Origin of the sequence: Paraburkholderia caledonica (genome assembly GCF_000383275.1) — a bacterium.
In the GTDB taxonomy this organism is placed as follows: Bacteria; Pseudomonadota; Gammaproteobacteria; order Burkholderiales; family Burkholderiaceae; genus Paraburkholderia; species Paraburkholderia caledonica.
On the sequence record NZ_KB911043.1, the window covers coordinates 1 to 57,671 of the forward strand.

At 63.6% G+C, this 57,671-nt stretch carries 47 protein-coding genes (1 of these 47 running past the window's edge); 13 read left to right on the plus strand and 34 right to left on the minus strand.

The features are described 5' to 3' along the window. The first annotated feature begins 108 nt into the window (after positions 1-108). The 5 genes from glgC (at position 109) to H281_RS0125025 (ending at position 6,252) form a co-directional block, all read left to right on the plus strand. Positions 109-1,374: a glucose-1-phosphate adenylyltransferase gene (glgC, locus tag H281_RS0125005; protein ID WP_020069872.1), complete on the plus strand. Its 1,266-nt coding sequence runs from the start codon at positions 109-111 to the stop codon at positions 1,372-1,374. A 105-nt stretch (positions 1,375-1,479) separates the two neighbouring features. Then, positions 1,480-2,940, plus strand: a complete 1,461-nt coding sequence (gene glgA, locus H281_RS0125010; protein ID WP_020069873.1) for a glycogen synthase GlgA — start codon at positions 1,480-1,482, stop codon at positions 2,938-2,940. Between the two features lie 263 nt (positions 2,941-3,203). Further along, a complete protein-coding gene (pdxY, locus tag H281_RS0125015) occupies positions 3,204-4,070 on the plus strand; it encodes a pyridoxal kinase PdxY (RefSeq protein ID WP_020069874.1) in 867 nt (288 codons plus the stop codon). 156 nt (positions 4,071-4,226) lie between these two features. Beyond that, positions 4,227-4,688, plus strand: coding sequence for a hypothetical protein (locus tag H281_RS0125020; RefSeq protein ID WP_020069875.1), 462 nt, complete (start codon positions 4,227-4,229; stop codon positions 4,686-4,688). Between the two features lie 412 nt (positions 4,689-5,100). After that, complete coding sequence (locus H281_RS0125025; protein WP_020069876.1) at positions 5,101-6,252, plus strand: branched-chain amino acid ABC transporter substrate-binding protein; 1,152 nt, start codon at positions 5,101-5,103, stop codon at positions 6,250-6,252. Positions 6,253-6,260: 8 nt separating this feature from the next. Here the strand turns inward: H281_RS0125025 and H281_RS0125030 are convergent, their stop codons facing one another. Together H281_RS0125030 and H281_RS0125035 are read right to left on the minus strand one after the other, a co-directional pair. Continuing rightward, positions 6,261-8,180 (minus strand): DUF3857 domain-containing transglutaminase family protein, encoded by a 1,920-nt coding sequence (locus H281_RS0125030; RefSeq protein ID WP_020069877.1) that lies wholly within the window; start codon positions 8,178-8,180, stop codon positions 6,261-6,263. A 31-nt stretch (positions 8,181-8,211) separates the two neighbouring features. Beyond that, positions 8,212-8,877: a hypothetical protein gene (locus tag H281_RS0125035; RefSeq protein ID WP_020069878.1), complete on the minus strand. Its 666-nt coding sequence runs from the start codon at positions 8,875-8,877 to the stop codon at positions 8,212-8,214. 308 nt (positions 8,878-9,185) lie between these two features. Here H281_RS0125035 and H281_RS36995 point away from each other — a divergent pair, with 308 nt between their 5' ends. Then, positions 9,186-9,326: a hypothetical protein gene (locus tag H281_RS36995; protein WP_164701943.1), complete on the plus strand. Its 141-nt coding sequence runs from the start codon at positions 9,186-9,188 to the stop codon at positions 9,324-9,326. A gap of 322 nt (positions 9,327-9,648) precedes the next feature. Here the strand turns inward: H281_RS36995 and hutG are convergent, their stop codons facing one another. The 8 genes from hutG to H281_RS0125075 form a co-directional block, all read right to left on the minus strand. Then, entirely contained in the window at positions 9,649-10,461 is an 813-nt protein-coding gene (gene hutG, locus H281_RS0125040; protein WP_020069879.1) for an N-formylglutamate deformylase, read from the minus strand. Between the two features lie 66 nt (positions 10,462-10,527). After that, positions 10,528-11,925: a formimidoylglutamate deiminase gene (locus H281_RS0125045; protein WP_020069880.1), complete on the minus strand. Its 1,398-nt coding sequence runs from the start codon at positions 11,923-11,925 to the stop codon at positions 10,528-10,530. Between the two features lie 15 nt (positions 11,926-11,940). Next, the gene (gene hutI / locus H281_RS0125050; protein WP_020069881.1) at positions 11,941-13,170 is read right to left on the minus strand and encodes an imidazolonepropionase; all 1,230 of its coding nucleotides are present in this window, start codon (positions 13,168-13,170) and stop codon (positions 11,941-11,943) included. Between the two features lie 84 nt (positions 13,171-13,254). After that, positions 13,255-13,935 (minus strand): HutD/Ves family protein, encoded by a 681-nt coding sequence (locus tag H281_RS0125055; protein WP_020069882.1) that lies wholly within the window; start codon positions 13,933-13,935, stop codon positions 13,255-13,257. 2 nt (positions 13,936-13,937) lie between these two features. Continuing rightward, positions 13,938-15,626 (minus strand): urocanate hydratase, encoded by a 1,689-nt coding sequence (hutU, locus tag H281_RS0125060; RefSeq protein WP_020069883.1) that lies wholly within the window; start codon positions 15,624-15,626, stop codon positions 13,938-13,940. 64 nt (positions 15,627-15,690) lie between these two features. After that, positions 15,691-16,386, minus strand: a complete 696-nt coding sequence (hutC, locus tag H281_RS0125065) for a histidine utilization repressor (RefSeq protein WP_020069884.1) — start codon at positions 16,384-16,386, stop codon at positions 15,691-15,693. A 103-nt stretch (positions 16,387-16,489) separates the two neighbouring features. Next, positions 16,490-18,013 carry a histidine ammonia-lyase gene (hutH, locus tag H281_RS0125070; protein ID WP_020069885.1) on the minus strand — a complete coding sequence of 508 codons (1,524 nt, stop codon included), beginning with the start codon at positions 18,011-18,013 and terminating at the stop codon, positions 16,490-16,492. Positions 18,014-18,356: 343 nt separating this feature from the next. After that, entirely contained in the window at positions 18,357-19,295 is a 939-nt protein-coding gene (locus H281_RS0125075; protein WP_020069886.1) for a LysR family transcriptional regulator, read from the minus strand. 117 nt (positions 19,296-19,412) lie between these two features. Between H281_RS0125075 and H281_RS0125080 the strand changes: the two genes are divergently transcribed. Further along, complete coding sequence (locus H281_RS0125080) at positions 19,413-20,324, plus strand: NAD-dependent epimerase/dehydratase family protein (RefSeq protein WP_020069887.1); 912 nt, start codon at positions 19,413-19,415, stop codon at positions 20,322-20,324. 129 nt (positions 20,325-20,453) lie between these two features. Further along, positions 20,454-20,636, plus strand: a complete 183-nt coding sequence (locus H281_RS0125085) for a hypothetical protein (protein ID WP_020069888.1) — start codon at positions 20,454-20,456, stop codon at positions 20,634-20,636. A gap of 34 nt (positions 20,637-20,670) precedes the next feature. Here H281_RS0125085 and H281_RS0125090 read toward each other — a convergent pair whose 3' ends face one another. From H281_RS0125090 to H281_RS0125100, 3 genes are all read right to left on the minus strand, one after another. Next, positions 20,671-21,441: a DUF899 domain-containing protein gene (locus tag H281_RS0125090; RefSeq protein ID WP_020069889.1), complete on the minus strand. Its 771-nt coding sequence runs from the start codon at positions 21,439-21,441 to the stop codon at positions 20,671-20,673. A 91-nt stretch (positions 21,442-21,532) separates the two neighbouring features. Continuing rightward, entirely contained in the window at positions 21,533-21,958 is a 426-nt protein-coding gene (locus tag H281_RS0125095) for an ArsR/SmtB family transcription factor (RefSeq protein WP_020069890.1), read from the minus strand. Between the two features lie 251 nt (positions 21,959-22,209). Beyond that, the gene (locus H281_RS0125100) at positions 22,210-23,592 is read right to left on the minus strand and encodes an NCS2 family permease (protein WP_027804926.1); all 1,383 of its coding nucleotides are present in this window, start codon (positions 23,590-23,592) and stop codon (positions 22,210-22,212) included. Positions 23,593-24,058: 466 nt separating this feature from the next. On the opposite strand from H281_RS0125100, the gene H281_RS0125105 reads away from it, so the two are divergent. Further along, positions 24,059-25,033 (plus strand): PRC-barrel domain-containing protein, encoded by a 975-nt coding sequence (locus tag H281_RS0125105; protein WP_027804927.1) that lies wholly within the window; start codon positions 24,059-24,061, stop codon positions 25,031-25,033. Next, a complete protein-coding gene (locus tag H281_RS0125110) occupies positions 25,030-26,286 on the plus strand; it encodes an MFS transporter (protein ID WP_020069893.1) in 1,257 nt (418 codons plus the stop codon). The genes H281_RS0125105 and H281_RS0125110 overlap by 4 nt, the downstream gene beginning before the upstream one ends. A gap of 110 nt (positions 26,287-26,396) precedes the next feature. On the opposite strand, the gene H281_RS0125115 is transcribed toward H281_RS0125110, so the two are convergent. Next, positions 26,397-27,290, minus strand: a complete 894-nt coding sequence (locus tag H281_RS0125115) for a LysR family transcriptional regulator ArgP (protein ID WP_020069894.1) — start codon at positions 27,288-27,290, stop codon at positions 26,397-26,399. 97 nt (positions 27,291-27,387) lie between these two features. On the opposite strand from H281_RS0125115, the gene H281_RS0125120 reads away from it, so the two are divergent. Next, the gene (locus H281_RS0125120; RefSeq protein WP_020069895.1) at positions 27,388-28,008 is read left to right on the plus strand and encodes a LysE/ArgO family amino acid transporter; all 621 of its coding nucleotides are present in this window, start codon (positions 27,388-27,390) and stop codon (positions 28,006-28,008) included. Positions 28,009-28,045: 37 nt separating this feature from the next. Here H281_RS0125120 and H281_RS0125125 read toward each other — a convergent pair whose 3' ends face one another. The 8 genes from H281_RS0125125 to H281_RS0125160 all read right to left on the minus strand — a co-directional run bounded on the left by H281_RS0125125 (position 28,046) and on the right by H281_RS0125160 (position 41,877). Continuing rightward, positions 28,046-28,948: an endo alpha-1,4 polygalactosaminidase gene (locus H281_RS0125125; protein WP_020069896.1), complete on the minus strand. Its 903-nt coding sequence runs from the start codon at positions 28,946-28,948 to the stop codon at positions 28,046-28,048. Between the two features lie 14 nt (positions 28,949-28,962). Further along, complete coding sequence (gene pelG, locus H281_RS0125130) at positions 28,963-30,336, minus strand: exopolysaccharide Pel transporter PelG (RefSeq protein WP_020069897.1); 1,374 nt, start codon at positions 30,334-30,336, stop codon at positions 28,963-28,965. Further along, a complete protein-coding gene (gene pelF, locus H281_RS0125135; RefSeq protein WP_027804928.1) occupies positions 30,336-31,973 on the minus strand; it encodes a GT4 family glycosyltransferase PelF in 1,638 nt (545 codons plus the stop codon). The genes pelG and pelF overlap by 1 nt, the downstream gene beginning before the upstream one ends. Then, positions 31,970-33,019, minus strand: coding sequence for a tetratricopeptide repeat protein (locus H281_RS0125140; RefSeq protein ID WP_020069899.1), 1,050 nt, complete (start codon positions 33,017-33,019; stop codon positions 31,970-31,972). The genes pelF and H281_RS0125140 overlap by 4 nt, the downstream gene beginning before the upstream one ends. Further along, the gene (locus H281_RS0125145; RefSeq protein ID WP_020069900.1) at positions 33,012-34,415 is read right to left on the minus strand and encodes a PelD GGDEF domain-containing protein; all 1,404 of its coding nucleotides are present in this window, start codon (positions 34,413-34,415) and stop codon (positions 33,012-33,014) included. Before H281_RS0125145 ends, H281_RS0125140 begins: the two co-directional genes overlap by 8 nt. A 59-nt stretch (positions 34,416-34,474) precedes the next feature. After that, positions 34,475-35,026: a hypothetical protein gene (locus H281_RS0125150; protein ID WP_020069901.1), complete on the minus strand. Its 552-nt coding sequence runs from the start codon at positions 35,024-35,026 to the stop codon at positions 34,475-34,477. A 76-nt stretch (positions 35,027-35,102) separates the two neighbouring features. Further along, positions 35,103-38,999, minus strand: a complete 3,897-nt coding sequence (locus tag H281_RS0125155) for a tetratricopeptide repeat protein (RefSeq protein ID WP_020069902.1) — start codon at positions 38,997-38,999, stop codon at positions 35,103-35,105. Between the two features lie 37 nt (positions 39,000-39,036). Then, positions 39,037-41,877, minus strand: coding sequence for a sugar ABC transporter (locus H281_RS0125160; protein WP_408735247.1), 2,841 nt, complete (start codon positions 41,875-41,877; stop codon positions 39,037-39,039). A 1,231-nt stretch (positions 41,878-43,108) separates the two neighbouring features. On the opposite strand from H281_RS0125160, the gene H281_RS36120 reads away from it, so the two are divergent. Beyond that, complete coding sequence (locus tag H281_RS36120) at positions 43,109-43,270, plus strand: DUF1328 domain-containing protein (RefSeq protein ID WP_006051149.1); 162 nt, start codon at positions 43,109-43,111, stop codon at positions 43,268-43,270. 204 nt (positions 43,271-43,474) lie between these two features. Here H281_RS36120 and H281_RS0125170 read toward each other — a convergent pair whose 3' ends face one another. Further along, entirely contained in the window at positions 43,475-44,398 is a 924-nt protein-coding gene (locus H281_RS0125170) for a LysR substrate-binding domain-containing protein (RefSeq protein ID WP_020069904.1), read from the minus strand. Positions 44,399-44,475: 77 nt separating this feature from the next. Here H281_RS0125170 and H281_RS0125175 point away from each other — a divergent pair, with 77 nt between their 5' ends. Then, positions 44,476-45,366 (plus strand): EamA family transporter, encoded by an 891-nt coding sequence (locus H281_RS0125175; protein ID WP_020069905.1) that lies wholly within the window; start codon positions 44,476-44,478, stop codon positions 45,364-45,366. Between the two features lie 71 nt (positions 45,367-45,437). On the opposite strand, the gene rfbC is transcribed toward H281_RS0125175, so the two are convergent. The 11 genes from rfbC to H281_RS0125235 all read right to left on the minus strand — a co-directional run. Beyond that, on the minus strand, positions 45,438-45,989 hold the full coding sequence (gene rfbC, locus H281_RS0125180) for a dTDP-4-dehydrorhamnose 3,5-epimerase (RefSeq protein WP_020069906.1): 552 nt from the start codon (positions 45,987-45,989) through the stop codon (positions 45,438-45,440). Positions 45,990-46,091: 102 nt separating this feature from the next. Beyond that, positions 46,092-47,087, minus strand: coding sequence for a GlxA family transcriptional regulator (locus tag H281_RS0125185; RefSeq protein WP_027804932.1), 996 nt, complete (start codon positions 47,085-47,087; stop codon positions 46,092-46,094). A 711-nt stretch (positions 47,088-47,798) separates the two neighbouring features. Then, the gene (locus tag H281_RS0125195; RefSeq protein WP_020069909.1) at positions 47,799-49,160 is read right to left on the minus strand and encodes a metallopeptidase TldD-related protein; all 1,362 of its coding nucleotides are present in this window, start codon (positions 49,158-49,160) and stop codon (positions 47,799-47,801) included. Further along, positions 49,160-50,596, minus strand: coding sequence for a TldD/PmbA family protein (locus H281_RS0125200; protein WP_020069910.1), 1,437 nt, complete (start codon positions 50,594-50,596; stop codon positions 49,160-49,162). The genes H281_RS0125195 and H281_RS0125200 overlap by 1 nt, the downstream gene beginning before the upstream one ends. Continuing rightward, on the minus strand, positions 50,589-52,247 hold the full coding sequence (locus H281_RS0125205) for an ABC transporter ATP-binding protein (RefSeq protein WP_020069911.1): 1,659 nt from the start codon (positions 52,245-52,247) through the stop codon (positions 50,589-50,591). Before H281_RS0125205 ends, H281_RS0125200 begins: the two co-directional genes overlap by 8 nt. After that, positions 52,244-53,359, minus strand: coding sequence for an ABC transporter permease (locus H281_RS0125210; RefSeq protein WP_027804933.1), 1,116 nt, complete (start codon positions 53,357-53,359; stop codon positions 52,244-52,246). The genes H281_RS0125205 and H281_RS0125210 overlap by 4 nt, the downstream gene beginning before the upstream one ends. After that, positions 53,313-54,365 carry a microcin C ABC transporter permease YejB gene (locus H281_RS0125215; protein ID WP_020069913.1) on the minus strand — a complete coding sequence of 351 codons (1,053 nt, stop codon included), beginning with the start codon at positions 54,363-54,365 and terminating at the stop codon, positions 53,313-53,315. The genes H281_RS0125210 and H281_RS0125215 overlap by 47 nt, the downstream gene beginning before the upstream one ends. 17 nt (positions 54,366-54,382) lie before the next feature. Then, a complete protein-coding gene (locus tag H281_RS0125220; protein ID WP_027804934.1) occupies positions 54,383-56,284 on the minus strand; it encodes an extracellular solute-binding protein in 1,902 nt (633 codons plus the stop codon). Positions 56,285-56,400: 116 nt separating this feature from the next. Next, entirely contained in the window at positions 56,401-57,174 is a 774-nt protein-coding gene (locus tag H281_RS0125225) for an energy transducer TonB (protein WP_027777379.1), read from the minus strand. Continuing rightward, positions 57,171-57,590, minus strand: coding sequence for an ExbD/TolR family protein (locus H281_RS0125230; protein WP_020069916.1), 420 nt, complete (start codon positions 57,588-57,590; stop codon positions 57,171-57,173). Before H281_RS0125230 ends, H281_RS0125225 begins: the two co-directional genes overlap by 4 nt. A gap of 25 nt (positions 57,591-57,615) precedes the next feature. Beyond that, on the minus strand, positions 57,616-57,671 hold the 3' end of the coding sequence (locus H281_RS0125235) for a MotA/TolQ/ExbB proton channel family protein (RefSeq protein WP_020069917.1). 556 nt of this gene lie beyond the right edge of the window; the window shows 56 of its 612 coding nt (coding positions 557-612); the start codon falls outside the window, past its right edge — the gene reads right to left on this strand; its stop codon occupies positions 57,616-57,618.

The window sequence follows — 57,671 nt, forward strand, 5'->3', positions numbered from 1 at the left end:
TGGGACCGGACTAAGCGCTAAAGCGCCAAGTCCGGTCGACCGCGATAAAACTGCATGGGACCGGACTAAGCGCTAAAGCGCCAAGTCCGGTCGACAAAGGAGACGGACATGGATACTCCGGCACGGCTGAACGACCTTCAACGCACCACCCTCGCCATCGTCCTCGCCGGCGGACGAGGCACGCGGCTCGGACCGCTCACCAACAAACGCGTCAAACCCGCCGTGCATTTCGGCGGTAAGTACAGGATCATCGACTTCGCACTGTCGAACTGCCTGAACTCGGGCATCCGGCGTATCGCTGTCGTCACACAGTACAAGGCCCACTCGCTATTGCGCCACCTGCAGCGCGGCTGGAGCTTTCTGCGCGGCGAGTTCGGCGAATTCATCGACCTGTGGCCCGCGCAGCAGCGCGTTGAAGGCGCGCACTGGTATCGCGGCACCGCCGACGCCGTGTTCCAGAACCTCGACATCATCCGCTCCATCCGCCCCAAGTACGTGGTCGTGCTGGCGGGCGACCACATCTACAAGATGGACTACACGCGCATGATCGCGGATCACGCCGATAGCGGCGCGGATTGCACGGTCGGCTGCATCGAGGTGCCGCGCATGGACGCGGTGGCCTTCGGCGTCATGGCCGTCGACGAAAACCGTCGCGTGGTCGGCTTCGTGGAAAAACCCGCCGACCCGCCCGCAATACCTGGCCGCCCGGACACCGCGTTGGCGAGCATGGGCATCTACGTGTTCAACGCGGACTACCTTTACTCGCTGCTGGAGGAAAACATCTCGACCGTCGATACGGATCACGACTTCGGCAAGGACATCCTGCCGCGCGTCGTCACGCAAGGCACGGCGATCGCACATCCGTTCGGCATGTCGTGCGTATCGTCGGACCCGAACGTGGAGCCGTACTGGCGCGACGTCGGCACCATCGACGCCTATTGGGCCGCCAACCTCGATCTCGCGTCCACGATTCCGACGCTCGACCTCTATGACCGCAGCTGGCCGATCTGGACGTATCAGGAACAGCTGCCGCCCGCCAAGTTCGTGCGGGATCTGAAGGGTCTGCAAGGTTCCGGCAACAATCTTCTCGCATGCGGCGGCTGCGTGATCTCGGGTTCGCAGATTTCGCGCTCGGTGTTGTCGTCGAATGTGAAAGTGAGTTCGTTCTGTAACATCAATGAGGCAGTCTTGTTGCCGCAGGTCACGGTCGGCGCGAGTTGCCGCTTGCAGAAAGTGGTGGTGGACCGCGGCTGCGCGATCCCGGACGGCACGGTGATCGGCGAAGATCCGGTGGCTGACGCGGAGCGCTTTTATCGCACCGACGACGGCGTCGTGCTCGTCACGCCCGAATCGCTGCGGCAGGAAGCGACCTGAGTCCGACCGGCTCTGCGTGCCAGTTGCCGTAGCTTCACCCGGCGCGGCGCGCGGCCGGTATTACGAGCATTCCCCGACCATCAATCAAGGAATCCAATTTAGCCTATGACGATTCGCGCCCTGCACGTCGCAAGCGAGCTGTATCCCCTCCTGAAAACAGGCGGTCTCGCCGACGTCGCGGGCGCGTTGCCGTCCGCGCTGGTCGAGCGCGGCGCCGATGTCCGCGTGCTGCTGCCCGGCTTCCCGTCGGTGGTTGCCGGCTTGCACGACGTGCGGCCGGTCGCCCAGCTTGGCAGCCGTTTCGGTGCGCCGGGCGTCACCCTCGAACAGGGAACGCTGCCGTCGAACGGACTGATCGTCTACACGATCCGCGCGGCCTCGCTGTATGACCGGCCCGGCAATCCCTATCTGAACGACGAGCATGTGCCATACGGCGACAACGCGCAGCGTTTCGCACTGCTCGGCTGGGTCGCCGCGCAACTCGCGCAACAGCTCGATCCGGCCTGGTCGCCGCAGATCGTCCATGCGCACGACTGGCATGCGGGACTCGCCGCCGCCTATCTGAAAGCCGCCGAAAGGCAGCATGGCCGGGCGCTCGCGCGCAGCGTCTTTACGGTGCACAACCTCGCGTATCAAGGCGTTTTCCCCGCGCATCAGTTCGGCCAGCTCGGCCTGCCCGACGATTTTTTCAGCATGTACGGCGTCGAATTCTATGGACAGCTGTCGTTTCTGAAGGCGGGGCTTTACTACAGCGACCGCATCACGACCGTAAGCCCCACGTACGCCCGCGAAATTCAGACGCTGGCTCAAGGCGGCGGGCTCGACGCTCTTTTACGCAACCGCTCGCACGACCTGTCCGGCATTCTGAACGGCGTCGACTATACGGTGTGGAACCCGGCGAGCGACGCGCTCCTCGAGAATCGCTACACCTCCACGCGGCTCGCCGGGAAACTGGCTTGCAAGGAGGCGTTGCAAAAACGCTTCGGTCTCGCGCAGAAATCCGACGCGCTGCTGTTCGGCGTAGTGAGCCGCCTCACCGAGCAAAAAGGCCTCGACCTGCTGCTCGAAACCGTGCCGGAAATTGTCAAACGCGGCGGCCAGCTGGTCGTATTCGGTACCGGCGACCCGGCGCTCGAAAACGGCCTGAAACGCGTCGCGCAGACGCATCCCGATTCGGTCGCGGTGGAGCTTGGCTTCGACGAAAAGCTCGCACATACGATCATCGCGGGCAGCGACGTGGTCGCCGTGCCATCGCGGTTCGAGCCCTGCGGGCTGACGCAGCTTTACGCGCTCGCCTACGGTTCGTTGCCGCTCGTGCATTGCGTCGGCGGTCTCGCGGACACCGTGGTGGACGCATCGCTCGAAAATCTCGCCGAAGATCTCGCCACCGGTTTTGTCTTCGAGCACTTCCAGCCGCGCGGGCTCACCGCCGCGATTCGCCGGGCGTTCGCGCTCTATGGCCGGCGCACCGAATGGAAAGCGGCGCAGCGGCGCGCGATGCGCCAGGACTTCGGCTGGGGCGCTTCCGCAGACCGTTACCTGGCGCTGTATCGCGAGCTTTGCTGAGGCGGTGCCTGCCTGCATTGCCGGGCCGCAAACAGCGCGGCGCCGCGCATCTTTGGTGATGGTTCGGCGCAACAACACGGGGACGGATCAACTGCCCCGCGTCAAACTCATGTATTGTTTCCTGACGATGCAGACCGTGCATTATTCTTGCAGCGTCTGAAGCAGTCCTGCGCGCGCGGCATTCCGGCTCATGCCGAGGCACCGTCGCCGCGCATCCCTCCCGTTTTCACCGATCGCGCACGAACGACTGCGCGAGCCATACCATGACGAAGAACGTTCTGAGCATTCAGTCACATGTCGTTTTCGGGCACGCGGGCAACAGCGCCGCCGTCTTCCCGATGCGTAGGCTTGGCGTGAACGTGTGGCCGCTGAACACCGTGCAGTTCTCGAACCACACGCAGTACGGCCATTGGACCGGCACGGCGATCAATGCCGCGCAGATGGAAGAACTCGCCGAGGGCATCGGCGCCATTGGCATGCTGCCGCGTTGCGACGCCGTGCTCTCGGGCTACCTCGGCACGCCGGAACAGGCACAATCGGTACTGGAAATCGTCAAGGCCGTAAAGGCCGCGAATCCCCGCGCGTGGTACTTCTGCGATCCGGTGATGGGTGCGGCGAGCGGCTGCAAGGTCGAGCCGGGCATCCAGGAATTCCTCGTGAACACCATGCCGGAGATGGCCGACGCCATGGCGCCGAACCATACCGAGTTGCAGCGGCTCGTTGGCCGCGAGATCGAGACGCTCGAAGAAGCCGTCACCGCGTGCCGCGAGATCATCGCGCGCGGGCCGAAGCTCGTGCTGGTCAAACACCTGCTCGATCGCAACAGTCCCGCCGATCGTTTCAACATGCTGGTGGTGACCGAGCGCGAGGCGTGGATGTGCCAGCGCCCGCTCTATCCGTTCGCGCGGCAACCGGTAGGCGTCGGCGATCTGACGAGCGCGGTGTTCGTCGCTCGCACGCTGCTGGGCGATACGATTCGCGCGGCGTTCGAGCACACGCTCGCGGCAGTCAACGCCGTCGTCAAGCTGACCTGGCAAGCCGGGCGCTACGAGCTCGAACTGGTGGCTGCGCAAAACGAAATCGCGCAACCCCGTGAGTGGTTCGACGCATGGGTGGCGGAGACCGCATAGCCGCTGCGCTTGCCGCAGGCGGCAACGCGATGCTTTGAGCCGCACGGAACCTTGGCGGCCTGCCGGTCGTCCTATAATGCGTGCCGCGTGCGCGAAGCAACACCTCACGCGCGCAGCAACTTTTTCAGGCACCGGCATTCAGCAGACGAGGCATCGATGGACGGTTATATCCGCAGCGAGCGGGAAGAGTATTTCGAGCAGTTGTGTATCAGCGTCGACGCGGACGAGGTGCACGAACAGGAAGCCATCGAGTTCTTCGAGAACCAGTTCGACCAGGCCGACTTCGATCCCACGCAGTGGCTCGACATCGCGCTTTACTACTCGCCAGCCGTGGCGCGCGGCATCATCGACATGGTGACGCCCGACGACAAGGCGCGCAGCAACATCGCCGAAGTGATCGCCGACAACCTCGATATCTCCTATGGCGAAGACGAGTGCGAGCAGTTTGCCGAGACCATCGAGTTCGCGCTGAACAACGGCGTGCCAGTGGATCTCGACCTCGTGCTCGACGGCTGCCAGCGCGCGATCGACGATCTCGACACATGGGCTGACGACGAAACCAAGGCGCCCCTGCTGCGTCTGCGCGAAGAAGTGCTGCGCCAGCAAGGCGAGCGCTAGAGCCGGGCCCACCGCTCGACGCAACAAGCGTTGCATTGCGTTGAGTCTGTCTTTACTCACCGCCGCCGCATGCCGCCCAGACGCGGCACCACGCCCGCACGTGCCCTGAACGTTTCCCCTACGTCTCTTAAGCATGTGCGGTAATCCGCATCCCCGCCCTGCCGCGCGTTACGCGCCCCGCCTGCACGCGCGCGGCTTATGCCGAAATTCTCATCCAAAGCGCAGCGAACTGCCAAGACGGCGGCATATTGGCTTTCTATATTCGCGCCACATGACCGGCGTGCAAACCCGAGTGCGCGTATTCCAGCATTGTGTATCGCGAGCCATCCTCTTTAGTCTCTCGTTGCAAGCCGGACACACATCACAGCCTTGCCGCTTTCATAACCTGGAACTGTCGAAGTAAGGAGAGACCATGAGTTTTAACAACACGCTCAAACCGCTTGCTCTGTTCGTTGGCGCCATGATCGCAGCCGCGCCGCTCGCCAGTTTCGCCGACGACCTGCCGGTGAAGATCGGTTTCGCCGCGCCGATGACCGGGGCCAATGCCGGCTACGGCAAGGATCTCGAGAACGGAGTCCGGCTCGCTATCGAGGAAGCCAACGCGCAGAAGATCAAGATCGGCGACAAGGTCGCGCAGTTCCAGATCGTCTCGCAGGACGACCAGGCGGACCCGCGCATCGGCGTGCAGGTCGCGCAGAAGCTTGTGGATGCGGGCGTTTCGGTGGTGGTCGGCCACTTCAACTCGGGCACGACGATTCCCGCCTCGCAGGTTTATGAGCAGGCCGGCATTCCGGTCATCGACCCCGCCGCGACAAACCCGATCATTACCGGCCGAGGCTTTGCAAACACCTTCATGGTGATTTCCACGGACGCGCAAAATGCCGGCAACGCAGGCGTCTACGCGGTCGAGGTGTCGAAGGCGAAACGCATTGCGATCATCGACGACCGCACCGCATTTGGCCAGGGCGAAGCCGACGAGTTCGAGAAGGCAGTCAAGGCACATGGCGGCAACATCGTCGCGCGCGAATACACCGACAATCACGCAGTCGACTTCAGCACGCAGATCACCAAGATCAAGGCGGCGAACGCGGACCTGATCTTCTTCGGCGGCCTCGACACGCAGGCCGCGGGCTTCGCGAGGCGCATGAAGCAACTCGGCGTGACGGCGCAACTGGTGGGCGGCGGTGGCGTGGAGGATCCGGAGTTCATCAAGCTTGCCGGCGACGCAGCCGAAGGCGTGATGGCCTGGGAATACGGCCGTCCGCTCGCGCAACTGCCGGGCGGCAAGGACTTCTCCGCGAAGTTCAAGAAGCGCTTTGGCGGCGAGATCCTGTCGTATGCACCGTTCGGCTACGACGGAGCGTGGGCCGCGATCAAGGCCATGCAGCAGGCCAAATCGACCTCGCCCGCCGATTACCGGCCGGTTCTCAAGGCAATCGACTTCGAAGGCGTGACCGGCAAGATCTCGTTCGACAACACCGGCGCGCTGAAAAGCGGCGCGTCGACGCTCTATCAGGTCAAGAACGGCACGTGGGTTCCGATCGTGACCAAGAGCGGCTCCTGAGCGCGGCGCTACTTCGCGCTTACGCCCCCCGCAAGCTTCGCGGCCTTGACGACGATTTGCGCGTCGAGGTCGCGCTCGATCCGCACGAGATCGTCTTTGATCTGGGCAAACTCTGCGGGGGAGCACATCTGGTGTCCGAAGGCGGCGTGCAGTTGCCGCCTGATCTGCAGCACGCGTGCCCCGCGGTCGAACACATAGCGCGACGAGAAAATCAGAAACCGGTTCTGCACGTCGGTGTCGGCGGGCGTGTCGGTCACGTTGGCGAAGCGCGGCAGCGTGATTTCCAGTGTCTCGTCGAAGTCTCCGCCAATGCATGCCCACGGCTGCGTGCGCACCGGCTCCGCGAGCCACGCCTGCACCTGCGAGCCCATTCCGCCCGAGAAGCTCGTAAGCGTCGGCATCGCCGTGGTGCCGTCGGTCCATACGAAATGCTCGACCTTGCCTTGCATCCACGTCGCGAACGGCCCGTCGGTCACCGCTACTTCGCCGGTACGTAACTGCGCGGTGCCATGCAGGCCGGTTTGCAACAGACGGTTGGCGGCAATCTGTTGCGTGCGCTGACGCGAAGCGCGTCGAAAGACATTGCGTTCGATCTCCGCAGTAAAGCCCGCGTCTTCCGCCCGGTACGCGTAGTCGGCAGTGCCGTTTTCGTCGACGTCGATCTGCACCCGCGCGCGCCGCTCGCGCACCTGAGTGGCCGGCGTGTGCGATAGCACGCCCTCGCCGACCAGCAGCACCGGCCTGTCCATCGCCGCCGCCGGCAGATAACCGAAGCCCACGCCGCCCGCCGTCGTGTCCGCGTACAGCGAAAGATCAGGAATCCAGACGATCGCATGATTGATCGCGCTCGCGCCATAGCCCGGCACGTCCGGCAAGCTGTAGTACGGCCCGAGATTGAGCAGCACAGCCTCGCTGCGGATGCCGACGGCGGCCAGCAACGCGCTGTAAAGCGCGACGTGATCCTTGCAGTCGCCATAACGGTTACGCAGGATGTCAGCCGCCTTGTGCGGAATCGCCGCCGTCTCGCCCAGAAAAAGCGCGACGTAGCGGATATTCATGCGTACCCAGTCGTAAAGGATGTGCGCCTTCTCGCGGGGATCGGCGGCACGCGCGGTGAGCGACTGTGCAAGCTGCACGATGGACGGATCGTTGAAGGTGGCGTCGGCCGCGGGTCCCCGGTAACGTGCGGCGAAGCTCGCGAAGTCGGGCACGGTCGACACCATCAGACGATCGCCCCAATTCGCGTAGCCGACGGCGCCCGCTTCGAGGCGCGCATACGGTCCGTGCCGGTAGTCGAATTCGTAGCGTGTGCGGCCGTTCGCCGTGACCGGCGGCATCGCGGTATAGCCACGCGCGTCGGCATAGAGCGGCACGTCGGCGGGAAGATCGAAGATCAGGCGCTGTTCGTCGACGGGTTCGCTCGTCGGCTCTACGAGGTAGGCGAAGGTACCCGCCTGCAACGGCTTCGCGCGCGTCTTGCGAAACGTGAGATGCACGCGCAAACCGGGCTCGACGCCGGGAAAAATCACGGTTCGCAACACGCCGTCCTGAAAGCTCGGCGCGCCCGCCGAGCGAGGCTCCTGAATATCGCGGATCGCTTCTGGACCGACCGCGTGCGTCGCACCGTCGGCGTCGATCGTCTCGGCCGCGAGCAGTTGCACCTGCTCGATGTCCTTGTTGAACCACACATAGCGTTGTGCGATGTCGTCCACGCCGCTCGTCGTGTTCGCGCGCAGCACGCTGTCGTCGTGTTCCTCGATAGAACCGTCTTTCTGGATCGTGAAGAGATGGACGTCGCGCTCAGTCGTGTAAGGCGCACGGTCGTCGCCGGATGGGTCCGATCGCGTGTCTGCGGCAAAAGCGGTAGCGGCCGCCGCGCACAAGGCAAGCGCGGCGGCGATGTGCAGGCACGCCCGGTAGCGCATCATCAACAATGTTCCCCGCGCCGCCAATCAATCATCAATCGCCTTCACCGAGTTGGCCGAGCAGAGCCTGCAATCTCTCGACATGCCTGAGCAGCAGATGCCGATGCTTCTCGATCTGCTCGAGCCGCCCCGCAAGATCCGCCTGGATCGGATCGTCCGCATCGGCGGCGGCGATCACGTCTTCCACTCTCGATCGCAACGACGCGAGTTCAACCGGCGCATGCACGATGTGCCGCTCGAAACGCCGAACCTCCTGCACCGCGAGTTCACGGACCTTGCGAAAATACGCCTGGCGTCGATGCGCTTCAGCGTCGATGCTTTCGTCTTCGATGCGTCTGGCAGGCGACGCCTGGCCGAAAATCGGTTCAGGCGGACGCAGCACCGTCTTCTTCCGCACGGGATGCGCGGTGCCGCGAAACCGCGCGAGGGGTTGTTCATTGTCGATCGCCTCGCGCGCGTTGGGCGGGATCTCGGCTTCGGTATGCGGCGTGTTCATCCAGCCATTCGGCAGACCCGTCACCGCTTCTATGCCACGTACGAACTCCTCGCTGAATTCGCGCTGGCCGGACAACATCAACTTCAGGTAGCTCGCGGAGAAAGTCATCATGCGTGCGAGACGACTGGCCGCGCCGACCTCGCGCGTCAACAGCACGAGATTCGCGCGCCAGACCGGGAGCAGCAATTCGTCGGAATCTTCCATCGCTGGGTCTTCCATCTTTTGCCCGATGTAAAGACGACGCCATTGCGAGCGTCATCGTTTTGAAAGGGTAGCCGTTGCACGGCCTCACTGGCAAGCGGCGCACGCGATCGCACACGGAGCCGTGAATCGACCCGGCTCGCATCGCTCAATGTCAATGCACGTAGCCGTTTTACCTTCGCCGCGCTGTTCGACACGTTGCATCGGGACGACGTTCCTGCTCCGCGCGCGCCGATGTGGCATGCTTGCAAACCGTGCGGCATAGGTCGTGCTGCACCGCGAGTTTCCCAACATTGATTAAGGGTTTTGTAATGAAGAAAATTGTTCTGGCCATTGCCGCAGCCGCCGCTGCTCTCAGCGCAATCGCTCCCGCACAAGCTTATGAGCATCACCACCACCAGGTGTGCCATAAGGTGCGCGTGCATCATCACTGGGAACGCCACTGCCGCTAATCGTTGCCCTCACATCGAGGACACGACGGCCGCCGCGAACGCCTCGCATCGCGTCGCGCGCATCGCAAAGCCCCGCTACTTGCGGGGCTTTTTTTATCGACGGATTCGCGCGGCGTAAAGTGATTCGTCAGATGCGGACGCCATAACGCCATACGTTGTGCGCGAAAGGCGCGGCGCGCAATCGCGGACACACGCTGTTACACCTTCGCGGTCTGGGCCGACGCGGGGAAGCTGCGCGAGGCTTAAGCGCAACTCCGCGAACCGCGTGGAAATGATGGATGAAGTAGGGTAAAACAGCAGGCCTGCAAGTGAGACGCCGCGGTCAACCCGCCTTGACGCGCTCCGATGCCGTTGCGACCAGTTGCTCGAGCAGCGGCTCGACCTTCGCTGCAAGCGCTTCGTCGTACGCGTACGGCGGCTGTTCCTGCATATAGGTGATCTGGGACAACTCCAACTGCACCGCGTGCACCCCTTGCGAAGGCTGGCCGTAATGCCGCGTGATGAAGCCGCCCTTGAAGCGCCCATTAGCGACAGCCGAGTAGCCGCCATGTCGCTCGACGACAGCCGCCAGTTCCTCGCCCAAACCCGCCACCGCGCTTGCGCCGTTCGAGGTGCCGAAATTGAAGTCCGGCAAGCGTCCTTCGAAGAAGCGCGGTACATGCGAGCGGATCGAATGCGCCTCCCATAGCAACACCTTGCCATGGCGAGCTTTGAGCGCGGCAAGTTCGCCCGCCAGAGCGTCGTGATACGGCACCCAGTAAGCATCGCGACGGCGGGCCACTTCGGCCTCGTCCGGCAGATGGCCTTCCAGGTACAACGGCTCCTTGTCGAAGGTATCGACGGGCAATAGTCCCGTTGTGTCCTGGCCCGGATAGAGGTTCGCTCCGTCGGGCGGACGGTTCAGGTCGATCACATAGCGCGCGTAAGTAGGCATGAGAATCGACGCGCCCATGCGTTTCGCGAACGCATAGAGCCGGTCGAGATGCCAGTCGCAATCGTCGGTGCGAAACGCTACGGGCGTCATCGTTCCGGCGATGTCGACGGGGATTTCGGTGCCTACATGCGGGATCGAGATCAGCAACGGCAGGCTTCCTCGATGCAGCGTGAAAACCGGCGGAGTATTGGAAGCAGTCATGTCAGTTCTCTTTCGCAGGATCTTTGCAGTGACGCAGCCACGTAATGCACGATGCGCTGCTTTACGTCATTTCAGCAGGTCGGCGAGCGCCACGCGATAGCGCGCGTAAGCGCCCTCTTCGTCGCGATGCCGGCGATTGTCGACCACCTTGTCGCCGCCTGCGTACACATCGCGGATGGGCGTCTCGCCGTGCTCGCAGAATACAACGCCCGAGAGCCACGCGCTCGGCGCATGCTCGGCAATGCTCGCATGATTCGGGTCGAGCACCAGCCAGTCCGCGCGATGACCCACTTGCAATGCGCCTGTCGCGCGGCCCGTTGCCTGCGCGCCGCCTTCGAGCGCCGCATCGAAAAGACGGTCTGCCACATACGGCGTTTGCGCGGACGCGAGCACGTTGCGCTGCCGGCGCGTCAAACGCTGCCCGTATTCGAGCAGACGCAATTCCGCGCGCCAGTCCACGCCGATATGACTGTCCGAACCGACGCCGATGCGCCCTTTCGCGTCGAGATATTCTTGCGCGGGGAAAAGGCCGTCGCCGAGGTTCGCTTCGGTGGTCAGGCACAAACCGGCCACCGCACCGCTCCTCGCGAGCGCAAGCGTCTCGTTGGCATCAACATGCGTGGCGTGCACGAGGCACCACCGGCTGTCGACGTCGAAACGGTCCAGCAGCCATTGGACCGGACGCGCGCCCTCTGTTTCCACGCACGCGTCGACCTCGGCAGTCTGTTCGGCGATATGGATGTGAACCGGCGCACTGCCGTCCAGCCCGCCGAGCAGTTCGCGCAACGATTGCTCGGAGACGGCGCGCAACGAGTGCGGCGCCACACCGTAGCGCAGTGCCGCATTTTCAGGCCGCGCGGCGCGCAATGCACCGAGCAGTTCGAGCAGGCTACCGGGCGTATTAATGAAGCGCCGCTGGTCGTCGCGCGGCGCGCGCGCGCCAAAGCCGCTGTATTGATACAGCACCGGCAACATCGTCATGCCGATGCCGCTCGCCGATGCTGCATCCACCACGCGTTGCGCGAGTTCCGCCGGGTTGCCATACCGCCCGCCGTCCGGCGTGTGATGCACGTAATGGAACTCGCACACCGACGTGTAGCCCGCCTTCAGCATTTCGATGTAGAGCCATTGTGCGACGCTGGCCAGTCCCTCTGGCGAAATACGCGCGGCAAAGCGATACATCAGATCGCGCCAGCTCCAGAAGTTGTCGGCGGCGCCTGTAGCCGATGAGCCACGATATTCGGTCAGGCCGGCCATTGCGCGCTGGAACGCATGCGAATGAAGATTCGGCATGCCAGGCATTACCGGACCCGCCGCTCTGGCCACTGACGCAGGCACGTCGCGTGTGTCGGGCTCGACCGTCGTCAGGTTTCCGTCGACGTCCCATTCCAGCAGTACGTCCCGGCGCCAGCCGCCCGGCAGATACGCGTGCTCCGCGAATAACGTTTGTTTTGCTTGTGTCATCTCTCAGGTCCCGGCTCAGTTCGCGTCGCGTGTCGAAGGACGATAAACCGTCTCGCCCGCGCGCACGACCCGCGCGCACAACGGACGCCCTATCCAGTAAGCCAATTCCGCGAGCGAATCGACCGCCCATACCGCGAAGTCGGCCGCGCGGCCCACTTCGAGCGAGCCGTGCCGGTCCGCCTTGCCGAGCGCGCGCGCCGCATGCGACGTCACGCCCTTCAGTACTTCAGGCACGGTCATGCGGAACAGCGTGCTCGCCATATTCATCATCAGCAGCAACGAGGTGGTGGGTGAAGTGCCGGGATTGCTGTCAGTGGAAATTGCAATCGGCACCTCGTAACGCCGCAGCAGATCGAGCGGCGGCAGCTGCGTCTCGCGAATGAAGTAGTACGCGCCCGGCAGCAACACGGCCACCGTGCCGGCTTCGTTCATTGCCGCGACGCCGGCTTCGTCGAGAAACTCCAGGTGATCCGCGGACAGCGCCCGATGACGCGCCGCGAGGGCCGTGCCGCCGCCGTTGGACAACTGCTCCGCGTGCATTTTCACCGGCAGTTTGTAGCGCGCGGCGGCATTGAACACGCGCTCGCTCTGTTCGAGCGAAAAGCCGATGCGCTCACAAAACACATCGACCGCGTCGACCAGACCTTCGTCTGCGAGCGCGGGAAGCATGGTGTTGCAGACTTCGTCGATATACGCGTCGGCACGGCCTGCGAATTCGGGCGGCAATGCGTGCGCGCCAAGGAACGTGGTGTAGACCGTCACCGGATAGCGTTCGCCCAGCTGGCGCGCGACGCGTAACATCTTGCGCTCGCTGTCCAGATCCAGTCCGTAACCGGATTTGATTTCGACCGCCGTCACGCCTTCGGCCAGCAACGGTTCGAGTCGCGCGGCCGATTGCCGGAACAACTCGTCTTCGGTCGCGGCACGCGTCGCGCGCACCGTGGACACGATGCCGCCGCCCTGCCGCGCGATCTCTTCATAGCTGACGCCCGCGAGGCGCTGCGCGAATTCATCGGCACGCTGCCCGCCGTACACGAGATGCGTGTGGCAATCGACGAGCCCCGGCGTCACCCATGCGCCGTGCAGATTTTCGCGCGGCCAATCTGCGTATTCCGCAGGCAAACCGGCGGCCGCGCCGAGCCACACAATGTTGCCGTTCTCAACCGCGATCGCGGCATCGCGCAGCGTGTGTTCGGGATCGCCCTGAGGGCACAAGTTCAGTTGATGCCAGACGGTTTGCTTCATCGCGTGCTCTTGCAGCTCGTTGCGTGTGTAAGGAGGTCCCCGCGCATGCGCTGCCGTGCTACGTCACGCACGCGCGAACCATGGTCATCGTTGCGTGTAGCGGATGCTGATGGCGAGCAGCGCGCCCGTGCCTTCCAGGTTGCATCGCAATGCGCTTGGCGTGTCGATGCGCAACGCGTCGCCAGTTTGCAGCCACTGCGGGGGCGCATTACGGTTTGCATCATCGTGTGCATTGCCCAACGTGACGGCAAGCGGCCCGTTCGCGCAGTAAAGCAGCACGATGTCGGCGGACAAACTCCGTTCGGGCTGCGTCTCGTGCGGGGCCGCGCACCACACTGCCAGCTCGCCCTGCGCCGAGTCGCGACGCACCATCAGATTGAAGTCGCGCGTCGCACCGTCGACAAGCCGCGCGTCGATCGCCGTCTCACCACTGAAGCGCGCGATATCGAGCGGCCGGGTCAACGCGTGAGTCTTCAACGTGTGGTCCGGTTGGGTCTCGTCGAGCAACATGCCCGCGCCAGACAACAACACGAGCGTGCGATCGATGCCCGCGAATCGTGAGAACGGCCCCGCTTGCGCGACATCCGCCACACTCACGCGCCACACGAACGTGTCGAGCCCCGCATCCGCAGGAAACGCCGCGACTTCGCGTGTGAGCCCGCCGCCGTTTTTCCACGGTACGGCTACGAGCTCCGCACCGCGGATCAATGTAACGCCGCGCGCGGAGCCGCTTTCCACAGCGCCTGTGCTGCCCGCAAACGTCATGCTCAACGGCCCAGCATCGGCAGATTGAGGCCCGCTTCGCGCGCGGTTTGCTGCGCGAGTTCATAGCCTGCGTCCGCGTGACGCATCACGCCGGTCGCCGGGTCATTGAACAACACGCGGCCCAGGCGTTCTTTCGCGGCGTCCGTGCCGTCCGCGACGATCACGACGCCCGAATGCTGGCTGAAGCCCATGCCGACACCGCCGCCATGATGCAGCGACACCCACGACGCGCCGCCTGCCGTATTCAGCAACGCGTTGAGCAACGGCCAGTCGCTGACTGCGTCCGAGCCGTCTTTCATCGACTCGGTTTCGCGATTCGGGCTCGCCACCGAACCGGTATCGAGGTGATCGCGGCCAATCACGATCGGCGCCTTCAGTTCGCCGTTCTTCACCATCTCGTTGAATGCCTGGCCGAGACGGTAACGATCCTTCACGCCGACCCAGCATATACGCGCCGGCAATCCCTGGAACGCGATGCGCTCGCGCGCCATGTCGAGCCAGTTGTGCAGGTGCGGATCGTCGGGAATGAGTTCCTTGACCTTAGCGTCCGTCTTGTAGATGTCCTCTGGATCGCCTGACAGCGCGACCCAGCGGAACGGTCCCTTGCCTTCGCAGAAGAGCGGGCGGATGTACGCCGGCACGAAGCCAGGGAAATCGAAGGCGTTCTTCACGCCCATTTCGAGCGCCATCTGACGAATGTTGTTGCCGTAATCGAGCGTGGCGGCCCCGCGTTCCTGCAGCGTCAGCATGGCTTGCACCTGCTTGGCCATAGACTCTTTCGCCGGCACGACGATCGAATCCGGCGCGGTCTTCTGACGCTCGCGCCAGTCTTCGACCTTCCAGCCTTGAGGAAGGTAGCCGTGAATCGGATCGTGCGCGCTCGTCTGATCGGTCACGCAGTCCGGTGTGATGCCGCGCGTCACGCACTCGGCAAACACGTCGGCGGCGTTGCCGAGCAAACCGATAGACACTGCCTTGCCCGCCTGCTTCGCTTCTTCGAGCATGGCGAGTGCTTCGTCGAGTGTCTTCGCTTTCTTGTCCACGTAACGCGTCTTCAGACGGAAGTCGATGCGTGTCTCGTCGCATTCCACTGCGATCATCGAAAAGCCGGCCATCGTCGCGGCGAGCGGCTGCGCGCCGCCCATGCCACCCAGACCGCCAGTCAGGATCCAGCGGCCCGCCGGATCGCCGTTGAAATGCTGGTTGGCCACCGAGAAGAACGTTTCGTACGTGCCCTGCACGATGCCCTGGCTACCGATGTAGATCCAGCTGCCCGCCGTCATCTGGCCGTACATCATCAGGCCCTTGCGATCGAGCTCGTGGAAATGCTCCCATGTCGCCCAGTGCGGGACCAGATTCGAATTCGCGAGCAGCACGCGCGGCGCGTCTGCATGCGTGCGGAAAATGCCGACCGGCTTGCCCGATTGAATCAGCAGCGTCTCGTCTTCGTTCAGGTCCTTGAGCGAAGTAAGGATCTGGTCGAAGCAATCCCAGTTGCGCGCCGCACGGCCGATGCCGCCATACACCACGAGCGCGTGAGGATGCTCGGCTACTTCGGGGTCCAGATTATTCTGGATCATCCGGTACGCGGCTTCCGCGATCCAGGTCTTGCAGGTCTTCTCAGCACCGCGCGGCGCACGGATCGTGCGGGTAGGGTCGAGACGCGGGTCGATGTGTTTCGGGTTGTTCATGGTGGCCCTCGGAATGCCTGAAGATGATCGGGATATGTCAGGGAAGAATCAGGGAAAGCAAAAATCAGAAATGTCCGGTGAAACGGTAACGGCTGCCCGGATGCCACAGATTCGCGATCGAAGCGACCTGGCTTTGCGACCAGGTTCGCCGATGCAGCACGAGGCAAGGCTCCAGTTCGTCCATGGTCAACAGCTCGCGGGTATCGCCGTCCGCCGCCAATGCCTCGATGCGATATTCGACGCGCTGCAACGGCGCGACCCGCACGAGATACTGGTTCGGCGTGATGTTCGTGAAATCCTGCAACGCGTATTCGGGGGCGACAGCCGGATTGACCCAGCGCTCTTCAAGCTGCACCGGCTCGTCGTTTTCGAAATGAAGCACGCGCGAATAAAATATCGGACTACCCGCGCTCACCTGCATTTCTTCGGCGAGCGCCGTATCGGCGATGCTCGCGCCAATGTGCAGCACCTTCGCCTGATAACGATGACCGCGCGCGACGATTTCGTCGGAGATACTGCGGATCGCCACCAGCGTCGATTCGTACTTGGGACGGGCCACGAACGTGCCCGAGCCTTGCACACGCGTCAGCACCTGCTCCGAGGTCAACTCGCGCAGCGCGCGGTTCACCGTCATGCGAGCGACATTGAATTCGCGTGCAAGCTCGTTTTCGGAGGGCACCTGGTCGCCTTCGCCCCATTCGCCCGCGTGAATGCGCGCGAGGATGAAGTCCTTGATGCCCTGATATGCGGGTGCGTTCATTGGCTGCTGTGTCTCATGGTCCGGTCGGGGCGCCTAGGGGCGCTGAGTGCCGCTCAGAGATGCTGAGCGGCGCCTCATCGCACGTAGCCCCGCACGAATTCGCTTACTGTTCGGACACGAAGGAAAACGGGCTCAGCTTCGCGATCGTGCCGTTCTGCACGAGACGCGTAACGGCCGCGATGTCCGGCGCGAAGTAGTGATCCAGTTCGTAATGCGCGACGTCCTTGCGCACCACGTCCATCACTTTCTGCAAACTCGGGCTCGTCTTGTGCGGCGCGCGCAGATCCACACCTTGCGCGGCGGCAAGCAATTCGATCGACAGAATATTGGCCGTGTTTTCGGCGATGTCGCCAAGCTTGCGCGCAGCGAACGTGGCCATCGACACGTGATCTTCCTGGTTCGCGGAAGTGGGCAACGAATCGACGGAAGCAGGATGCGCGAGCGTCTTGTTTTCCGATGCCAGCGCGGCAGCCGTCACGTGGGCGATCATGAAGCCGGAGTTCACGCCGCCGTCGCGTACGAGGAACGGCGGCAGGCCCGACAGCGTCGCGTCGATCAGCAACGCGATGCGGCGTTCGGCCAACGCGCCGATTTCCGCGGCGGCGAGCGCGAGATTGTCCGCGGCGAACGCGACCGGCTCCGCGTGGAAGTTGCCGCCAGACAGCACTTCGCCAGTGTCCGGGAAAATCAGCGGATTGTCGGACACGGCATTGGCTTCGAGCAGCAGCACGTCGGCGGCGTGACGCATCTGGTCGAGACACGCGCCCATGACTTGCGGCTGGCAGCGCAGGCTGTACGGGTCCTGCACCTTGTCGCAATCGGCGTGCGACACGTTGATGCCCGAACCTTGCAGCAGTGAGCGATATGCTGATGCCGCGTCGATCTGGCCTTGATGTCCGCGCAACTCGTGAATGCGCGCGTCGAACGGCTTGACCGAACCGGCCGCCGCATCGACCGACAACGCGCCCGCCACCAGCGCGGTGCGATACAGGTCCTCGATCGCGAACATGTTGTAAAGCGCGAGCGCAGTCGACGCCTGCGTGCCGTTCAGCAGCGCGAGGCCTTCCTTCGCTTGCAAGGTGAGCGGCTTCAGACCGACGAGCGAGAGACCTTCGGTGGCCGGCAGACGTTCGCCTTTCGCGAAGACCTCGCCTACGCCGAGCAGAACCGCCGACATATGCGCGAGCGGCGCGAGGTCGCCGGATGCGCCCACCGAACCCTTCACCGGAATCACCGGCAGCACGTCGGCGTTGTACAGCGTGATCAGCGCTTCCATGACCTCGCGGCGAATGCCGGAATGGCCGCGCCCGAGGCTCGACAACTTCAACGCAATCAACAGACGCACGACCGGGCGCGACATCGGCTCGCCTACCCCGACCGCGTGCGACAACACCAGATTGCGTTGCAGCAGTTCGAGCTGGTCATGCGGAATATGCGTGCTCGCGAGACGCCCAAAGCCCGTGTTGATGCCATACGCGGGTTCGCCCTTCGCGGCGATATCCGCTACCGCTTTCGCACATGCGTCGATAGCCGCGTGGCTTGCGGGATCGAGTCGCAGCGGCACATGTTCCCGCGCGATCTGGCGCAGTTGCGGGAGAGTGAGGTGGCCGGGCTTCAGAGTCATCATGGTTGTTGTCCTGTCTATACAATTTGAGAGAAGTCTAGCCGCGCCGTCTTGTATATACAACTTGTTTTTAATGCTTTCGAGACCAGGGCTTTCCACTAAGGCCGTCTGCACCGCATCGTAAGGCGTTCCTTGATCGGCTCGCGCCGCCAGCGCGGACCGAAGCCGCTGCCTTCAGCAACGGCCAACTTGTATATACACGTCCAATATAATGGCCGCCATGCGGACAAAAACCTTCCCGGCATCGATGAGCAGCGCTGAAAAACCCACCCTATAACGCAACGAAGCCCGCCAACTCATGCGAGCCGCGGGCTTCCTTCGACAACGGGTGACTCCGGATGCAGCGCTACAACTGCACGCGTGCCGCCATGAAATCCAGGAAACATTGCACGCGCCCCGCGAGCGACGCGCTCTGGTAATACACCGCGCTGACTGGCTGGCGCTCGTCGAGTAGCACATTGCCGAGAATCGGCACGAGGCGGGCGTCGCGGATGTCGGCGGCTATCATGAATTCAGCGAGGCACGCGATACCCCAGCCCGACAGCGCGAGTTGCCGTAAGGTCTCGCCGCTCGATGCGGTGATCGACGGCTCGATCCTGAACGGCTCCGCGTTGGCGTTGGCGTTGCGGTTGCCGTTGCGGTTCCCCTTCCCCTTGCCTGTGCTTCGCTCGCGCAACGGCCAGCGGTTCAGATGCTCCGGCGCCGTGAATCCGATCAGCCGATGCTCGGCCAAAGCATCGACCGATCTGGGCTCGCCGTGCTCGGCCAGATACGCGGGACTCGCGACCACGCGCAGTTTGCTGCTGCCGAGTGCGCGAGCATGCAGCGTGGAGTCCTGCAACGCGCCAATCCGGATGGCGATATCCACCTTCTGCTCCAGCAGATCGACGATCCGCTCGTTGCTGGTCAACTCCAGTCGGATCTCAGGATACAGCTCGGAAAACGCCGTCATATGCGGCGCAATGCAGTGAAGCATGAACGGCGACGCCGCGTCGACGCGCAAGCGCCCCGAAGGCCTGCGGCGCTTGCGCGTGACGGACTCCTCGGCTTCTTCCATCGCGTCGAGAATCGCCCGGGCGCGCTGCAGGAAGCCTTCGCCCTCTTCGGTCAATTGCAGACGGCGTGTCGTGCGCCTCACCAGCGCCGTGTCCAGCTTCTTTTCGAGGCGAGTAAGGGCGCGACTCACGCCTGACACGGTCTGCCCGAGCTTTTCCGCAGCCGCCGTGATCGAGCCGCTGTCGATCACGCTGACGAACACCAGCAACTCGTCGGTGGATGTTTTCATTGTTGATTCACAGTCAAGATTGATTTGAGACTAACACGCTTTTTGCGAGAATGAAGACGGCGGATACTGCTTGCCTGTCATCAGATTTCCACTCAGATTTCCACTCAGGAGAAGGTCTTGAAGATATTCATTACAGGCGCGGGCGGTTTTATCGGCGGTTCTATTGCGGCGCATCTCGTGCGCGCCGGTCATCGGGTGCGCGGTCTGATTCGCAAGCCCGAACATAGCGACGAACTGAAACGGCTCGGCATCGAGCCGGTTATCGGCACGCTCGACGACCGCGCGTTGCTGATTGCCGAAGCGCAAGCCGCCGACGCTGTCATCAACGCCGCCAGCAGCGATCACGAAGGCGCAGTGAGCGCGCTGATCGAAGGACTCTCGGGCTCGGGCAAACCGTTCCTGCACACGAGCGGTTCGAGTATCGTCGGCGACGCATCGGGCGGCGAAGCGGCCGAAGCGCGCATCTATCACGAAGACGCTCTGCCGGAGCCGACCGCCGACAAGGCCGCGCGCGTCGCGATCGACCGCCGGGTCCTCGAAGCCGCGCAACAGAACATCCGCTCGGCGGTGCTGTGCAATACGCTGATCTACGGCCACGGCGCGGTAGCGGGCAGCGCAAGCGTGCAGTTGCCGCGCCTCGTGCGACAGGCTCAAAAGAACGGCGTCGTGCGACACGTCGGCAGCGGCGGCAACACATGGTCGAACGTGCATATCGACGACGTCGCCGAGCTTTATCGTCTCGCGCTGGAAAAGAGCCCGGCCGGCACGTTCTACTTCGTCGAAAGCGGCGAAGCGTCGTTCCGCGAAATGAGCGCGGCCATCGCGCGCGCGATGAAGCTCGGCGAGCCGCAAGACTGGCCGCTCGAAGAAGCGCAAAAGGAATGGGGCTACGAAATGGCTTCGTACGGACTCGGCTCGAATAGCCGCGTACGCGGCGAGCGCGCACGCAAGCTGTTGGGCTGGCAGCCCAAACGCACGTCGGTGATCGACTGGATCGAGCACGACATGATGTCCGGCCCGGCGGCGTAGGTCCGCGGTTTTCGTCGTAATTTGTGTAAGCGCCGGCGTTGCGAATCCGTAAGCTCGGCTCGATAGAATCCTGCTCATCTGACCCGCGCGGCTCGATGCTCGAGCCGCACACGAGCCCGGATTTGATCGATGACCTTGGCGTTGAATTTCGACTGGCTGACCAACCTGCTGGCGATCCTGTTCGTCGTAGCGTGCCTTTACGATGCACGCTACGACGAATACGGCACGTTGACGCTGTCAGCAGCTTTAATGGGTCTCGCCGTAATGGCGATCGAACTGTTTCTCAAGCCCGCGTTCGACATGGCGCTGTAGGCACGTGGCGCTCCATTCCTCCTCTCGCAATTCACTAACCACAAGCGGCACAACCGCCGTGCGCCTCTTTCTCTTCATAGCGGTCGTGGTGCTTGACCCAATCGATAAGACTGCTCTTTTCATTGCGCCCTTTCGGCGTAACGTCCAGATGCGCGTATGTGTTGATGAACCGCTCGTCGCCGCGGCCATAGCAGGAATACGTGTGATAAACGTCGCCGTTCGCGTCTTTATAGAAGACGCTATGACCGTGTAGTTCGTCGATGCCGACGTCCTGCTCGACGAAGTTATAGAAGGCCTTCTTGCTCGCCAGTTGTTCGGGCGTGAACGACACGTGATAGTCGAAATTGAAATCGCTTCCGTCGGACGACACCCACGGGAACGTCCAGCCCATGCGTTTTCTGAACGCTTCTATCCTGGCGAGCGGCGCATGCGAGATGGTCACGTACGAAACATCATGATGTTCCAGATGCGTGACGATCCCGGTCATGTGATCCGACAGGAACGAACAGCCAACACAACCCTCCTCCCAATCCGGGCCAAGCATGAAGTGATAAACGATCAACTGACTGCGCCCGTCGAAGAGATCGGCAAGTGTCTTGCGTCCTTGCGGCGTATCGAACACGTACGTTTTATCCACCTTCACCCACGGTAGTTCGCGGCGCTTGCGGGCGAGTTCGTCACCGGCGCGCATGTGCGCTTTTTCTTCCACTAGCAGCGCCCTGCTCGCCTCCAGCCATTCCTGCCGCGAGCCGACCCGGTGCTGCGGGTCTTGCTGCGATTGCTTTGGTGTTTGCATCGGTTCCATCTGCGGCTCCTTCACAATGACGTACACGGCATGTAAATACGCGGCATGTGCAACTCATCGACGACTCGCGCACGGCAGACCGGTCTGCGCGTCACGAGCCGCGCCGCTTTCCACGCGACGGCGAAGATCTGCGCGGCCCCGGTGTAGACAGTGCAGCGACACGGCGGGCTGGCTTTGACGCGCGCGGCGCTTCGTCTTCTTCGACGAAAGCGGCCAGACGATCGAGCGATTTCGCCCAGAAGCGCTCATAGCGGCCGAGCCACGCCATGGCTTCTTCCATCGGTCCGGCACAAAGCCGGCACGCGACCGTGCGGCCGTTCTTGCTACGTGTGATGAGGCCGGCCCCCGCGAGAACGTCGAGGTGCTTCATCACCGCCGGCAAGGACATGGCGAACGGCTCGGCAAGCTCACTCACCGACAGTTCGGTTTCGGACAAACGCGCGAGCAGCGCACGCCGCGTGGGGTCCGACAACGCCGCAAATGTGCGGTCGAGCAACGCTTCATTAAACTTAACCATGAGGTTAAGTTTATAAACGAACTCGCGAATGTCAAGAACAGGTACGCAGTTTCTCCGGAGCACGCAGAAAACCGGCGCCCGCACAGAGCAAAAAGAAACGCGGCACGTCGCAGATCGAACATTGCGACGTGCCGCGTCAGGGAGAACAACCGACTACGGTCCAGACCGCGGCACGCCGGGATACTCCGCCGTGCTCGCGTTACAGCAAATGACTCAGCGTGCCGCGGCTGTGCCGCGACGTCCCGAGCAAATCAGATCGCCCATCCGCCGAGATAGAACCCGACCAGCACAATCGCAATCGCCACCGTGCCCACGTTCAGCTTGCGGTATTCGCCGCTCACCACGCGGCCGATCACGAGCGTTGCGAAACCGAGCATGATGCCGGTCACGATATTCGCGGTCAGCACGATAAATACCGCGCACATGAGACCGGACATCGCGTCGACCATGTCGTCCATATGCAGCTTGCTGACGTTGGACAGCATCAGCAGCCCGACATACATCAGCGCGGGCGCTGTTGCGTATGACGGCACGAGGCTCGCGAGCGGCGAGAAGAACATCACACCGAGAAACAGCAGGCCGACCACTGCTGCCGCCATGCCGGTCTTCGCGCCGGCCGCCACGCCGACCGTCGATTCAATGTATGCCGCGGCTGGCGCGCCGCCGAGCAGGCCGGAGAAAATCGAGCTAACCGAGTCGGCCGTGAGCGCGCGGCCACCGTTGATGATGCGGCCGTTTTCATCGAGCTGGCCCGCCTGGCCGGCGACCGCGCGAATCGTCCCGGTGGCGTCGAACACAGCGGTCATCACGAGAGCGAGCACGCTGGGCAATACTGCCATCGACAGCGCGCCCTTGATGTCCATCGCACCGATCAGCGACTCGTGCCCCGGCGCGCTCAACGACGGCACGGCGAATACGCCATGAAACGACACGGCCGGATCGACGAGCAGCGCAATGGCCGAAATTCCAATGATCACGATCAGGATCGAGCCGGGCACGCGGCGGCGCACGAGCCCGAAAATCGCGGCGAGCCCCGCGACAGACATCAGCGCAGGCAGTGCGGTGATATTGCCGAGCGAGACCGGCAAACCGGCGCCCGGATTCTTCACGACGAGCCCCACGTCGTTGGCGGCGATCAGCAACAGGAACAGCCCGATGCCGATGCCCGTGCCATGCGCGATGCCCGTGGGCAGATTGCGCAGAATCCACGAACGCACGCCCGTCACCGAGATCGCGGTGAACACGACACCCATCAGAAAGACCGCGCCGAGCGCGACTGTCGGATGCAAGCCCTTGCCGAGCACGAGACCGAACGCCGTGAACGCGGTCAGCGAAATGGCGCAGCCGATCGCGATCGGCAGGCGCGCCCACACGCCCATCAGCAACGAGCCGAACGCGGTCGTGAGACACACGGCCACGAACACCGCGCTCGTGTCGAAGCCCGCTTTACCGAACATGCCCGGCACGACGAACACGGAATAGACCATCGCGAGGAAGGTCGTGATGCCCGCGACGATCTCCTGGCGCTGCGAACTGCCGCGCGAGGAAATTTCGAAGTAGCGGTCGAGAAAGCCCTTGGTGTCGAATGACTCGGCGCCGGCTTCGGAAAGCGGCTGGGCGTGGGGTTCCATCATGATGAGTGCCTCCTTTATCAGCATGCTGAAACGGCCGTCGAAGTGGCCGTCATCAGGTTCGTCTCTTTGCGTTGGTTTAATGTGCTCCGGGCGCTTCGTGTCCCGTTTCTGTCTCGAAATGTAGGGCAACCCAAATATATCGCCCATCGCATGAATGGCATGCCGGGCATGTCGCGACAGTTATATCGTCCAAGCGACGGCAAAGCGCATGTGCGATCCGCGCGTTAACACCTACGGCTCGTCACGCTATCTCGTCCACATATGAAAGCGTTTTGAGAGCTTGATGGACGCTGCGAGATGCCCGCTGCGCGTGACGGTCGTATGCGGCGCGGCATGAAGCGTGCTTGCGGCATACCCCTCACATGGCCCTCAAAAGCGGACCGCTCGACGTCGCGGGTTAAACTCTGGGCCGTACTGTTTAATCGCGGCGCTCTACAGCCGCACCCGGTCCATGGAGTTCTTCCTGATGAGTGGCGGCTTTTCGCTTCCTGCCTGGCGTCATACGATCCTCGCGGCGTTCGCGCTGCTGGCGCTTCTTGCACTGTCCGGCTGCAGCAGCCTGCTGTGGGGAACGCAGCAGGCGCCGATCGTCGAAGCCACGGTCATGCCGGTCGAAGCCGCAAGCGCGCCGGTGGCCGCTTCCGCGCCCGAGCCGGTCGAGACCGAAGCCGCCGAACCCGAGCAGCCGAAGAAGCCGAAGAAGCCGGTCGTCAAGCCGCACAAAGTCGAGCCGCCGCCGCCCGTCGTCGCTGCGCCGCCTCCACCGCCGCCGCCCCCGCCGCTGATCGTGCTGCGCACGATCGAGCGCAACGACGCGCATACGCTGCTCGACAGCGAGGTGCAGAAACCGGACGGCAAGGTGGTCGGGCGAGCAATCGACATGATTGCGGACGCGAGCGGCAAGCCGCGCGAAGTCGTGGTCAATCTGCAAGGTTTCCTTGGGGTCGGCGATCGCAAGGTCAATTTCGCGTGGAACGCATTCCGCTTCACGCCGACCGCGAAAGCCGCGCCGATCACGCTGAATCCGTCGGCAACTCCGGTAAATCCGGCGAAGGCGAATGCCGCGATGCAGTTGCCGGTGATCGACGCGACGGTCGAGCGCTCGAACGGCGCGAAAGTAGGCCGCGTGATCGACGTGCTGATCGACGCCAATGCGCAGCCGCAGGCAGTCGTGCTGGACGTCAACGGCATGGTCAGCACGGAGCGGCGCACGATTGCGGCGAACTGGTCGGCGCTGCGCTTCGTCGCGAAAGACAAGGAACTGCATCCGCAAATCGATTTGAGCGATGCGCAGATCAACGCGACGCCGCCCTACGCGAACGACAAGCCGATCCGCGCGGTATCACCCGCGCCGCCCGCCCAGCCGGCGCCCGCTGCCGCTGCCGCGCCCGCGTCCGGGCCGACCGCCACGGCCGCTTCCAACGCACGGGCGGTCCGATGACAGGCCGCACTCTGGTTACTGCGCGAAGTCTGCGCGCGCTCGATTGGCTGAACTTCTTCGTCGCCAATGTGCAGACGGGTTTTGGACCGTTCATCGCGTCCTATCTCGCGTCGCACAAGTGGACGCAGGGCGAGATCGGCATGGCGTTGTCGGTCGGCACGATCAGCGCAATGGTGAGTCAGGTGCCAGGCGGCGCCGCCGTCGACGCGTTGCGCAACAAGAAAGGCGCGGCCGCTTGGGCGATCTTCGCGATCATCCTGAGCGCGGTGTTGCTGGCAACGAGTCCGACTGTGCTGCCGGTGATCGCCGCCGAGGTCTTTCACGGCTTCGCCAGCTGCATGCTGACGCCGGCACTGGCCGCGATTTCGTTTGCGCTCGTCGGACGTGCGAATCTCGGCGACCGGCTCGGGCGCAATGCGCGCTGGGCGTCGATCGGCAGCGCGGTTGCGGCCGGCCTCATGGGCGTATTCGGCGAATACTATTCGCCGCGCGCGGTGTTCTGGCTGACCGCGGGGCTCGCCGTGCCCGCGCTGTTCGCATTGGCGATGATCCAGCGCACCGACACGATCCAGTTGCCAAAAGCCGCGCCGACGCCGCAAGAGACCGAGCGCCGCGAAAGCCTGCGCGAGTTGCTGCGCGACCGGCGCATGCTGCTGTTCGCTGCCTGCATTGTGTTGTTCCATCTGTCCAATGCAGCGATGCTCAATCTCGCCGCCGGCGAAGTGACCGCCGGCATGGGCGACAACGTGCAACTCGTGATCGCCGCGTGCATCATCGTGCCGCAGGCGATCGTCGCAATGATGTCCCCGTGGGTCGGCCGATCCGCCGAGCGTTGGGGACGCCGGCCTATCCTGCTGCTGGGCTTTTCGGCGTTGCCGATCCGCGCGCTGCTGTTCGCCGGAATCAGCAGCCCATACCTCCTCGTGCCCGTGCAGATGCTCGACGGTTTGAGCGCGGCCGTGTTCGGTGTGATGCTGCCGCTGATCGCCGCCGATGTGGCCGGCGGCAAGGGCCGCTACAACCTCTGCATCGGCCTGTTCGGGCTTGCTGCGGGCATCGGCGCGACGTTGAGTACGACCGCGGCCGGATTCATCGCCGATCATTTCGGCAATGCGGTCGCGTTTTTTGGACTCGCCGCCGCGGGTGCGCTGGCTGTCTTGCTGGTGTGGGCGGCGATGCCGGAGACGCGCGACGCGGCAGCGGCAGAAGACAGCGCGCCAGTGGCGGACGGCGGCGGGTCGGCGGTCAGGTAAGTCGCGATGGTTTTGCCTGCGGCGCTGTTGCACCGCAGGCAGAACCGGACTCCCGATTCAGTCGGCCTGTGCGCCGCCCGACGCATGCCGGGCCGCTGCGGCGACGCCGCTCAATCCAGAAACTCCGCCGCGCGCATGCGCAACACCGCGCTGAAGTCGTCCAGCCAGCCAATCGACAGGCGCCAGCTCTGCCAGTAGAGATCGACGTCGATATGCTTGCCTGGCGCCATGTCTACGAGTTCACCGCTCGCCAGATGCGACGCGATCATGCGCTCGGGACACATGCCCCAGCCGAGACCCGTCACGCACGCGCGCAGAAAGCCGGCGACATGCGGAATCCAGTGCAACGGCGGATCGACCTCCGCTCGCGTAATGCGGCGCATGAAGCGTTTTTGCAACTGGTCTTTCGGATTGAAATCCACGCACGGCGTGCGCCGCAAACTGTCGCGCGTGACGCCGTCCGCGAAATGACGCGCGAGAAATGCCGGCGAGCAGACCGCGAGATAGCGCATGCGCCCAAGACGCGTCGAGCGGCAACCTTGCACCGGCTCCGCCTGAGTGGTCACCGCGCCCTGCACGCTGCCGTCGCGAATCCGCTGCGCGGTGTGGTCCTGATCGTCGATCACGAGGTCGAGCAGCATTTGACGCTCGGCGCAAAACGGCGCAACTGCGTCGATGAACCAGGTGCCGACGCTGTCGTCGTTCACCGCCACGCGCAGCGTCGGCCATGCGTCGACCAGACCGCCCGGCAGCGCGGGCACGCGACCGGTCAATTCCGCTTCCAGCAGTTGCACGCGTTCGGTATGACGGCACAGCAACGCGCCAGAAGTTGTCGCGACGCACGGCTGACCGCGCTTGACGAGCACACTGCCCACACGCTCCTCGAGCAGCTTCACCCGCTGCGATACCGCCGAAGGCGTGACGTTGAGTTCACTCGCTGCGCGGTCGAACGAGCCATGACGCACGACGGCCGCGAGCGCGTCCAGCAACGCATAGTCGAGCATTAGCGTTCCTTAATCACCGTTAGCTAAATTAGCTTCTCTTATGAAACACAGAACCGCAGACTAGCCATGTTCGCTTCTCCCGTCTACTGGATCCGCTATGAACTGGCTGTCTTTTTTTCACGGCGCTGCGTTATGTGCGTCGCTGATCGTGACCATCGGCGCGCAGAACGCCTTCGTACTGCGGCAAGGCATCATGCGCTCGCATGTGGGCAAGATCGTCGCGCTATGCGCGGTGTCGGACTGCATTCTGATTAGCGCGGGTGTCGGCGGCGCGTCGGTGCTGATCGAGCGTTATCCGGTGTTCGTGCATGTCATGCTGTACGTGGGCCTCGCCTATCTCGCGTGGTTCGGCATCAATGCATTGCGCCGCGCAGTGCGGCCCGGGCATGCGGTGATGGACGCCGACGCGAACCGAGGCGCACAGCCCGCGCAACGCGCGATGCCGATCGTGCTTATGACGCTCGCCTTCACGTGGCTCAACCCGCACGTTTACCTCGACACTTTCTTGCTGGTGGGTACTGCTGGGGCACGCGAACCCGACGGCGCACGCGTCGCGTTCGCCGTCGGTGCGATGGCGGTGAGCTGCGTCTGGTTCATAGCGCTTGGATACGGCGCACGAGCGCTTGCGCCGCTGTTTCGCCGGGCAAGCGCATGGCGTGTGCTGGATGGCGCGATCGGCAGCATGGTGTTGTTGCTGGCCGTGACGCAGTTGCGTTGAAGCAAACTAATCTTCGCCCGCTCACTGCCTCACTGCCTCACTGTCTCATTGCGCGAGCCGGCCCGACGCCGACCGTCTGCAGGCCGCCGTCCGTGACATATGGAACTAGGCCCGCAGCGCTGATCCTGTTGACGGTATCGGCGGCGCAGACGCTGTCGGCCGACGCGCAATAGTCGATTGCGAGGACCGGCAGCCGGTATTGCTCGCGAATCGTTTTCGCCTGCGCGAGCAGCCAGTCGCGATCGGCCTGCGTAATCTCGGTGTAGCGCTTCCCCGCCTGGTCCCAGCCTCGGTACAGCGATTCGAATGCGACCGCATATACGAGCGAGTGAACCTGCGGCAAGATTTCGAACCCGCGATTGAAGATCAGCCGTGCACGCGGATAGCGCGCCTTGATCGCGCGGACCACAGCAACGAGACCACGCTCCTGCCGCGCCCTCGCCGCGTCCGTCTTTGCGACGATCTGGTAAGAATCCAGAGTGTCGAGGAAAAAGCCGCGATAGCCTTTCTTCCATAGCGGAGCGATCACATGCTCCACGTAGAACGCGGGCCAGTCCGCCGCGTCCTGATCGATCACCTTCGCGCCCCACACCGTGTTGTCGCCCAGTTGCCAGGCCTTCGGAATGGCAGCGTAATACGGACGCTGCGGCTCCACCTCCCCCACGCTCACATAAGCGAACCACGCGGTGTCCGGATTCTTGTGCTTCAGTGGCTCGAAGCCGCTGTCGGGTTCGACCACCGCGACGTCGAAGTTGCGCAACTGGCTGACCGGCGGCTGCGTGCCATAAAAGAGCGCAATCGAGGGCCCCGCTCCCGCGTCGGCCCACGCGCGTTCGTGCGCGATCGAAGACAGCAGGCCCACCAGCACCAGACGCGCCGCGCATACTACGCGCCGATAAAACGCGCACATGTCGCGGCGCTGACGTTTTTCGATACTCATCCGCGAATCCCCGCCTAGTTGCGCAACATGTAAGTCTCGTACTCGAGCGACGCGAATTTGCGGTCGAGCAGCGTCACGGCCGCCATCACGACGAGCAGCAGCGCGAGCGCGAAACCGTAGCCGTACAAGTCAGGCCCGAGCCAGAGCGTGATGCCCGTGAACAGTGCGTTCAGCACGACGAACGCCGCCGTGAGTTTAAGCACGGCACGGCGTGCGTCGAGATAAAAGAACACATTGAGCAAGCCAAGCAGCAATACTTGCAGACTGGCCGAGATCACATCCACGATGAGCAGCGGCAAATACAGCGTTGAAATTCCCAATGCTTCCAGCACGAGGTGCCCGAACGCGAGGATCAACAGGAGCACGACCGCCTGCACCTTCACGATCTCGTACAGCCCTGCCCGCACGCTGCCGACCATCATGTCGCGCATGTCGTTGATATGGCGCAGCGTGGCGCCGCTGCGCACTGCGTCGTAGAAGCGGTCGTAGTACTCGACGAAATCCGCTTCGATCCGCACGAGAAAGGTTGCCATGCCGGGCATCACGCACACGTATGCAATGAACACCGGAATATCGTAGATCACCGACGCATGCAGCGGTCCGATCACGCGCGCGCCGGTGTCCGGCGCGTACCAGAACATGAATTTGTCGATCCACACGCCAAGGTTGAACAGCAGTCCGACGAGCGCAAGACTCGGATACGCGAAGCGTTTTTGCAGCACCTCGAACGAGATGAAGCGCTCGCTGCGATAGTTGCGATAGATCAGCCCGGACAGCCCGGCGAGCAGCACGACATGACCCGCCACGAAGCCGCCGAGCAGCCCGGGCAGTCCATGACGGTTGAGCATCAGCGCGAACGCCACGGTGCAGCCGTAGCCAAGCGCGAACACGTAGAGAATCTGCCGATACTGCTTGACGCTCGACAGGAAAATCACCGCGATCCAGATGTTGCTGACGACCACGAACCCCGCCACCATCAGCAGCCGGTAAATCAGCGGCTCGCCGCGAAAGCCGAATGCGACCGCGATCACGCCGAGCACACCCGAGGCTGCCGTTGAAATCAGCACGACGCCGTTATAGTTCGACAGTACCAGGTCGTCGCGCTTTTCGAACAGGCGGTCGGAGATAAAGCGCGTGAACGACAGTTGCAGCGGCCCGGTCAGAATCAGGCTGCACGCGACGAGGTAAGTCACCGACACCTGGAACTGCACGATCGCGTACTTCGGAATCACGAACGCGAGGCTCAGCACACCAATAATCAGAATCCCGAAGATCGACAGAATGAGCGGCCCGGAGCTGATCAGCCCCGCGTACGCATAGGCGCGCGCGACGCCGAAGAGCGTCTGGTGCTTGAGTATCTTGCGGAGCTCGAAACCGATGCCGGCCATCAGCGCACCTCTCGCGGTTGGGTTTGCGCGTTGCCGTGATGCATCGGGCAGCCGCCGCGCGCAGCGGCCGCGTTGCCGCTCTCGCGTCCGTCACGTGTGGGCGCGGCCGTCAGACGTTCGTACAGCACGCGGTATTGATCGATCATCTGCTTCTTCGTGTAAAAACGCCGCACCCGCGCAAGGCCCGCCTGCTGCGCCGCGAGCCAGCGTGGTTCGTCGCCGAGCAGATCGAGCACGGCCTGCGCGAACGCTGCCGGATTCGCGATGGGCACGACGCTGCCCGCCGAGCCCAGCGCGCGGTCTTCGTCACCGTAACCGTCGATCAGTTGACGGCACGAGCCAACGTCCGTCGTGATGGAAGGCACGCCCGCTGCGAAGCCTTCCAGCACCACGAGCGGCAACGCCTCGCTGATCGACGTCAGCGCGATGACGTCGATTTGCGGCAAGATTTCGTCGATGCGCTGGAAGCCGAGGAATTTCACGTTCTTCGCGAGCCCGAGACTTTGCACCAGCGCGCGGCACTCGAGGGCGTAGGCCGCATCTTCTTCCTCCGGTCCGACGATCCAGCCTTCAATATCCGGCATGGTCCGCGACGCGATAAAGAGCGCGCGAATAAAGGTCTTGATGTCCTTGATCGGCACCACGCGGCCAATCAGCGCGACTACGTTGCGCGGCCGTGCGACGCGTTGTTCGACGAGCGGCGCCAGTGCGTCGACATCCACACCGTTCGGAATGTTGCGCGTGCGCGAAGCGAGTGCGCCGTCCGCGATCTGCCGTTGCCGATTGGTCTCGTACAGCGCGACGATGTCGTCGGCGGCGTCGTAGGCGAGCTTGCCGAGCGCTTCGAAGAAACGCACCCACAGTTCGCGGAAGTAACTGATCTTCGAGATGTCGCGCTCGAATGCGCCGCGGTTGTCGCGTATCCACTGGCTTTGCAGCAGATCGATCTTGCGCTCTTTCGTATAGATGCCGTGTTCCGACACGAGCAGCGGCCGACCGCTCCGGTAATGCAGCAGCGCGCCGAGAAAACCCGCATAGCCCGTCGACACCGTGTGGTACACCTTCGCCGGCGGCACTTGCTCCGCGACGCGCGCGAGCTGCCACAGCGGTTTGTGCATGATGCGCACGGTCCAGAAGTAGTCGGTAAACGACGGGTCCGTGCAATACCGATCGTACTGGTCGACGATAAAGTCCCATGCGGCGCGGCTCGACAGGAACTGCTCCTCGTTCAGCGGCCCGTTGTCGCCGATCATTTGCACCATGTCGGCCATCAGCGCGCCGGGGTCCGACGCCGCGTCGGAATTGCCGCGGTTGCGCCATGCGTCGTGCAACGCGGCCGAGCGCGCGAATGCCTGCGCGTCGCCGGGAATTTCACGCGACGCGTCTTTATCGGCATGAGCCGCTTCGTATAGATAGTGGGCTTCGAAATGGACCACGTTATCCGGCAGCGCATACGCCGCACCTTCGTAGTCTTCTTCGCGGCTGCCGACGAACACGATCGAAAAGCGCAGCTCCGGATACGAGCGGATCATGCCGTTGACCCAGCTCGATACGCCGCCGCGCACATAGGGGAACGTGCCTTCGAGCAGCAGGCAGACATCGGCGTCCGCGGCGCGGCGCATCAGTGAGGGTTTCATGTTGACCAGTAACGCGCAACAGGTTTGAGCATCGGCAGCGTCGCGGCATTGCCGAGCGACGCCAACAGTTCGGATACGCGCACAAAATTCCCGCGCAGGAATTCGACTTCGGCAAGCCACGGCACCAGGCGTTCGCGTGGGAAGCCCAGCGCCTGGGCACGCGCCATGTAGTCGGCCGCTTCGTCTGCGGCGCCGTTCGCGAGAGCGAGGCGGCCGCGAATCATCCACAGCGCGGCGTCGCCGTCGTCGATCTCGAGCGCCGCGCGTGCGTGGCGATCGGCCTGTTCGAGCGTGTGCCGGTAGACCGCGCCTTGCACCAGGTTCTGATAGATCAGCTCGAAGTACAACTCCGCAAGCTGACGATTGATCGCGTGACGCTGATCGTCGGTGCTCGCCATCTCGAGGCTTTGCCCGGTCTGGAAAATGCGCTGCGTCACTTCGTTTTCCGCCTGGTCCAGCGTGCCGTAAGCAATCAGGCGCACGTCTTCAACCGGGTCCGCAAGCAGTTCGCGCAGCAGCGTGCCCGTAGTGCGCGTCGGCATGCTCTGGATCGCGACGAGCGCCGAAAGGCGATCCGACGCATTCACCTGCGTATTGACGATGCGAGCCTGCAAGCGCGCGCCGCCGCCATGCGATACGCGCGACATCAGGTGCGTGACGAATTCGGGCGCCGGCACGTCGTCCAGTTCCTCGCCGCCGTGTGAACGCGGATAGCAGGCGGCCCACGCACAACTCACGAGTACGACGAGGCCGCCGAACAGCGGCACGAATGCGCACCCGAGCCACAGCAGCAGCAAGCTCCAGCCGCGCGGCTCGCGATAGTGCTGCGGTAACAGCGCGCGAAACAGGAGCGCCTGCAATGCACCGCCGATCAGATTGATCGCGACGACGGGCAGCAGCGGGTCGAACGCCACCTGCCCGTTCGCGACGCGCCAGACCAACGCACATTGCAGCAGCACGACGAGCACGATGCCCGCGAAAGCGGCGAAAGCGCGAAGTACGCGCGACGCGCGGCCTATGGAGTGAGGGCGAACGGTTTCAGACATCGACGCCACTGCGCACGAGAAGACGCTTCAACGCCGGAGCCGGCTCGCCGCCGAGATGCAGCGTATGCACGCCGATGCGCGCGCCTTCGAGATCGAGATTGAACTGCGCGCGCAGGCTCGCTTCGATCCGCGCGAGATAACCGTCCACGCCGGTCGCATCGGTCGCCGGCATCAGATTGATCAGCACCGACTGCCCCGCGGCCTTGACCGGCCACATCAGATCGAGAGCACGCCGGCGACGCATCACGTGTTCGAAGAACGAGTCGCCCTCGTCGTCGTGCGGGAACACCAGCGCGACGAGCGACGACGTAATGCCCGCCGCGTGTTCGAGGCGCGTGAGGCGGCTCACGTCGAGCGCGAACTCGTATGGGCAGTCGGGCAATGCATCGAGAATCGTGCGTACCTGCTGCGAGTGTTCGACGCCGTCAGCGTAATAGCCGAGCAGCACCAGCAGCAATTGCAGGTTGTCGAAGTTCAGCGACAGGAACGGCATGCGCTTGATCGCCAGCACGGCGATGAGCCGCCCGTCCGCCGAGATCATCGGCGCACACACGAGCAGGCCCGTGTTCGTGACAGGATGCTCGCCGCTCTTCAGATGCGCGACGGCCTGGGTTTCGAGCGCCCGTGCGACGAGTTCGTCGCGCGGGTCGAGCTCGAACGCATCGCCGATCCGGGCGAGCGTTTCACGCCCGAGCTTGCCGCCGTGCACGGGGTACAGCGCGGCCACTTCGATCTGACATGCCTGCGCGACGAATTCGAGCAGCGCGTGCGCGCCCGGCAGATCGTGCGACGGCACGTCCTTCGCACTATCGAGCCCATGTGCGACCGACAGACGGCGCAGTTCGGTAATCGAATCGCGCAACGTGGTCGGCTTCGACAACAGATCTTTTTCGAGCCGCTCGTGCGACAGGCGCATCAGGTAATGGCTGTTCGTAATCGCGACGAGCCGGTCGTTCAGGTAGTCGTTCAACGCGTTCGCGCGTTGCGCCCGGTTGCCCCACGTATCGCCGAAGTGACCGGCAACGATGGTCTGCAACAGACCGCCGGTGAAGAACAGCGTCGGCCATGCGTCGGGGCTGCCGTGCATCAGCACCTGCCATGCGCCGATCAGCATCGCGCAGGCGAGCAAGCCGAGCAGCGTGCCGTAGCGCAGCGCGACGATCAGCGGCGCGAACCATAGCCACGGAAAACCAGTATGCAGCAGGAACGGGTCGTTGCGGTCGAGCGCCCAGCTCAACGCGCCGGCCGCCGCAACGAACACGATCGTCTCGACAATTGAAAACGGCCGAGCCACCGCGGGCGCAACGATGCGCCGCAACGCGCTCAGGTTGCCGAGCGGATTCGAATGGCGCGGCTTCGCCGCACTGGCGGCGGATTGCGCGGTGACGGTATTCACAGCCGACTCCTCATGACATCTCGAGATACGAATGACAGCGTGCCTGCGCGGCGCGTGGATCAACCGCGCGAGCGCAGCGGCGACAACAGACTGCCGATCAACGACGAAGCAACGCTTGCAAGACTGGAGCGCGTCCATCCGCTCTTCGAACCCGTGGCGCTCCAGACCACCTGACCCGATGCGACGTCGATCAGTTCGAAGGTGACGCCCGCTACCGGCTCCCCGTCCACGCCCACCTTGTAGCGCCACTCTTCCACTGCGCCGGTCAGCACGTATTTCACATGCTGCTCACGCGCCCATGCGAGTTTTTTCTCGCCGAGATCGCGCTGCGCGGTGTCGAACATCGCGTTCGCCGATGCATCGGCGGGAGCGATCCGCACATCCGTCAGGCCGTTCGCGCGCAGCGTGTTGGCCGCGATCGCAGCCGCGCTGCTGCCCGCCGCCGGCGTTTCGGTGAAGTTCGCCATCGACACGACCGCAACCGAGTCCTTGGCGCCGAGCGCCGGCGAGCCCGTTTGGCGGATGGAACCGCACGCGCCGAGCACGAGTGCCGTCGCCGTCACCGCCACGGACCATTTGATGAGGCCGGACCATCTTTTCATGTTGTTCATCGAACCACTCCTCAGTAACGTCGTTATTCGTCGCAGGCGCGATACGCCCACGGTGTCAGTCGGACAGAATCGGTAATCAGTAGTACCAGCTGTAGCGCGCGCCCAGCACCGTGACGGGCATGCCGATCTTCGACACGCGCTGGTGTTGCAGGAACACCGCGGCATGATCGCCGCCGAACACGGTGCCCGCGATACCCACGCTCATTTGCGGCCCCCAGCCCTGTATCGAATCGTGCAGCAGGCCGACGTCGAAGAAAGGCCGCCAGCGGTGCGTGTACTGCTCGAGCAGATCGTTGCCCGCGCCGAAGAAGAAACCGTATTGCGTATAGGTGTCGGGCATGAAGTCGCGCGGCGTGGCCGGTTGCAGCGCGACCGGCAACAGACGCGAGATCAGGCCATCGGCCTGGCCGCTTGCGCCATAGCCGCCGTGCGTGATGAGCGCGCGCAGCGTGTAATCCGGGTACTGCGTGCGAATCCGGTAGCTCACCTCGCCCGTCGACAGCACGCCGCTGCCCATGTAGGTGCGCGCCTGGCTGTAGAAACGGTCCGCCTCCACGCTGCCCGTGAGCGTGATGTGCTGCGTCATGCGATACGTGAAATCGCCGATCACGTTGTCCTTCATGCCGCCGACCAGCAGCGTCTGGGTTTCGTCCGCGACCTGATTGCGGCCCGCGCGGAGTCCGAGTGTCAGGGCCGAGTTGCGGCCCACCTCTCCCGCCAGATCGAGCGTGTAGAACGAGGCGGACGCAACGCGCCTGCCGCCCGTGATCGTGAACGACGTGTCGCGCGTGCGCCGCTCGCCGTAGATGTTGAGCCAACGATCCACCGAGGGCACGTTGACGAGTTGCGTGATGTCGGTCGAATGCTGAAAATGCTGGACCGCAGTCACGCCAACGAGATAACGCTCGGCGATCTTGCGGCTGCCGGCAAGCGTTGCCTCGACGTAATCCAGCGGATGCTCGACGTAGTTGGTGACATTCGCGTCGATCGATTGCGGCCAGTCGAGCGTCGTCTCCGTGACCCGTGTGTGCAGTTCGGTGTCTTCCGGCGCGCCGCCAAGGGCGTCGAACGCAAGCTGTTGCGCGCGATCAGGATGATCGACGGCGATGGTCGCGTCGATGCGGTCGTAGACCGGCAAGCGCGAGCGTTCCAGGTCGAGCAGCCGCTCCATCTCGGCCACGTTGTTCTCGGCGAGCGCGATGGTGAGCCGCGCGTCGGCGGGACGCGACAGGCGTTCGGCATACTGCTGCGCGAGCCAGCGCTTCGCAAGCGGATTGCTTTCGTGCGACAGCGCCCATGCAACCGCGACGTCCTTCGCAACCGCGCCGCGCACCTGCGCGTTTTGCGGCAGATCGGCGCCTTGCATCGGCGCACCGCCGGGCAAACCCTTCGCGTTGCCGATCAAGGTGCGGCGCAGTTGCGCGATGTCGGCCGGCGTTGCGTGCGTGGACATGAGGTCGTCGAGCAATGCGGCGGAGACGTCACCCGTTGCAAACTCCGTCGATAACGTCGCACGGCGGCCGCGCAGATCGGCAGCCGTCTCGGCGTCCTGCGCGGCGCGGCCACGCATCGACGCGCGCTGCGCGCCGTGGAGTTTCGCGAGCTTCGCCTGTTCGTCCTGCAGTTGCAGCCACACCTTCTTGCGGATGGTCCAGGCCAGCCCCGCGTGCCACGACTGTTCCTGTGCGTCGGCATAGGTGAGGAGCCAAAGCGGATCGCGCGACATCATGCCTGCCTGCCGCCGCAGATAGTCGAGCGCGGCGACGGGCCGGTTCAGCCGCATTTCAGCGGCGGCGAACGGGCCCCACAACGCCGAGCTTTGAGCGGCGCTGCCGCGCCAGCGCTTGAGCGCGGCGCGCAGATCCGCGTCGCTGCCGTAGTCGACGAGGGTCCACAGATACGCGGCACTCACGTCGGAGCCTGCGCCGGGCAGGTCCACCGCTCGCTTCAGATCGGCAAGCGCGTTTTGCGGCTCACCCATCAGGCGATAGTATTCGGCGCGCACGCCGAGCAATACGGGCGATGCGTCGGCAGTCCTGCGCTCGTCCGGCGTGAGATTCGCGAGGAGCGTCGCGATCCGGTCCAATGCCTGCGCGTCGAGGTAGTAGTAGATCGCGTCGCGCAACGCACGCGCCGTGTGTTCGCGATGAAAGCGCAACTCGGCGATGCGGCCTGCGTCGATCGGATACGGATCGTAGAAGTCCGTCATTTCGCCGAGGTCTTCCCGCGTCGCCATGCCGTTCGCGAGCAGATGGCGATACGCCTCGTTGGCGTCGTCGTCGCGCTGCTGCAGTCGCGCGAGTTCGGCGTAGTTGCGCCAGAAAACTTCGTCGCCGTCTTTTGCGCCCGCTCGCGCGGCGGACAACGCGGCGAGCGAGGCACGATAGTCGCCCTTGCGGTACAGCACACTCGCCGTGCGCAGCGCGGCTGTTGCGTCGTTCGGATGACGGGCCTGCACCGCGCGGTAGGTAGCGAGCGCCTCTTCGTCGTGCCCTGCCCGCTCGGCAAGCGCGCCTATACGTTGATCGATCGGATCGCCATTCGCCCCGCGCGGCAGCGAACGCAGGAACGCCAGACCGTCGTCGGGCCGGCCAAGACGTTCATAGGTGGCGGTGACGCTGTCGACGAGTTTCATGTCGCCGGGCTTCGCGCGCGCCTGGTGAACCAGCGCAACGAGATATGCTTCGTCGTCGTTGAGCATTGGTGCGATACGCAGCACGTTTTGCCAGCCAACGGGATCGTTCGACACCTGCGCATATTCGAGCCACGACTTCAGCGCGAGCGAGGGTTCGCGATTCCATTCCGCCACTTCAGCGAGTCGCTTGACCCACACTGCGGAGCGCGGATCGCGCTGCACCTGCTGCGCGGCGATTTTCTGCGCGTTGGGCAGATCGCCGGATTCGACGAACGCCTGGAATACGGTGTTTGCGATGCCGGGGTCTGAGTTAGTCTGGGGTGCAGCGGTGGCTGCGCTTGCCGGTGTCGCTCGGCTTGCCGGGGTCGCTGCAGTCGCAATGCGAACGACGTGAACCGTGCGCGGAGGTTGCGCCTCGCCGCGCATCGCCTCGCGCAGACTCGCGAGTACGAAGCCGCCGGGCCGCGCGACGGGTCCGTCCATATACGCGTATTGCGCGCGGGGCGAAGGCAGCCCTTGCGGCGGCATCTCACGCAATTCGTTCGACGTGTAGCGCGCCAGCATCTTCGCGTAGCGATCGACCTCTTGCGGCCGGTTCGCGGCACGCGCGAGATTCAGCAGCACGACGAGCGTTGCCGGATCGTCGGCGAGCGCGCTGCCATGTGCATCCGCCGCGGCAAGCGCGTCATCGAGCAGATTGCCCGACTGCAACGCGCGCAGGCCCGCCACGAAACAACGGCGCTGTTCGTCGCGCGTGCGAGCCGCAGCCTGCTGACGGAACCAGGCATCCGCGGCCGCGCGATAGTCGCCCACTTGCAGCGCGTAGCGCGTGATCTGCGTGTCCCACTTGTTGCGGCCATCGGGATCGTTAGCCGAGAGCCGCGCGTAAAGCTGCACCGCGAGATCGGGCAGGCCGACGGCAGCGGCGCGTTGGGCGAGCCATTCGAGGTCCTTCGGCGCCCACTGCAGCTTTGCCGCTTCCTGCAAATGCACGCGCAGATCGCTCAGTTCGCGGGCGCGGCGCGGATCGTCTTCGGGAATCGCAAAGGTGCGCTGCTCCGCCACCGAAAGACGCAGCATCGTCGCGGTGCGATGCATGTCGTCGGTGCCGAGCGCATCCATGCGTGCGGCGATCCGCTCGGTGTCGGCGGTGCGGCCCAGATACGAATACTGGGCGCCGAGCAACGAGAGAAACTCCTCATTATCCGGCCGCACCTTCGACCATGCTTCCAGATACGCGACGCTCAGCTCGCTGGGCGCCCCGACCGACGCCACGCGCTGGCGCAAGCCGCCGCGAGGCGACACGCCGTATATCGTCAGCAGTACGACGCCCGCCATCAGACAGACGAGCCAGGTCGGTGCGATACGGGGACGTTTAGCGCTCACAGGAAATCTCGACGGGCTGATAGTTCACCTCCAGACCGGCCGATGCCGGGGTGTCGAAGCGCAAGCCTGCGGCGTCGCGGTGGACGGCGACGGGACGTCCGGCGACATTCACACTGCAACTGCCCGCCTGGGCAAGCCTGACGAACGGCTGGTAGTAGCCCCCGAATTCGAACGACATGCCGTTTGCGCCGCGCCTGAAGTTGCGAACGAAGCCGTTCGCTTCGGCGATGTAGGGCAATGCGGCTGCTTTCGAAAGCGCTCCCGAAGCGCTATCGCGAGCATCGGCACCGTTGAACGACACGCGAGCGGCGCCGTCTGCGATGTGGATATAAGTGCCGTCGGGGCCGGCCGCATAGCCGGTGACGCCGGCCGATGCGCGCAGATCCGGCGCCGTCGAAAGCGGCCAGTGCAACTCCCGCACGTCCCCGTTGCCGCGCACGATCCAGTCGCCGTCGGCACGCTTGCCGCCATCGGCGCCTGCACCTGCACCTGCACCTGCATCCGCGTCGACGTCGCCGCGCACCGCGCGTGCGACAGCGAACGAACGCCAGTCGAGCACCTTCTGCGTGTAATCGGTCATCTGCACGGGCAGCACGGCTTGCTTGAGCACCGCCGTGAAAATCTGGTCGAGCGCGCGCAGCGAAGCGACCTTGGTGCCGCTGTACATGTGGTAGTACAGGTCGATCGGCTTGAAACGCAACGGCTTGTCCGTCATGTCGAAGGTTTCGAGTACGCGCGTGAAACCGTAGAACGGACCGAGCCAGTCGTTCGTGTAGACGTTCTCGTCCTGATTCGGCGCGTACACCTGATACGCGCCCGGCCCCTTGTCGACGCCGATCGGCGCGATGTTGGTCCAGCTGCTCGCGCTCTTCGTGATGACGGTGTCGCCGCCGTTCACGTTCGCGACGCCCGCCGCGTAGACCTTGCGCACCACCACCGCGGGCGGCTTGCAGTTGCCGGGCCATTGCAGAATGGTCGTCTTCTTGCCGGGAGGCGCAAGGCGCGTATTGATGTAATCGATCGAGCCGGTTACCTCCCGGTCGATGTCGAACGTGTAGTTCGGAATGTTCAGCGAGAACGCAGTATCGCCGCCGCCGCGGTCCACACGTTCGCCCGTCTTCGCGTCCACGCTGCCCCAGTCGAACGGATGCGAGTAGGTATGAGTGCCGATTGCCACATACGGCAGCGCGAACATCTTGCGGGCAATCTCTTCGAGGCGCGGCGAAATTTTCGGGTAAAGACCCGTGGGCCCCACTTCACCCTCGATGACGGACAGCGTCATCGGCACCTTGTAGCGGGTAAAAATCTGCTGATACAGCGCTTCGCCCGAATAGTCCGCGCCGGGGAATTCCGCGCGCGACGCGAAACCGTCACCGTCGACGTGCGACATGAAAAGGCGCCGCCCGTTCTCGGTGGTCACGCTCGGCGACGGCATCTGTTGCAGACGCAATGCGGCGGTGAGGAACGAAATCGGTTGAATCGCCCAGCGCTCCTGGTCGATGCCGTTGAGCGACACGACCGTGTACGGGCTCATCGCGAAGCCGCCCCATGGCGTGATCGCGACCGGGTCCAGCGTCGCCTGACCGCTCTTCACGCGCAGCAGCGGCCGGCTGGCCGAGCCGACCTGAACGCCCGTCAGGTCGCGCGGGCCGAGCTTCGGATCGATCTCGAAGCCGATCATCGGATCGCGCGAGACGACGTCTACCTTGTCGCTGAAGGGACCCGGCACTGCCTGCAGATCGAGCGCGCGCCCTTCGTCCTCGGCCGCGTCGAAACCGAACTGGCCAAGAAACGCAACGGGGACGTGCGCGGCGATGCGCGCATCGACCCATCTGCGCCACACGGCGCTGTCCTGCGTGCCGCTGCCCTGCAGCCACGCAACGACGCCCGCGTAGCGGTCGGGCGTAATGTCATCGGGAAGCGTGTCGTTGACGTTCGCGTACTCGACGTCATAGCCGAGATAGTTCAACGGCATTGCCAGGTCGCGCACGCCGGGGGTTTCGTCGAGCAGCAAATCTTCGCCCGTGTCCTGCACGACGAGCACCTTGCGCGGCAGCACTTCGATTGCGCCGATGCCGACCACGTCGCGCGCCACGTCGGTCACATAGGGCGTGACGCTCGTTGCCACCACCTGCGCCGCCGTCCTGCGCGCGCACGCGCGGTCCTCGGCGGCGCAGTATTCGATCGACACGACGGGCACGCCCGTCTGCCGCATGAACGCTTGCGCAGCCGCCACGCGCGCCGCACGGTCGTCTGCGGAAACGACGATCTGCCCGGCGCCGCTCGCGCTCGCGCCGCTGACGAGCGACGGGCCCACCACCGCATACAGCGCTTTGGCATGCGGCGCGGCGAGCTTAAGCGCATCGTCGCCGCCGATCACGATTCGCGAGTCGGGATGCGCCGCGCGAATCGCGTCGATCGATGCAAGTGCTTGCGGCGTGTCGAGCAGGAAGCCACGATAACCGCGTTGCCACAGCGGCTCGATCACGCTCGCGACGAATGCACCGGGCGTGCTGGCAGCGGCGTTCGCACCGGTGCGCGCGAGCCATACCGTATGGCGCAACGGATTCGCCGACGGATCGAAACCATGCGACGGATCGACGACGACGGCATCGAACGCTTGCAACAAGTCGACCGGCACATTGGCGCCGTCGAAAAACGCGAGATTGACTGACGCAAAAGGACCCGCTTGCGCAGTGCGCGCTTCTGCCTGAGCTAGCGGTGTCGTGGGTAACGTCGCGGATCGGGATTGCGGCGCCGTCGACTGAGCGTTCGCGCTGCCGTAGACGATCGCGAGCGCCGCAAGGAGAGCGCACTCGGACACACGCATGAGGCGCGGCTGGGCACGTCCGCGTTTGAGACGCGCCGGCATGGTCTCGCCGCCCGGCCCGTTGCGAAGCGCCCGGCGCGCACCCCCGATCGTTTGAATCCCCAATGGCATGTGATTTCTTCTTCGGTTTATGCTCTTTTACCGGCCCGCATTGAACGCGGCTTTTTTTGGGCTTTACTGCAGCCCACTCGATTGACTGCCCCTCTTTTTTGACGCGCGCTGCGCCGACCTTTACAACGGCGTAATAAAACACCGCCACGGCCCCTCTGGCGTTAATAGCCGCCCCGCGTCCAGGTTGCGCATTCTAATAGCAGCTTTTTCAAATTGCACGAGTATTCTGGCGCTCGGGTTTTTTACCAACAATCGCCAAAAACGCCCGGAACATCAACGAACTACTGTGCTACCCAATCCTATATGACGGCGCAAACGTTTCACCTCTTCACCACCCACCGGGTCCAAAATCGTTCGGTCTGACAACAATTAACAATCCACGAATGACTTAATCGTTTTCAGCGGGAATCTTTCGAGCAGGCTTAAGCGGGCAAGATGGGGCTCGAAGCGCCAGTGTTGTGTCAGGTGCCCTGCTGCCGGAATCGTCGCCGCCGCACGTTGTTATTGGCGCGCAATCCGGCGCGACAGAAGGACCGCCGGGGTTCCGCCGTTGGCCGTTTGGTGAAGTGATTTTCGATAAACCGCTTTAGCCGGAAACCGTTCGGTGGACTTCCCCTGGAAATCGCTAAAACCCGATTTGTGCCAGTGCGCGACGGTTTGATACCGCCGATTTGCGGTGGTGAGTGGCGTTAATACGGTCATGTTTGGGGCCGATTTTGTTGAGCGACTCACAACGGGAGCCGCACGACATCTTGTTGTTTCTGCCGCCATGACACCCCCACTGCTTCGCCCTTATTAAATGCGGATTAACTATTTTTCATTTGACACGCCCGTTTTTATGCAGCGCAAATCAACTGACACATCGATCCACTCGGCAGCATGCTTATTGACTCGCGCAAACGTTATCGTCGGTGGATATCCGTTTTTCACGGCATGAGGCGCTCCGCGACACTTAGCGTGTCGTTGCAGTGGGGCAACGGCAAGGTCGCCGCTGACAGTTGGTGGGCACCAGGCACAGCCATTGCTCCACATCGCTCGCCGGCAGATCGCTCGTTGCGGGACCTAACCCGAGGCGAGCCGCCGTTCTACTTCAATCCAGTATTCATCGGTGGGAGGCCTCATGCTTCGATACGCTGCAATCTTCTTCGTCATCGCTATCATCGCCGCGGTATTCGGCTTTGGCGGCATCGCCGCCGGCGCGACGGAGATCGCCAAGGTGCTGTTCTTCATCTTCGTGGTGATTTTCCTCGTCACCTTGCTGATGGGCGTGATGCGGCGCTGATCACCGCATCGGCTGTATAAGCGGAGGAATACCCGCCCCGGCGCGTGCGAACAACCTCTTGCAATACCTGCCACGGTGTATTGCAATAGTTGCCGCTCACGCCGGGCTTCTCCGCAACGCAGCACGCGCATCGCGCTATACGTGTGCCGCCAGTCTTCAGCGTGTTCCACGCGCCACTCCAGCATTCCCTCGTCTGTATCTGCTTCATTCCTCCGACAGCACGCGCGAGTCGCTCTCCCGCATGCCCAGATGCAACTCCTCGCATAGAAAACCTTGCAACGTCTGCACCGCTGCCTCCTGCGCGCCCGCGACCTCGCGCGTGAACAGGCCGAAATCCGCAGCGGGCGCATCGGGCAAGCCATCGGCACGACCCAGAATTCTCATGGACTCCGAACGAATATTGCCTTCGAGCAATACCGACACACCGAGCCCCGCTTCGACCGCCGACTGCACCGCCGGCAAGCTCGTGCTCGTACACACGATGCGCCAGCCGATGCCGGCGCGGCGCAGCGCCGTCAACACATTCTGTTGCCACAGACATGTGTCGCCGAAAGCGACCAGCGGTAAGAGCGCTTCGGCGTCGCGCGAATAGCCGCGCGCGCCGACCCAGAACAACGGTTGAGTCCATGTGAGCAAAGGCGTGCCGTTCACCAACGCGGGATCGGCAACGACCACATCGAGGCCGCCGTCTACGAGCCGCCTGGATAAAGCGGCGCTGCTGTCCACGACGATTTCGAGCGCGACCCGCGGATAGGCAATCGAAAAACGCCGCAACGCACGCGGCAAACGACCAACGGCGATGTCCTCGAGCATGCCGAGCCGTACCGTGCCCGACACCTGCCCCGCGCTCAGCGCACGCCGCGCATCGGCACCCGCGCCGAGAATCGCGTGCGCGTACGGCAGCAGCAGATGGCCGGCTTCGGTGAGTTGCACGCCGCGTGGCGAACGGTCGAGCAGCCGCTGACCGAGGTCTTCTTCAAGACGGCGCAACTGCATGCTCACCGCGGCCTGGGTGCGTGCGAGACGGATTGCGGCCACGCCCACCGCACCCGTCTCCGCGACGGTGACAAATGTGCGAAGCAGACTGCTGTCGAGGTCACGGGTCATCACGATTGTTGAAGTCGGCATAAGAAATATCAACTTATCTTAGTAGCGCGGGAGCCGATAAGATAGCGTGAACATTCACACAGCGACGCGAAAAAACCATGCAGGACACGACAATCAAGTGCGCAGCCGCGCCCGACCCGGCCGACGTCAAACCTGCGCGCGCCGCAGCCGGTGCAGCGTTGCTGTGCGTGCTGTCCATGTCGAGCGTCCAGTTCGGCGCCGCGCTTTCCGAACCGACCATGTCGGTCTACGGCTCGCTCAGCACCACCTGGCTGCGGCTCTGCTGGGCCGCCCTCGTGCTCGCAGTGCTGGTAAGGCCGCGCGTTCGCAGCTACTCGCGCGCGCACTGGTTCGCCGCGGGCGCGCTCGGCGCCGCGATGGCCGGCATGACATTGTGTTTTTTCGCGGCGCTTCAACGTATTCCACTCGGCCTCGCGGTGGCGATCGACTTTCTCGGGCCGCTAACGGTCGCAACCCTGGCCGTCCGCCGTGCACGTGCGCTTCTATGGCCCGCGCTGGCGATTGCGGGCGTCGTGCTGCTTTCGCGCGATCGCGGCGGCTGGGTGGGTGAACCGCTCGGCGTATTCCTTGCGCTTGCCGCCGCTTGCGGCTGGGGGAGCTACATCGTGTTGATGAAAAAGACCGGCAAGCTGTTCGCCGGTCTTGAAGGCCTGTCGGTCTCGCTGATCGCAGCGGCACTCGTGGCCACGCCTTTCGGCCTCGCACAGAGCGGCATACACGTGGCCGCGGGCCAACTCGCGGCGACCGCCGGCCTTGCGATACTCGTTCCTCTATTGCCCTATGCGCTGGAAATGGTGGCGTTGCGTCATATGCCCGCAGGTTCGTTCGGTATCCTGATGAGTGTAGAGCCAGCCATCGGTGCGGTGGCAGGCTTTGTCGTATTGCATCAGCCGATGGGTATTCTGCAGGTCGCGGGCACGTTGTTCGTGGTGGCCGCAAGTGTCGGCGCGGTGGTGGCCGCGCGATAGCAACGGCGCGTTGCGATCCGTCGAGCGCGTCGTGCAGTAAGGACCACGCAACTGCGGAAGCGCATGCGTGGCTAAGCCATGTTCTCGGCTTCGTATAGACGCCGCCCGGCAGCGTCCTTCGCGCCGACAATCGGCTCGAAATCGATCGGCCATTCAATGCCGATGTCCGGATCGCTCCACAAGATGCAGCGCTCCAGTTCGGGAAACCAGTACTCGGTTGTTTTCCACAGACACTCGGCGACGTCGGAAAGTACGACGAAGCCATGCGCGAAGCCCGGCGGCACCCAGATCTGCCGATGGTTTTCCGCACTCAGGTGCGTGCCGCACCACTTGCCGAAGTTCGGTGAATTGAGCCGCACGTCCACGGCGACGTCGAAAATTTCGCCTGCCACGACCTGCATGAGCCGGCCTTGCGGACGTTGGACCTGGTAGTGCAATCCGCGCAGCACGCCATGCACCGCGCGCAGATGCCGGTCTTGCACGAAGTCGAAACCGCGTGCGACGTCGGCGGTAAACTCGTCCGCGGCAAAGCTCTCATAACAGAAACCGAATGGGTCGCCAAACACCTCGGGCTCGATGAGTTTCACTTCCGGCAGTGCCGTTGCCAACACCTGGTTGCCCATGCCACTGTGCCCGTAAGAAACTGCTCGACAAAGAACGAGGATACCGCCGCGCATCCGCGCGGCGGCCTTGAAACGCGCCTGCCCTACAGACGCGCTCTACTGTCAGAGCTCCGAGGAGGCAAGCCGGCTGCGGGCGCGATATTCGGTTGGCGATAGCGCCATGCGCTTGCGGAAGATCTTTGCAAGGCGGTCGCCGTTGCCGGTGCCGCTGCGCCGCGCGATCTTGTCGACCGGCAGTTCGGTTTCAGTGAGGAAGTTGCAAGCAATCCGCAGACGCACCTGCAACAGGTAGTCGGACGGTGTGACGTGCATCTCATGCTTGAAACGACGCAGGAAATTGCGCTCACTCATCGCGGCGACCTGGGCTGCGTCGGCAACCGACACCGGACGGTCGCAGTTCGCTTCCATCCAGCGCGCGGCCGCGCGGATTTTTTCCGCCACGCTCAGCGTGCCGCCCTCGGCGGGCAGCGGAACCCACGTCGCAGCCATGCCAGGCATCACGCGTTCGGCAACGCTGCGCGCCAGTTCTGCGCCTAGATCGCGCTTGATGAACATCAGCGCGCTGCGGGCGCAGTCATTGCGATCGTTGGACGCGCTGAGGATAGCGTCCGCCCCGCCGCGGCCATAGCGGCCGATTTGCAGCGCCTCCGGGTCGCCCGGATTGGCCGCCTCCAGCACGAGCCGCCCTTCGCCGATGGTTTCGATCGCACGAGTGCGTGCCTGCACCGAGCGCAGCCAGCCGAGCAGGCGCTGGTCGCGGGCCGCCTCATGCGCGCCGTGACCGCCGGCAATGAAAAGGACGTCGAAGCCGGTTCCATAGCGCGTGTCGATACGATCGGTCCAGATGCGCGCGGCCGACGAACTGGGCACGCTGCCGCCGTCGAGCGACAGGAACTGCACTTCATACGGCGGCTCTTCGCCTGGGCGCGTACCGGAAAGTTCGTTCGCGGTCTGGAACATTTCGACGACCGTACCGGGGCCAAGCAACCAGAAGCCGTCGAACAACAGCACACCAATTCGCCGCGCCGCTGTGCGCACATTGACAGCGGGCGTGTGTAACCAGGTAACCCTCGCGGAATCGACGTGGATGTGGGACATGGTCTTCCTCAAAATGTCTACGTGGTTGGACGAGGACGCGCGTTACTCCGACGATATGGATCAACTGATAATCGCTATTCAACATCGGTGAACGCCGCTTCACGCATTATCAGCGATGTTAGCCGAATGAATCCCGTTAGTAAATTTGAAAACAACGGAATTAGCCAGGCATTTAACGTCTGACGAAAATTATTCTCATTTGATGCAAGTAATAATTAGCCGACGCGTGAATCCGGAGCGGAAAAACCTACCGCGCGCCGCCGCCGAGCCCTGCGAGCCGCGGCTGAGCGGGACCGCAGCCCGCCTCGCTTTCCCCGTGGAATGCCGTGTGCATACGCCCGGCGGCGTGTGCGGCATTGGAGAGCTATCAAAACGTTTCAAAGCTGAACACACCGGCGCACCGCAATGGCCCTTTTAATTGGATTTGTTATTCGCACATTCGGAATGTGCCTTGTCAGCCGTGGTAATTAGCCCGCAACGATTCTAATCGAGCGATTATTCGTTTATGCGAACGTTTTAAAATCGCAAAAAATGTTTCATTTATGAAACATGATCTGTTTATTCTTCAGATTAATCGGCGCCACTGTAGAGCGGTTCCTTGCGTGAAACGCTAATTCTTCAGAAGATTGGGAATCGTGTGATGCTTCCCGTTCGCGTACGCAGGGAAGCCGGCGCGCGGCTCGCCTCGAACGGCGAGCCGCGTCGCAATGCTTAAAGGGTCAGCTCGAATGACTTTGCGAGGATGCCCGGCAATTGCATGCCGCCCGTCGCCCGCTCGCCCCACGTCCCATCGCTCAGAAGCAATTCGGCGTGCGCGCCGATCTGTTCGAGTTCGCTGCCAAGCAGGCGATACAGGCTGTCGTCGAACCGCATGGCTTCGAGCGGCGCGGCGATCTCTCCGTTCTCCACCCAGAAGGTCGCGAAGCGCGTCATGCCGGTGAGCCGGCAATTCATCCGGTCCGAAAAGTTCACGTACCACAAGTTGCCGATGTAAAGCCCGGTGCCCAGTTGCGCAAGCACGTCCTCGTCCATCAGGTCGCCAGGCTGCATGGCGAGCGACGCCGGCGATTCTTCGGCGAGCGCGCCGTTGGGCGTCCAGCCGTATTCCCTTGCGCTGCGTGCATTGGTCAGTTGCCCGGCACTGCGGCCCGCTGTGATCAGCGCAACGCTGTCGCGCAAGTAGCCGTCGTCGTTGAAGCCCGGTGTGATGCCAAGGCCGAGGTCTTCGCTGAGCGTGACGCGACGATCCAGCGCGATCTCGCCCACGTGCAGCTTGTACAACTCGCTGCGCGAACTGGCCTGCGCGCGCGCCGAAAAACCGCGCCACGCCGTTACGCCCAATAGCTCCGCAAGTGCGGCTGGAGCGAGCCATGCGCGATAGCGTCCAGGCGCGAGCGCACGAGGCGCGCGAGCAAGCACCGCGAGACGCGTGGCAGCCTGTTCCACTTTGCCGGCGAAGACCGCATCGCTCCAGTCGTCGCCGGCATATGTGGTCTTGATTGCCCGACCGCTCGGGTCATAGAGCGACCAGCTGAAATTGAAGTTGTCGACTTCATACCAGCCGCGGCTGCCACGCGTCGACGCGAAGCCGCGCACGATGGTGCCGCCCGCATAAAAGCCCACGAAATCGAGGCCGCGCGCGCATTCGGCGACGACGCGCAACAAGCCGTGCGGATCCGGCAATCTGCCCGACCGCCGCGTGGTGCGCTGCCATGCGGACGTATCGAACAGCAGGTGCGGATCGTCGGCGGCATCGCGCAGACCCTCGCGCAACGTGGCCAGCGCGGCGCGCACTTCGTCGACGTCGTGCTCCAGTTCGCCGCACACCGTCAACGTTGAATACGCCTGCCGCGCGCCGTCAATCAGACGCAAGGTCAGCTTGCCTTGCGAGACGGTGCCGCTTTGCCGCACTTTGCCCGCGTTGAAGCGAATGAAGTCGGACTGCTCGCCGGCAAACGAACTGAGCGTAGTTTCGCCGCGTTGCTGGAGACGCTCGATCGCATCGGCGAGCGACGTGAAGTGCCGTTGCCAGTCCACGGCATGCGCGGCGCGCGGTGACATGAAGTCGCTCATCACGCGCCTCCGAACACGTCGACATTGCTGAATACGCAAGCGGGCGACGCGTGGCCCACGCGAATGATCTGCGCCGGTTCTCCCTTGCCGCACATCGACGTGCCATACACTTCGCGCGTGTCGGCGTTGCCGACCGCGCTCAAGCTGCGCCAGAAATTCGCGGAAATGCCGCGATAGTTCGGCTGCTTGACGATCTGCGTGAGCTTGCCGTTCTCGATCAGTTGCCCGAATTCGCAGCCGAACTGAAATTTGTTGCGATGATCGTCAATCGACCAGGACGTGTTGGTGCGCATCAGAATGCCGTGTTCGATGTTGCCGATCATCTCGTCGAGCGAACTCTCGCCCGGTTCGATATTCAGGTTCGCCATGCGGTCGATGGGCGGCCGGTTCCAGTTCGACGCACGCGAATTCGCCACGCCCGGCATGTCCGCGCGTTGCTGCGAGAGCGCGCCGCCAAGCGGCCGCTCCAGCACGCCGTTGCGAATCAGATATTCCTTGTGCGCTTCGGAGCCGTCGTCGTCGAATGCGTAGGCTGCAGCTTCTTCGCGCAACTCGGGGTCGAAAGTCACGTTCAGCAGTTCAGAGCCGTAGCGGTAAGAGCCGAACATGTCCGGCTTCACGAAGCTCCAGCCGGCAAAATTGCGCTCGTCGCCGAGAATCCGGTCGAGTTCCAGCGGATGGCCGATCGACTCGTGAATCTGCAGCATCATCTGATCGGGCATCAGCAGAAGGTCGCGCTTGCCCGACGGGCAATTTGGCGCGGCGAGCAATTGCAGCGCCTCGGCGGCGACGCGCGGGCCGCAGCCGTCGAAACCGAAGCGCGCCAGCACGTCCATGCCGCCCTGTCCGAGCGTGCCGTAGTTGCCGCCGAGTGTGCGCACTTGCGTGTCGCCATTCGCATGCGCTGCGACGCTCAACTGCGGCATCACGAAGCGGAACCGCTGATCGATACGCACGCCGTCGCCGGTCATATAAAGCTGATCGGTGTGAATGATCTGCATCGCGGCCACTCGCTCGACGATGCGCGAATCCAGCTTCGCCGCCGCGCACTCGGCGCCGAGCCGGTCGATCCACTCGGCGCGGCCCGGCAGCGTGTGCTGGGCATTCGGCGACACGTACTCGCCACTCGCCGACGGACGCGCCACTTCGCGATGATCGATCAACGACAATGCCGCGCTCGCCTCGGCGCGTGCGGTGGCGAGATCGAGCGCCTGCTGCAAGCCCGCCGCCGAGAGATTCGCCGTCGCCGCGTAGCCGGCTCCCGCGCCGACCCACGCGATGAGCATCGCGCCACGATCGCGCACGGTGCGCAGCGGTTGCGCGATATCGTTACGAACCTCGTGATCGTCGATCTGTTCGTCGACGATGCGCAGCGACCAGAACTCCGCGCGGCTCTTAAGCGAGCGGGCGGCCTGCGCCCAGCGTTCGTCAATCATTCACACTCCTTGGAGTTTGCGCGGAATCCGGCCGCGCCATCAGCAGCGACGAGGCCAGAAGCGATCGTGTATAGGGATGCGACGGCGCATGCAAAACTTCGAGCGTATCACCGGCCTCGACGACCCGCCCGGACTTCATGACGATCACACGGTGCGCCATGGCCCGCATCACCGCGAGATCGTGCGTGATGAGAAGGTAGCTTAGCTTGCGCGTTTTCTGTAAATGTACCAGCAGAGCGAGCACCTGCTGCTGGATCGACACGTCGAGCGCGCTCGTCGGTTCATCGAGCACCAGCAGTTCCGGCTCCACTGCAAGCGCTCGTGCAATCGCAATCCGTTGACGCTGCCCGCCGGAAAACTCGTGCGGATAACGCGGCATCGCGTCGGCGGGCAGCCCCACCTCCTCCAGCAGACTGGCAACGCGTACACGCCTCGCCTTTGCGTCGATCTCGGGCCGATGCACGGCAAGACCTTCACCGACGATCTGCTCCACCGTCATGCGCGGCGACAGCGAGCCGAACGGATCCTGGAACACCACCTGCATGCGCGAGTACAACGCCCGCCGCGAAGCAGCCGTCTTCAACACCGACAACGGCATGCCGTCGATATGCACATGACCCGCAGCAGCCCTGTTCAAACCGAGCACGGTTGCCGCAAGCGTCGATTTTCCCGATCCCGATTCGCCTGCAATGCCGAGGGTTTCGCCGCGCCGCACGCTCAAATCGACGTCATGCACCGCGCGAAACGTGGAGCGGCCGAACAGCGATCGCCAACCTTTGGCGGGCGTGCTGTAGTCGACGGAAAGCCCCTGCACTTCGAGCAGACGGCGCGCGCCTTTTTCGAGCGGCGCTACGGAGCGGCGCGGCTCGCTGTCGAGCAAGCGCTGCGTGTACGGATGCCGCGGATCTTCGAACAACGCTTGCGTCGTATTCGTTTCGACCAGCACGCCCTTCTCCATCACCGCGACGCGCTGCGCGAAACGCCTGACGAGATTCAGATCGTGCGTGATCAGCAACACCGCCATGCCGCGCTCGGCGGCTTCCTGTTCCTGGAGTTCGATCAACAGGTCGACGATCTGCTGGCGCACGGTCACGTCGAGCGCGGTAGTGGGCTCGTCGGCGAGCAGCAGGCGAGGACGGCACGCGAGCGCCATCGCGATCATCGCGCGCTGGCGCTGGCCGCCTGACAACTGATGCGGAAAACTGTCGATGCGGCGCTCCGGCTCCGGAATGCCCGTGCGCCTGAGCAACTCGATGCCGCGCGAGCGTGCCGCATTCGGCCGCAAGCCCTCGTGCAGGCGCACGCTTTCCGCGATCTGCTTGCCGATCGTAAAAAGCGGATTGAGCGCGGTCATGGGTTCCTGAAACACCATGGCCACGTCCGCGCCGCGCAGCCCGCGCATCTGCTGCTCGGTCTTGCGCAACAGGTCTTCACCGTCGAGCAGAATGCGTCCGCTCAAATGCGCGTGGTCGACGAGCCGCAGAATGGACAACGCGGTGACGCTCTTGCCCGAGCCCGATTCGCCGACGAGCGCAACGCGCTCGCCACACGCGATGGAAAGATTAAGATCGCGCACCGCGAGCTTGTCGCCGAAACGCGCGGAAAAGCGCTCGATTTCCAGCAGCGGCCGGTCGTTCGACGTGACGCTCATCGCGGCGCCCCCCCGAATGCTGAACCGCGCGAACGCGTGTCGAGCGCATTGCGCAGCGCGTCGCCGATAAAAGTCAGCAGCAGCAACGTGACCACGAGCGCGGCGAACGCCGACACCGAAATCCACCAGGCGTCCAGATTGTTTTTACCCTCCTGCAATAACTCGCCGAGGCTCGGCGTCGGCGGCGGCACACCGAGCCCGAGAAAATCGAGGCTCGTCAGCGACAGGATCGCCGCGCTCATCCTGAAAGGCAGGAACGTGATAACCGGCGTGAGACTGTTCGGCAACACATGACGCCAGATGATCTGCCCGTTCGACAGGCCCATCGTCCGTGCGGCTTTGACATAGTCGAGCGAACGGTTGCGCAGGAACTCCGCGCGAACGTAGTCGGACAGCACGAGCCAGCCGAACATCGACAGAAGAATGAACAGCAGCCACAGCGTCGGCTCGAAGATCGACGCGAAGATGATGAGCAGATACAGGTCGGGCATCGAACTCCATATCTCGATCAGGCGCTGGCCGATCAGATCGGTGCGCCCGCCGTAAAAGCCCTGTACCGCGCCCGCCGCCACGCCGATCAGCACGCCCGAGACCGTGAGCGCGAGCGCCATCGACACCGACAGCCTGAAGCCGTAAAGAAGCCGCGCGAGCACGTCCCGCCCGTATTGATCGGTGCCGAGCCAGTTCGACGACGTGGGCGGCGCCGGATACGGATGCGCGGCGAAATAGTCGATCGTGTCGTAGTGAAAGTGGTTCGGCGGATAGACCGCGAAGTTGCCGTTCGCCTCCAGCCGCGAGCGAATATACGGATCGAGGTAATTCGCGCGCGCCGGAAAATCGCCGCCGAAAAGCGTCTCCGGATAGTCCTTTACGATCGGGAAATAGTAATGCCCGTCATAGCGGACAACGAGCGGCCGGTCATTCGACAGCACCTCGCCGAGCAGGCTGAGAACGAACAGCGAAGCGAGGATCATGAGGCTCCAGTAGCCCAGACGCTGCCGCCGGAAGCGCAGCCACGTGCGCCGCCACGGAGACGGCACTAAGCCGCGTGGCGCGGCGGACGCGTCATCGGTCAAGCCGGTTGAACTGGATACGCGGGTCGACGAGGACATAGCAGACGTCAGCAATGAGTTTGGTTACAAGGGCGATCAACGTGAAGAGAAAGAGCGAGCCCAGCACGACCGGGTAATCGCGGCGAATCACGGAGTCGTATGAGAGCTGGCCCATGCCGTCAAGTGAAAACAAAGTCTCGATCAGCAGATTGCCGTTCAGGAACGCGCCGACGAACGCCGCCGGCAATCCGGTCAGCAGCGGAATCGCCGCGTTGCGCAGCACGTGTTTCCACAACACGTCGCGCTGGGTTGCGCCCTTCGCACGCGCGGTCAGCACATACTGACGGCCGATCTCTTCGAGAAACGTGTTCTTGGTGAGGATCGTGACGACCGCAAAATTGCCGACCACCGAGGCCGTGACGGGCAGCACGATGTGCCACAGATAATCGAGCAGCTTGCCGAATGTGCTCAGCTCACCGAAGTTATCCGATGTGAGACCGCGCATGGGGAATACCTGCCAGAAGGTGCCGCCGCCGAACAGCATCAGCAGCAAAACGCCCAGCACGAAGCCGGGAATTGCGTAGCCCGCGAGCACGAGCACGCTCGTCACGGTGTCGAAGCGCGAGCCGTTGCGCACCGCCTTGGCGATGCCGAGCGGCACCGAAACCAGATAGGTGAGCAACACCGTCCAGAGCCCGAGCGTGATCGACACCGGAAGCTTCGAGCGGATCACGTCCCATACTCTTGCGTGCTGATAGTAGGACTGTCCGAGGTCGAAGCTCGCGTAGTGTTCGAGCATCAGCACATAGCGCTCGAGCGGCGGCTTGTCGAAGCCGAACTGTTTCTTGATCTGCTCGATCTGCTGCGGATCGACACCCTGACTGCCGTGATAACCGCCGCCGCCCGCCCCCGCGTCTCCGCCACGGCCAGTGCCGTGGCGGAGTTGCGTCATCACCTGTTCGACCGGCCCACCCGGCACGAACTGCGTGACGATGAAAGTCAGCGTGACGACACCAAGCAAGGTCGGCACCATCAACAGCAATCGTCTGAAAATGTACGCAAGCATGTCGCTTTCCGATGAACTCAATGTGACGCGGCCGGCCGTTTGGCGAACCAGTAGTCGATAACCCAATCCTCGTACTGGTACGAGGCCGGCACGATCTCCGGAAAACCGAGCGTGGTCTTGTAGCCAATGCGCGCGCCCGGCGCGTAATACTCGGGCACGAGGTAATAGGAGTTGATCAGCACGCGGTCGAGTGCGCGGGTTGCCGCCTGCAGATCGTCGAGCGTGGTCGCGGCGAGCGCGGCATGGATCAGCGAGTCGACTGCGGGCGAGCGGATCCCCGGGTAATTCTCCGAGCCCACCTGCGAGGCCGCCGCGCTGCCGAAGCGGCGTGCGAGTTCCACACCGGGAATGGTGACCGGCGGATAGATATACGTGGTCATGTCGAACTCGAAGTTGTCGATCCGCTTCTGATACAACGCACTGTCGATCTCGCGCAGATGCGCCTCTATTCCGAGGTTCGCCAGCGCCTGCATATACGGAAGAATCAGCCGGTCCATGCCGGGCTGATCGTCGATGATCTCGATCTTCATCGGCGTGCCGTTGGCGTCGCGCAACGCGCCGTCGCGATAGTGCCAGCCGGCTTGCGCGAGCAGATCGCGCGCCACGCGCAGATTACCGCGTAGCGAATTCGGCGGCAGCGTGTCGGGCGGCTTCACCATCGGGCCGAACACTTCAGGCGGCAGACTCGCGCGGTACGGTTCGAGCAGCGCGAGTTCCTTCGCGCCCGGCATGCCGCTCGCACCAAACGGGCTCGCAGCGAAATAGCTGCCGGTGCGCCGGTACTGGCCGTAGAACATCATCCGGTTCATCCAGTCGTAATCGAACGCCATGGTCAACGCATGGCGCACCCGCACGTCCCGGAACATCGGCTTGCGCAGATTGATCAGCATGCCTTGCATCTGGGCGGGGCCGTCTGCGAAATTGCCTTTCTTCAACACACCGTTGTCGAAGTTCTTGCCCACGTACTTGCGCGCCCATTGCGTCGCGCTGTATTCGACGATCGCATCGGCGTCGCCGGCCTTGAAGGCTTCGAGTTGCGTGTAGTGGTCGCGATACAGCTTGAACGTGATATGCGCAAAGCGGTACATGCCGCGCCTCGACGGCAGGTCTGCCGCCCAATACGCCGGATTGCGCCTGTACGTGATCTCCTTGTCGTTCTTGCGCGATTCGACGAGATATGGGCCGCTCGAAACCGGCACCTCGTTCGCAATCTGGTCGAACGGCGCGCGCGTGCCGTCGGCACGCATCCCCCATTTCGGCGAGAACACCGGCAGGTCGCCCGCAATCAGCGGCGCGCCGCGCTCGGCATGCCTGAATTCAAAGCGCACGGTGGCCCGATCGACCAAGACCGCGCGCCTGATCACCGCGAATTGGGCATTGAACATCGGCGACGCCTGCGGGCTCGTCAACGTGTCGAACGAATATTTGACGTCGGCTGCGGTAATCGGATCGCCGTTCGAGAAGCGAGCGGCCGGATTGATGTGAAACGTCGCCGACGACAGATCGGGCGCGACTTCCACGTCGTCCGCAATCAACGGATACTCCGACGCAAGCTCGTCCCAGCTTCGCTGCATGAGCGTGTCGAACATCAGGTGCAGCACGTCCGGCGCGGGTGCGCCACGCACGAGGAACGGATTCATCGAATCGTAGGTCTGCAACTCGTTGTAGTTCTGAAAGCTGAGCGTGCCGTCCGCGGGCGCGTTGGGATCGGCGTAGTCGAAGTGGGTGAAGTTCGCCGGATATCGGGGCTCGTCGTATTGCGATATCGATGGCCTCGCGTGCGCGGATGGCATGCCCAATGTGAGACCGAGGCCGAGCACGACGGCGCGCGCCCACAGCGAGGCCACGCTCGAGCCCGGCCGCGGCAGATATGCGAGCATGCGCAACGCGAGCGGCCAGCGAAACTTCACAGGTCTCATTTATTCCAAGCGCTAAAAGGTCGCGCGCCGGCTGCGAGCCGGCACGCGGTACGTCGAATCGCGCGAGGATGGTTCTGTCCATCGCCCGCGCTCCCTTCTCCACTGCGGTTGCGGCCTTACTGGTCGTCGTCGCTCGGTGCGGTCTTGAACGAGAACGCAACCTCGCCTACGTACGGCTCGGCATTCTTCTCGCAACGGTACGACCTGGCCGCGGTGATGACCGCGTCGTTGAAGACCGAGGTCGGCGGTGTCACGCGCACGATCTTTACGTCGCTGACGCTGCCGTCGGGACTGATCGACAGATGGGCGATCACCGTCGCCGACAGTCCCTCTTGCAACGCGCGGCGCGGAATCTGCGGCTGCACGGCCTGGCAGTGACCGCGTCCGTCGACCACGCCGTGTAACGCCGGCGGCGCCACCGGCGCAGGCGGAGCGGCAGGCGCCGTGGCTGGACCCGGCGTCGCGTTTGCCGTGGCGAGCGCGGGCGCATTCGCGCTCGGATTCGCGGCGGGCGCGATGTTCGCGGGTTTGGGCGTCGCCGACGGCATCGCCGGCGGCGGCTTCGGAGTCGGCTGCGGCTTGGGTTGCTGCTGTTTAGGCGGCGGTTTTACCGGCGTCGGCGCGGGCGGCGGCTCGAGCTTTTTCACCTCGGGCGGCGGCGGCGGTGGCGGCGGCGCCATCGTCACTTCCATGATCTTGCGCGGCGCGGGCGGCTCCTGCCTGAAGCTCACCTGCGAGAGCCCCGCGACGATCAGCAATTCGACGACGAGGGCGGCAGCGAGCGCAGTCTTCATGGACATGCGGCCATGATGCGCCGGATTGGACGACGCCCAGAGGGCGCCGCTCAGGCGGCTTTGCGGGTCTTTCATGTCGAGTACCGGAGAGCTCATGTCGTCGGATTGGTGGCGAGTGCAACCGAGCTGATGCCCGCCGCGCGCACGAGGTCCATCACCTTGACGATGTCCTTGTAGCTCGTGCCTTCGTCGCCCGCGATCGCCACGTCGACCTTCTTCGAATCATGCACGAGCCCTTGCAGATGCGCGGTCAACTCCGTGGGCGTGACCGGCTTCGCGTCGAGATAAATCTCGTCGGTCTTCGTGACGCCGATCGACACCTTGACCGTCTGCTGCAACTGCTCCGCCGTGCTCGATTGCGGCAGATCGAGCTTGATGCCCGCGCCCTGAATCATCTTCAGCGTGGCAAGCATGAAGAACACAAGCAGGAACATCATGATGTCGATCATCGGAATGATCTCGATGCGCGCCTTCTCTTCCGCGCCCAGGTAATGGCTGCGATGGTTACGCATGATCCTTCTCCTTGGAAGCGGATGTTCAGGCGGCGAACCGCGACACGAGCAGCGACTTGATCAGATCGAACTGATTGACCG

Excerpts from the sequence above, each read along its gene's own strand:
- glgC (WP_020069872.1), top strand. The coding sequence starts at position 109 with ATGGATACTCCGGCACGGCTGAACGACCTTCAACGCACCACCCTCGCC.
- glgA (WP_020069873.1), top strand. The coding sequence starts at position 1,480 with ATGACGATTCGCGCCCTGCACGTCGCAAGCGAGCTGTATCCCCTCCTG.
- pdxY (WP_020069874.1), top strand. The coding sequence starts at position 3,204 with ATGACGAAGAACGTTCTGAGCATTCAGTCACATGTCGTTTTCGGGCAC.
- H281_RS0125020 (WP_020069875.1), top strand. The coding sequence starts at position 4,227 with ATGGACGGTTATATCCGCAGCGAGCGGGAAGAGTATTTCGAGCAGTTG.
- H281_RS0125025 (WP_020069876.1), top strand. The coding sequence starts at position 5,101 with ATGAGTTTTAACAACACGCTCAAACCGCTTGCTCTGTTCGTTGGCGCC.
- H281_RS0125030 (WP_020069877.1), bottom strand. The coding sequence starts at position 8,180 with ATGATGCGCTACCGGGCGTGCCTGCACATCGCCGCCGCGCTTGCCTTG.
- H281_RS0125035 (WP_020069878.1), bottom strand. The coding sequence starts at position 8,877 with ATGGAAGATTCCGACGAATTGCTGCTCCCGGTCTGGCGCGCGAATCTC.
- H281_RS36995 (WP_164701943.1), top strand. The coding sequence starts at position 9,186 with ATGAAGAAAATTGTTCTGGCCATTGCCGCAGCCGCCGCTGCTCTCAGC.
- hutG (WP_020069879.1), bottom strand. The coding sequence starts at position 10,461 with ATGACTGCTTCCAATACTCCGCCGGTTTTCACGCTGCATCGAGGAAGC.
- H281_RS0125045 (WP_020069880.1), bottom strand. The coding sequence starts at position 11,925 with ATGACACAAGCAAAACAAACGTTATTCGCGGAGCACGCGTATCTGCCG.
- hutI (WP_020069881.1), bottom strand. The coding sequence starts at position 13,170 with ATGAAGCAAACCGTCTGGCATCAACTGAACTTGTGCCCTCAGGGCGAT.
- H281_RS0125055 (WP_020069882.1), bottom strand. The coding sequence starts at position 13,935 with ATGACGTTTGCGGGCAGCACAGGCGCTGTGGAAAGCGGCTCCGCGCGC.
- hutU (WP_020069883.1), bottom strand. The coding sequence starts at position 15,626 with ATGAACAACCCGAAACACATCGACCCGCGTCTCGACCCTACCCGCACG.
- hutC (WP_020069884.1), bottom strand. The coding sequence starts at position 16,386 with ATGAACGCACCCGCATATCAGGGCATCAAGGACTTCATCCTCGCGCGC.
- hutH (WP_020069885.1), bottom strand. The coding sequence starts at position 18,013 with ATGATGACTCTGAAGCCCGGCCACCTCACTCTCCCGCAACTGCGCCAG.
- H281_RS0125075 (WP_020069886.1), bottom strand. The coding sequence starts at position 19,295 with ATGAAAACATCCACCGACGAGTTGCTGGTGTTCGTCAGCGTGATCGAC.
- H281_RS0125085 (WP_020069888.1), top strand. The coding sequence starts at position 20,454 with ATGACCTTGGCGTTGAATTTCGACTGGCTGACCAACCTGCTGGCGATC.
- H281_RS0125090 (WP_020069889.1), bottom strand. The coding sequence starts at position 21,441 with ATGGAACCGATGCAAACACCAAAGCAATCGCAGCAAGACCCGCAGCAC.
- H281_RS0125095 (WP_020069890.1), bottom strand. The coding sequence starts at position 21,958 with ATGGTTAAGTTTAATGAAGCGTTGCTCGACCGCACATTTGCGGCGTTG.
- H281_RS0125100 (WP_027804926.1), bottom strand. The coding sequence starts at position 23,592 with ATGATGGAACCCCACGCCCAGCCGCTTTCCGAAGCCGGCGCCGAGTCA.
- H281_RS0125105 (WP_027804927.1), top strand. The coding sequence starts at position 24,059 with ATGAGTGGCGGCTTTTCGCTTCCTGCCTGGCGTCATACGATCCTCGCG.
- H281_RS0125110 (WP_020069893.1), top strand. The coding sequence starts at position 25,030 with ATGACAGGCCGCACTCTGGTTACTGCGCGAAGTCTGCGCGCGCTCGAT.
- H281_RS0125115 (WP_020069894.1), bottom strand. The coding sequence starts at position 27,290 with ATGCTCGACTATGCGTTGCTGGACGCGCTCGCGGCCGTCGTGCGTCAT.
- H281_RS0125120 (WP_020069895.1), top strand. The coding sequence starts at position 27,388 with ATGAACTGGCTGTCTTTTTTTCACGGCGCTGCGTTATGTGCGTCGCTG.
- H281_RS0125125 (WP_020069896.1), bottom strand. The coding sequence starts at position 28,948 with ATGAGTATCGAAAAACGTCAGCGCCGCGACATGTGCGCGTTTTATCGG.
- pelG (WP_020069897.1), bottom strand. The coding sequence starts at position 30,336 with ATGGCCGGCATCGGTTTCGAGCTCCGCAAGATACTCAAGCACCAGACG.
- pelF (WP_027804928.1), bottom strand. The coding sequence starts at position 31,973 with ATGAAACCCTCACTGATGCGCCGCGCCGCGGACGCCGATGTCTGCCTG.
- H281_RS0125140 (WP_020069899.1), bottom strand. The coding sequence starts at position 33,019 with ATGTCTGAAACCGTTCGCCCTCACTCCATAGGCCGCGCGTCGCGCGTA.
- H281_RS0125150 (WP_020069901.1), bottom strand. The coding sequence starts at position 35,026 with ATGAACAACATGAAAAGATGGTCCGGCCTCATCAAATGGTCCGTGGCG.
- H281_RS0125155 (WP_020069902.1), bottom strand. The coding sequence starts at position 38,999 with ATGGCGGGCGTCGTACTGCTGACGATATACGGCGTGTCGCCTCGCGGC.
- H281_RS0125160 (WP_408735247.1), bottom strand. The coding sequence starts at position 41,877 with ATGCGTGTGTCCGAGTGCGCTCTCCTTGCGGCGCTCGCGATCGTCTAC.
- H281_RS36120 (WP_006051149.1), top strand. The coding sequence starts at position 43,109 with ATGCTTCGATACGCTGCAATCTTCTTCGTCATCGCTATCATCGCCGCG.
- H281_RS0125170 (WP_020069904.1), bottom strand. The coding sequence starts at position 44,398 with ATGCCGACTTCAACAATCGTGATGACCCGTGACCTCGACAGCAGTCTG.
- H281_RS0125175 (WP_020069905.1), top strand. The coding sequence starts at position 44,476 with ATGCAGGACACGACAATCAAGTGCGCAGCCGCGCCCGACCCGGCCGAC.
- rfbC (WP_020069906.1), bottom strand. The coding sequence starts at position 45,989 with ATGGGCAACCAGGTGTTGGCAACGGCACTGCCGGAAGTGAAACTCATC.
- H281_RS0125185 (WP_027804932.1), bottom strand. The coding sequence starts at position 47,087 with ATGTCCCACATCCACGTCGATTCCGCGAGGGTTACCTGGTTACACACG.
- H281_RS0125195 (WP_020069909.1), bottom strand. The coding sequence starts at position 49,160 with ATGAGCGACTTCATGTCACCGCGCGCCGCGCATGCCGTGGACTGGCAA.
- H281_RS0125200 (WP_020069910.1), bottom strand. The coding sequence starts at position 50,596 with ATGATTGACGAACGCTGGGCGCAGGCCGCCCGCTCGCTTAAGAGCCGC.
- H281_RS0125205 (WP_020069911.1), bottom strand. The coding sequence starts at position 52,247 with ATGAGCGTCACGTCGAACGACCGGCCGCTGCTGGAAATCGAGCGCTTT.
- H281_RS0125210 (WP_027804933.1), bottom strand. The coding sequence starts at position 53,359 with ATGTCCTCGTCGACCCGCGTATCCAGTTCAACCGGCTTGACCGATGAC.
- H281_RS0125215 (WP_020069913.1), bottom strand. The coding sequence starts at position 54,365 with ATGCTTGCGTACATTTTCAGACGATTGCTGTTGATGGTGCCGACCTTG.
- H281_RS0125220 (WP_027804934.1), bottom strand. The coding sequence starts at position 56,284 with ATGAGACCTGTGAAGTTTCGCTGGCCGCTCGCGTTGCGCATGCTCGCA.
- H281_RS0125225 (WP_027777379.1), bottom strand. The coding sequence starts at position 57,174 with ATGAGCTCTCCGGTACTCGACATGAAAGACCCGCAAAGCCGCCTGAGC.
- H281_RS0125230 (WP_020069916.1), bottom strand. The coding sequence starts at position 57,590 with ATGCGTAACCATCGCAGCCATTACCTGGGCGCGGAAGAGAAGGCGCGC.